This is a genomic window from Micromonospora sp. DT228, assembly GCF_049841595.1.
Classification (GTDB): domain Bacteria; phylum Actinomycetota; class Actinomycetes; order Mycobacteriales; family Micromonosporaceae; genus Micromonospora.
Genome location: NZ_JBNCKO010000008.1, coordinates 227784 through 284033 on the forward strand (window position 1 = coordinate 227784; position 56250 = coordinate 284033).

Consider the following 56250-nt stretch of genomic DNA (forward strand, 5'->3'; position numbering starts at 1 on the left):
GTCGTCACCACCGACTTCGACGGGCTGACCCGGCAGTTGGGTGCCGGCACCCTCGACACCGGAGCGCATGTCACCCCGGCGGCCGTGCGCCGGCTCGCCTGCGACGCCGCCGTCCTGCCCGCCGTGCTCGGCGGTGTCGGCCAGGTCCTCGACGTGGGCCGGCAGCGACGCCTCGTCACCGGCCCGCTGCGACGGGCGCTGGTGCTGCGCGACGGTGGCTGCGCCTTCCCCGGGTGCGACCGGCCACCCCGGTGGTGCGCCGCCCACCACATTCGACACTGGGCCGACGGCGGCCCGACAAGTCTCGACAACGCCGTGCTGCTCTGCGGCCACCACCATCGGCACCTGCACCAGACCGAGTGGGCGGTTCGGCTGGGGGGCGACGGCAAGCCGGAGTTCGTCCCGCCGGCCTGGCTCGACCCCGACCAGATCCCGCGCCGCAACCACTACCACCGGCGGACGTAGCCGATCCCCAGCGCTGCCCACCAACGACCAGGGCTGACGCGGGTTCCGGGTCAGGCCGGTGCGAGTAGGCAGAACTCGTTGCCCTCCGGGTCGGCGAGGACCGTCCACGGGATGTCACTCTGGCCCAGGTCGACGGCGGTGGCGCCGAGCGCCCGCAGTCGGGCCGCCTCGGCCTGCGGGTCGTCACCCGGGTACGGGCGGACGTCGAGATGGACGCGATTCCATCCGGTCTTCACGTCGGGCGTACGGATGAACTCCAGATAGGGGCCGACGCCCTGGGCGGAGCGCAGCACCGCGCTGTCGTCGGTCACCTCGTGCAGGGTCCAGTCCATGGCCCTGTCCCAGAAACTGGCCATGGCTCGCGGGTCCGCGCAGTCGACCACCACGGCGGCGATCGGGCCGGTGTCCCGGTAGCGCGGTCGGGGTTCCAGCACGCAGAACTCGTTGCCCTCCGGGTCGGCCAGGACCGTCCAGGGCACGTCGCCCTGGCCGATGTCGGCGGGTGTCGCGCCCAGATCCAGCAGGCGCGTGACCAGTTGCGTCTGCTGGGCCGCCGAGGTGGTGGCGAGGTCGACGTGCACGCGGTTCTTCACCGTCTTGGGTTCCGGGGAGACGACGAGGTCGACGCAGACGGCGACGGGGTCGGGATAGGCGAAGCCCTCGGGTTCGAGGTTTGTCACACCGGGTCCCTCGCTGGAGACTCCCCAGCCGAGTGCCTGCGCCCAGAAACCGCCCAGGGTGGAGTCGTTGCGAGCCTTCATGTTGATCTGCACGAGCCGCGTTGCCATGGCGACGATGCTAGGGCGGGGCGGGGGCGGGGGCGGGGGCGGGGGCGGGGCGGGGGCTGGGCGGGGGCGGGGCGGCCAACGAGTCGGCGTGGCAACAGCGTCGGTCGTGGCGGTTAGCCTGCCGGCATGGTGAGCGCTGAGTTGGATGAGTTGATCGTCGCGGACGCCGACGCCCTGCGCGCGTGGTTGTCGGCCAACCACTCCACGTCACCCGGTGTCTGGCTCGCCCTGACCAAGAAGGGCGGCACGGTCACGACGGTGACCTGGCAGCATGCGGTGGACGAGGCCCTGTGCTTCGGCTGGATCGACGGGCAGGCCCGGAAGCGGGATGAGGAGAGCTCCTGGATCCGGTACACCCCGCGCCGGCCCCGCAGCTCCTGGTCCCAACGCAACGTCGCCCACGTGGCCCGGCTGGAGGCGGACGGCCGCATGCAGCCCGCGGGTCGCGCCGCGGTGGAAGCCGCGAAGGCGGACGGGCGGTGGTCGGCTGCCTACGCCCCGCCGTCGGAAGCGGAGGTGCCGGCCGACCTTCTCGCCGCCATCGCCGCCGACCCCGCCGCGCAGGCCATGTTCGACGTCCTCACCAAGACCAACCGGTTCGCTCTCATCCACCGCCTCAACGCCGTGAAACGGGCGGAGACCCGCGAGCGGAAGATCGCCGAGTTCGTCGCCATGCTGGCTCGCCACGAGACCGTCTACCCCCAGAAGGCCAGGCCGGCCCCCGGTCCGACACCTCCGCAGACCGAAGCCAACAGCCGGTAGAGCGATTGACTTTCGATAGGTAACGAGCGAAACTCGATGCATGGTTACAAAGCATCGAGCGGTAGCCGCTCTCAGAGTCTTCCTCGGGGTGCTGTTCGTGGTCCTGATCGGGTTCCAGACGTTCTCGCTGCCCGGGCAGTTCGCGCACATGGCCCAGGAGTCGCCGGAGGACGCGTACCTCAGGTGGCCGTTGACCGCCATCACGGTGTTCTGGGTGCTGTGCGTCCAGGTGGTCATCGTGTCGACGTGGAAGTTGCTCAGCCTGGTCAAGAACGACCGCATCTTCACCGAGGCGTCCCTGCGGTGGGTCGACCTGATCGTGTGGGCCGTCGGCGCCGCGTGGGTGGTGCTCGTGGGCGTCTTCCTCTACGTCGGCTTCCACGCGGACGACCCGGGCGTGCCGATCCTGCTGTTCCTGCTGACGATGGGTGTCACGGTGCTCGGGCTCCTCATGGTGGTGATGCGTGCGCTGCTGCGGCAGGCAACCACGCTGCGGACCGACATGGAGGCGGTGATCTGATGCCCATCGTCGTCCGGATCGACGTCGAGTTGGCCAAGCGCAAGATGAGCGTCGGCGAGTTCGCCGAGCGGGTCGGGCTCACGCCGGCCAACGTGGCGGTGCTCAAGAACGGCCGCGCCAAGGCCGTCCGCTTCAGCACCCTGGAAGCGATGTGCCGGGTCCTCGGCTGCCAGCCCGGAGACCTGCTCGAGTGGGTCGAGGAGGAAACCCCATGAGGTCCCCCCCGAGGCGTGGGCCGGCAGCGCGCCGATCCCTCTCGTAATAACGATCATGTAACGGGCGCGAACCTTTCCCGGTGGGTGGCCTGTCTTGATGGTCGTCGGCCCGTCAGGGCCAGGGGAGGCGTCGGATGAAGCTGGTGTGGAGGCGTGCCCGAGAGGCGCGGGGGTTGCTGGTCGCCGCGGTGATCGCGGCCCTGGTCGCCGTCGCGTTGGTCACCGGGCTGTCCGACTACAACCGTCGGGCGGTGGATGCCGGGCAGCGGGCGCTGGTGGCCGCCTCGTCGGCCGAGGAACGCGGCCTCCTGGTCAGTGGGTCGGGCGGGCGCGACGCGGCCGAGTTCGCCACCCGCGACGGGGCGGTCCGCGCCGAGTTCACCGACGGGCTGGCCGGCGTCCCGGTGAGCGTCTCGGTCGCCCGGTACGGCACCGGGCGGGAGCTGACCGGCTCGCTCGGACCCGTGCCGCGTACCGGCGACGAGCCCGTCTTCGCCAACCTGGCCACCCTCGACGGCCTCGCCGAGCACGCGGAGCTGACCGGCGGCGCGTGGCCCAGCCCCGGGGCGAACCCCACCCAGGTGAGCCTCCCGGAACGGGCCGCGGGGGCGCTGGGCCTCAGCGTCGGCCAACGCATCCCGGTCCGCGACCGGACCACCGAACGGCGCAGCGAACTGGTGCTCGCCGGCACCTGGCGGCCCCGCGACCCGGCCGAGGCGTACTGGCTGTTGGCCCCCGGGGTGGGGACGGGCAGCGCCGGGTCCGGCACGTCGTACGGGCCGTTCGTCCTCGACCCGGCTGACTTCGCGGCCATCTTCCCCGGCTCGGCGTCGGCGTCCTGGCTGATCGAGCCGGACCTCGGTGGTGTCGACGCGGCCGATCTTCCCGCCGTGCGCAAAGCTCTCACCGAGGCGTCCACGGCGGTGCCCGAGGCCGCCCAACTGGGCGGCTCCGGGCAGACGGTGACCAAGATGCCGCAGTTGCTGGACCGGATCGGTCGCGCCGACCTGGTCGGCCGATCCGCGCTGGCCACCCCGCTGCTGCTCATCCTGGTGCTCGGCGGGTACGCGCTGGTGCTTGTCGCCGCGCTGCTGCACGAGGACCGGCGCGCGCAGACCGCGCTGCTGCGTGCCCGCGGCGCAGCTCGCCGACAGTTGGCCGGCCTGGCCGCCCGCGAGGCGACCCTTGTGGTCGCCCCCGCGGTCCTGCTCGCGCCGGTGATCGCCGGTGTGGCGCTGCGATTCGTCCGACCCGGTGGCGCCGAGCAGTTGTCCGCCGCCGGCGGCAACACCGCACTGGTCTGGGCGGCCGCCGCGGCCACGGCTGCCGGCTGCCTGGTGGCCATGGTCGCCCCGACGTTGCGCGGCGCCGGCACGTACGTGGCCGACATGGCCGCCCGGTCCCGCCCGAACCGGGCGGCGAGCGTGCAGCGGGCCAGCGTCGACCTGGTGCTCGTCGCGCTCGCCGTGCTCGCCTGGGTGCAGCTACGCCGGTACGCCTCGCCGCTGGCCGGCTCGGGCGGCCGGCTCGGACTCGACCCGCTGCTGATCGCCGCCCCGACGCTCGGGGTGCTGGCGGGCGCCGTGCTGGCGCTGCGGGTGCTGCCACCGGTCACCCGGTTCGCCGAGCGCTTCGTCGACCGGCGGCCCTGGACGGCCACCATGTTCGGCATGTGGCAGGCCGGTCGGCGTCCGCACGCCGGCCCGGTGCTGCTGCTCGCCCTCGCCGTCGGTGGCAGCACCCTGGCCTGGTCACTGATCAGCACGGGGGAGCGGTCCCAGATCGAGCAGGCCGGGCACACGGTCGGCGCCGACCTGCGGGTCACCGAGCGAGCCGGGGCCGCCCCGCTCACCCGGGCCGGGGAACTCGCCGCGCTGCCGAGCGTGAACCGGGTGCTGCCGGCGTGGCGGGACGACATCCGGGTCGGCCGGGACGACCTGCCGGTGACCGTGATCGGTATCGACCCGGCCAGCGCCCCCGGCGTCGTTCGACTCGCCGACCGTCTCAGCGACGATCCGGTGTCGGAGCAGTACCAGCGCATGATCCAGGCGCGCGCCGCCATCGGGGGAGTCGAGCTGCCGGAGGGCACTCGGGCCGTCACCGGCACCGTCCGTACGCCGTTCACGCAAACCGCCGAGCCGCACCGGATCGCGGTGGCGCTGCTGTTCACCACCGCCGACGGCCTCGCCTTCCGGCTGCCGGCGGTCGACGCGCCCAGCACCGGGCAGGCCAGCCGGTTCAGGGTCACGCTGCCGGACGTGGGCGGCGCACGGCTGCGGCTGGCGGGCTTCGAAGCCGACACCGGGAACGCGGGCGGCATGTCCTACGGGTTCCAGGTGGAAGGGTTGGCGTTTGTCGATGCCGGCGGCACGGCCCGGCCGGCCGAGCTGCCCGGTGACTGGACGGCGACGTGGCCCGGTGGGCCGCGCACGCTTGTGGAGTCGAGCGGTGCCGGGCTCGTCACCGACCGCCCCGTCCAGCTGATCGTCGAGGGGGCTCGGATGGATCGGCCGGCGAGCCGATTCGTCGTCGTACCGGGAGTGGCGGGCGGACCCGCCGCCGCCGTCCCGGTGCTGATGACCCCCGGGGTACGCGACGCGCTGAGCATTCGCGTCGGCGACACCGTCGAGCTGGTGCTCTCCGGGGTGACGCTGCGGGTCCACCTGGTCGGTGAACTCGAATCCGTGCCGACCACCACCGGCGAGGGCGTCCTGCTCGACCTGCCGGCGGCGGTCGACGTGCTTGTCGGATCCGGCGGGACGATCCGCCCGACACCGGAGTGGTGGATCGGCGCCACCGACGCGACGGCCGCCGCCGGAGCGGCCAACGAGCTGCCGGGAGTCACGGTCCTCAACCGCGAAGCGGAGATCGCCGCCGCGGCGGACGACCCGTACTGGCAGGGTTCGCGTACCGGGATGCTCGCCGCGGCGCTCGGCGCGGTGCTGCTCGCCATCGTCGGCCTGATGGTGGACGTGTGGGCCACCGCCCGACGCCGGCTCAGCGAGTTCGCGGTCCTGAACACCCTCGGCGCGACGCCCCGACTGCTGGCTCGGGCGCTGCTGGCCGAACAGGCCTTCCTCGCCGGCATCGGCGTGGGTGTCGGTCTGCTGCTCGGCGCCGCGGTCGGAGCCACCATGGCGCCCCTTGTCATCCTCACCCCGGCCGCTGGTCGGCCGATCCCCCCGGCGACGTTCGCGCTGCCCTGGGTGCCGATCGGTCTGACCGCGGTCGGTCTGCTGCTGGCGGCGCTCGCCTTCAGCGCGTTCATCGCCGCCGGCATCCGTCAGCGGGTGGCGGCGGTGCAACTGCGAATCGGGGGAGAACGATGAGCGTCGGCGCGGCGGTCCGGCGGGTCCGGGCGTACGGCGGGCAGTTCCTGCTGCTGGCGGTGCTGACCCTCGTGGTCACGCTGCTGATCAGCGGCGTGCCCCGGCTGGTCAACCAGCTCGCCGAACAGGGGCTTCGGGCGCAGCTCACCAGCGAGCTGCCGGCACGCCGGGACCTCTCGTACACCACGGGCGTGGGGACCGCCCCCGCCCTGAAGCCGGCGATGGCCTACGCCCGCGAGCGGTTCGACGCGCTGGCCGCGGACCTGCCGCCGCAGGTGCGCTCGGCGGTGGCCCAGCGGTGGTACAACGTGGACGCGGAACCGGGCCGGGTGGTCGGGCCGGACCTCGCGGCCCGCAACCTGCTCGTCGACCTGGGTCTGCGGGGCATGCCCGGCGTCCAGGACGCGAGCACCCTCGTCGAGGGGGCGTGGCCGAGCGAGACGTACCTTCCCGACCGGCCGATCGAGGTGGCGCTCGATGTCGACGTGGCCGGCAAACTCAACCTGCGCACCGGCAGCCAACTGCGCATCGGCTGGGTCGACGAGCAGAAGCGGCTCCACGACGCCGTCCCGCTGACAGTGGTCGGGCTGTTCCGCCCCATCGACCGTACGGGTGGCAGCTGGGACGGGTTGCCGTCGATGCTGCAGATCATCGCGCCGGAAGGGGACGGTCAGCCGTTCGTCGCCTCCGGTGTCGTCGCCCAGTCGGCCCTGGACAAGCGGGCCGCGGCGGGGTGGCCGATCCGGTCGAACTGGCGGTACCGGTTGGGCGCCGACAAGATCGATGTGCGGCAGCTGGACGAGCTGATCGACGGTCTCCAGGAAACGCAGCGGAACAAGCCGGCAGACCTGTCGCTGGCCCAGGGCATCGACATTCCGTTGCGCGCGTTCGCCGCCCAGGTTAACGCCGCGCGGACCCTGCTGGCGGTGATCGAGGCCGGCGTACTGGCCACGCTTGCCGGGTTGATCGTGCTCGCCGCCACCCTCGCCACCCGGCGGCGCCGGGCGGAGTTCGTGCTGATCCGGGCGCGCGGCGGCGGAACCACGGCCGGCGCCCGGCGAAGCCTCGCCGAGTCGCTGCTCGTGGTGCCGGTCGCCGCCGCGCTCGGCTGGTGGCTGGGCACCCTGTTCCCGGGCGCCCCGGACCCGAGCACGCGGTACGCGATCGCCGCGACCGTCCTGGTCACCCTGGCCCTGCCGCTTGCCACGCTGGCCGTGCCGACCGGCGGGTCGTCCCGACGCGACCTGGTCCGGATGCGCCCGTCGACCCGCCGGCTCACCGTCGAGGTGTCCGTGCTGCTGCTCGCCGTGCTCGCTGCGGTGCTGCTGCGTCGACGTGGCCTCACCCTCGGTGAGGTGGACCCCTTGCTGGTGTCGGTGCCGGTGCTGCTCGCGATCGCCGCGGCGGTGCTCGCGCTGCGGGCGTACCCCTGGCCGTTGTTGTTGGTCAGCCGGATGGCCGCGCGGAGGAGGGGCAGCGTCGCCTTCCTCGGCACGGCGCGGGCCGGCCGGTCGGCGGTCGCGGCCCCGCTCGTCGTCGTGGTGCTCGCGATCGGCACCGCGGCGTTCTGCGCGGTCGTCGCCGCCGGCGTCGACGCGAGCCGGGACCGGGCCGCCGAACGGATCGTGCCCGCCGACGCGGTGATCCGAGGTGAGCGCTTCGCCCCCGACACGATCGACGAGCTGGGTCGCCTGCCGGGGGTCTCGGACGCCACCGGAGTGCTGTTCGCGTCCGACGAGCGGCTGGCGGCCGACGAACTCGGCACCGACGCACGGCTCGGCGAGACGGCGGTGCTGCTGATCGACGGCCCGGAATTGGCCACGGTGGCCAGGGCATCGGCTGTGGATCTGCCGCTACCGGCCACGCTGCGCACCGCTCGGTCCGAGCCGGGGCCGGTGCCGGCGATCGTCTCGCCGGAGGTCGCCGCCGATCTCGCCAAGGCCGGACTCGACAGTTCCGCCTTCATCTCGGTGCAGGGCCAGCGCTACGAGTTCCGGGTGGCCGGCAGCGAGGAGAGCTTCCCGCTGCTGTCCGGGGACACCGACCGGTTCGTCATCCTGCCCTGGCAGGCGCTGCCGACGCGCACCACCACGCCGGTGGCCACCAGCCTGCTCGTCGCCGGCGATCGGCTGGACGCCGAGGCGCTTCGCCGCGTCGGTGACCAGGGACAGCTGCGGTACCAGCAGCAGGGCGCCGTCACCGGGGAGGCACGCCCGCTCGGGGTCGTCGTCGACACCCGGGCCGACGTCCGCCGGGATCTCGGCGCGGGCGGCGCGAACGGCGTACTGGCCTTCGGGTTCGTGGCCGGTGCCGTCGGTGGCTCCGTGCTCGGGCTGCTGGCCATCGCGTTCACCGTGCTGGCCGGCGCGCGGGCCCGCGGCCAGGTGCTGTCCCGGCTGCGTACCCTCGGCCTGTCCCGCCGGCAGTGGCGCGGGCTGCTGCTTGTCGAGCTGGCCCCGCTGGTCGGGGTGTCGGTGCTGACCGGCGCGCTTGTCGGTGCGGTGCTGCCCCTGCTGCTCAACCCGGTGCTCGGCCTGTCCGCGTTCACGAGCGGCATGCCGGTCCGGGTGGCCTTCGAGCCCGGCCTGGTGGCGGCGGTGCTCGCGCTCGGGGTGGTCGCCCTCGGCTTCGCGGTCGCCGTCGAGGCCCTGAACAACCGCCGGTTGCGCCTCGGTGAGGTGCTTCGGCTCGGAGAGGAGAGCTGAGATGACTGCTACTGCCCAGACTTCACTGGTGCCCGACCTGGCCTCCCTGCAACAGCGGGCTGCGCAACGTGCCGCCGAGCGGGCCGGCGGGCAGGACCGACTGCGCGGACACATCGTCTGCGACGGTCTGGTGCGCATCTTCAAGACCGAGGGGGTGGAGGTGGTCGCCTTGCAGGGGCTCGACCTGGTCATCGACCGGGGGGAGCTGGTGGCGATCGTCGGCGCGTCCGGCTCGGGCAAGTCGACCCTGCTCAACATCCTCTCCGGCCTGGACACGCCCACCGCCGGCATCGCCCGGGTGGCCGACTACGACCTGCTCTCACTGTCCACCAAGCGGCGGCTGAGCTACCGGCGGGAACTTGTCGGCTTCGTCTGGCAGCAGACCGGCCGCAACCTGCTGCCGTACCTCACCGCCGTGGAAAACGTCGAGCTGCCGATGCAGTTGGCCGGCAAACGCGGCGGCAAGGCCCGCCGGGAGCGGGCCCGGGAGCTGCTCGACATGGTCGGCGTGGGCTACTGCGCGGACCGCCGGCCGGGGCAGCTCAGCGGCGGCGAGCAGCAGCGGTGTGCGGTCGCGGTGGCGGTGGCGAACGATCCGGAGGTGCTGTTCGCCGACGAGCCGACAGGTGAACTGGACGAGGCGACCGGCGCCGAGGTCTTCGCGGCGCTGCGCACCATCAACGCCGAGCTGGGCGTGACAATCGTGGTCGTGACCCACGACCACGCCGTGGCCACGCAGGTCCGCCGGACCGTCGCGATCCGCGACGGCCGGACCGCCTCCGAGGTACGCAGAACCGCCCGCACCGACGCGGACGGCAACACCGAGCTGGTCAGCGAGGAGTACGCGGTGCTGGACCGCAACGGCCGGATGCAGCTACCGGCCGCATTCGTCGACGCGCTCGCGCTGAAGGAGCGGGTCCGGCTCGATCTGGAGCCGGATCACGTGCAGGTACGGCCCGGCGACCGGGCCGCGGACGAGCGGGGAGCACGGGCATGAGTGGTCGGGACATGGTGGTGACCGGTGCGGCCGGGCTCGGCGGTGGACCCGCCGCCCAACCGGCCGAGGTGGTCCGGGTCAGCGGGGTGAGCCGCACCTTCGGTCGGGGCGAGCACGCCGTACACGCCGTGCGGGACGTCTCGTTCAGCGCCAACCGGGGCGAGCTGGTCGCCATCCGGGGTCGGTCCGGGGCCGGCAAGACCACGCTGCTGAACCTGATCGGCGGTCTCGACCGCCCGAACAGCGGTCAGGTGGTGGTGGCCGGGCACGACGTGACCGCGGCCGGCGAGGCGGAGCTGCTGCGACTGCGCCGGGGCACCGTCGGGTTCGTGTTCCAGACGTTCGGGCTGGTGCCGATCCTCTCCGCTGCCGAGAACGTGGGCGTGCCGTTGCGGCTGGCGCAGGTGCCGGCCGCCGAGCGGGAGCAGCGGGTCGCGGTGCTGCTGGAGATGGTCGGCCTGGGCGGGCACGCGGCCCAACGCCCGTACGAGCTCTCCGGTGGGCAGCAGCAGCGGGTCGCGGTCGCCCGGGCCCTGGCCAACGAGCCGGATCTGCTCATCGCCGACGAGCCCACCGGTCAGCTCGACTCGGAGACGGGCCGGTCCATCATGGATTTGTTGCGCGCGGTGGTGCACGCGCGCGGCATGACGGCGCTGGTGGCCACGCACGACCCGGCCCTGATCGACCTCGCCGACCGGGTGCTCGTGCTGCGCGACGGCCGCCTGGTCGACGACTGACCGTTGCGCCCTCGGCTGCGGCTGCGGCTGCGACTGCGGGCCGTGGGCTGCGGGCCGTGGGCCGTGGGCCGTGGGCCGTGGGCTGTGGGCCGTGGGCAATGGGCTGTGGGCTGCGGGCCCGGTCAGGGGTGGCTGTAGGGGTGTTCGCTTCCTGTAGAGCTGCCCCAGATATGGACCGCTCGATGGGCGGGTGGCGATCGCCGGTGGGCGCTATCGTTGGCGCGATTCGCTGCCCCACATCTGGGGCAGCTCTACAGGTGTCGAGGGGGCGAGGCTGGCACCCGAGGTGCAACCATGCGGGGCGTCGTGATGCCCACCCAGACGCAGCGGCTGAAGGGCCGCTGCCACAGGAGAGTCACGAGGGGTCTGTGAGCGAGCGCGTTGAGTATTTTGTGGCACCGAGTGATGAGGCGGCCGGGGCTGTCCACGCCCGGGGTCCCAAACGCCAACCGCAGTCCTACCGGACCGTGTCCGGCGCCTCCTTCGACGCCGACGATGCTGCTGCCGCCTGGGAGGAGCTGTTGATCGGCGCTACCCGCCCGGGCGGGGTGACGAGTTCGGAGCCGCGCATGGTCGCGGACTTCGTCAACGACGGCAGTGCCGTATTCGTGCTGTCGGACGATGTGGTGACCAGCCTCGCCCGGGCAGAGCTGCCTCGGTTGCGCGAGGTTGCCGAGGCGTGGCGGGCCGATCTGCTACAAGACGGGGCGGATATCGACGCGGATACCACGCTCGGCCTCCTGGTCGGGGTGGCGGAGCTGGCTCGCGAAGCCGTCAGCTCGGGTCAGCGGGTCTACTGCTGGGTGAGCGGTTGATATCCGGTTGTGCGGGTTGGTGGTCGGGTTCGGCGGCGGTGCTCCGCTTCCTGTCGTCGGGGAGGGCGCCGGCGAGCGGGATCAGCAGACAGCCCAGCAGAGCCAGCAGAATCCCGATGGCCGGCCCGCTGCCGAGCAGTTCATCCTCGACGTAGGGGTCGTTCGCCTCGAAATACCAGAACACTCCGGTCAGGCTGCCGAGGCGAGCACGTTGGAGACGAGCATGCCCAGGCTGGCCTGCCGCCACACCCAGCGGGCCGGACCGGCGTTGGCCAGCGACAACACCGCGAACACGGCGGCGACCAGGGCGAACGGCAACGCCCAGCCGATCACCTCTCTGCCCGGGGTGACATCGGTCCGCCCCGGGTAGACGCTGCGCCAGGCGGGCAGCCAAAACGGACGACGACCAAAAGGACGCCGACCGCCAGGAGCGCTGAGCCAGTCAGTCGCCATGACGGGCGCGACGGTGCGGCGCCGGGCATCGTCGGGCTGCTCATGCCATCGAACGTAGCCCGGTCTAAGCGACGCCCGCTGTCCCCGCCGATCGGGTGTGACAGCGGGTCAGAGTGCGAGTTTCATGCCCTCGTGACTGGCGACGAAGCCGAGGCCGAGGTAGAAGCGGTGCGCGTCCGCACGGGACTTGTCCGTGGTGAGCTGCACCAGCGCACAGCCACGCTCACGGGCCTGGTCGACAGCCCAGGTCATCAACTGCCGCCCCAGCCCCTGGCCACGGCGGTCGGAGCGGACCCGGACCGCCTCGATCAACGATCGCTCACTGCCGTGCCGACCGAGCCCTGGGATGTAGGTGATCTGCAGGCAGCCGACGATTGCGCCCGTCTGCTCGGCCACGATGAGTTGGTTGCGCGGATCGGCGGTGATGTCCGCAAACGCCTTCTCGTACGCCTCGTCGACCCCCGTGAAGTCGCGGGCCTTGCCCAGGACGTCGTCGGCGAGCAGGGCGATGACGGCGGGCAGATCAGCCCGGACCGCCTCCCGGAAGATCACGTCGGTCATGCCGGTGAGCCTGGCACAACGACGGGGATCGAACCGGCACTGGTGAGTCTGTTCGGCGGGAGCCCAAGTTCTGGCGGGTTTCGAACGAGGCGGGTGGTACCCCAGTCGAGTGGAGCCGAGGCGCTCCACCACAACCGACCCAACTCGCTGCCCGTGTCCGCGTACCGCCATCGCCGTGCCCGGAACTGCCGACCAACGAGCCACTCCTGACACTCGATGGGCCTGCGGAGTTGAGTTTCGAACCAGGACGCTGTTGCCTCTGCGCACTGCTCAACAGTTCCGACAGCCTCGAACGCCAGGTCCGTTGGCTCCTTCGGGAGTTGCAGGGTCTGGTTGTGGATGAGATCGCCGCAGACGCGTTCTCCACCCAGGTACGCCCCAAGGGTGAGCAGAACGCGACTCTCGGCATGATCGAGGACATCCATCCACGCCAGCAGTTCCTGGCCTGCCGCATTCCACACGGCCACCTCCGCACCGTCGTCCGGGTCAGGTACCAGGAGATACGTGTTGTTGGGATCCTGCGGCCAGGCCGTTGCGCGGCTACGCAGGATCGCGACGAACGCGGCGAGGTGCGCAGCGAGCGGCCCGTCGTGCTCGAACCAGTCGGCCACGTCCATCGGCACACGGTAGCCGAGCAGGTCGCCCGGTTTTCCTCTGCTGCATCGGTGGCACGGAGCGCCTACGGTTTCTGGTGAGTGTTGCCAACCTCAGAATGGAAGTTGGGGCTTGAAAAAAGGCGCATACCCGGAGTTTCACGACTATTCGTCGTGGACAGTCATGGCGATCCTGCTGCCAGCCTTCACGAGGGCGGCTCGTGGCGGTCGAGAATCTGTCGGATCGGCTGACCTGTTGCTCGAGTGCTGTCGACGGATGGGGGGTGAGCTACTGCAACTCAAGTACATCCTCATGTCCGACGGTCCAGATTCGGTGGCTCGGCAGCCCGACAGCAGGGTCGGGCATCCACTCTCCGTCTACGAGGCTCGTGCCATTCTTCGCGAGGTCGCACGCCGGGGTGCGGATTATTCACTTGGTCCACCGCCTGCGGTGCTGCCCGATTGGACAGCCGGCGCCGTGCGAACTTTGGCCGAAGCCCGATCGATGTCCACGGACCAGGGCCTTTCCCTGGTTGGTGGCCGTGAAGTGTTGACAGCGCTTCTCGTGGGTGAGGGGACAACGGCGAGCGCCCTGCTGACGAGCAGTGGCGTCGATCGCAGCGAACTGTTGTCCGCGGTGGGACGTCTGGCGTCATTCCAGGGTAAGCGTCCGTGGGCACCCGCGATAGATTCGCTGGAGATGACGGGCGTACTGCGCATGAACCTGGTGTTCCGCTTGTTGCAGTGGCCCCTCAACCTGGTCGTCAGAAAGGCCATCGGGCACAGTTACGGTCTAGTCGCGACGTTGGAGGATGAGGCGGCCCGGCAGGCTGGCCGCGAGGGGTCTGCCGACGTTCGGACCGAGCACGTCGTGCTCGGCGCAGCGTCGATCTTCCACCAGTTGGCGTTGAGTCAGATTGCTGAACCGGAGGAGCTGCGCGACTGCCGGCCGGTACTCGAACGGTACGGCCTTTCGTACGCCGACCTGATCCTCCGCATCGTTGCTGGCGCCAACGCTGTTCTGTCCCAGCCTGGTGGGGAGCCGCTCTCCGTCCGGGCGCGACGTCCGGTTGCGTCACCCGACGTGGCGATGGCCTTTGAACTGTTGGGCGGCATGGCTCGGCAGGGCAGTAGTTACGGGGAAATTTTGGAGTCGCTGTTCGCGATGCCGCAGGTAAGATCTGCGATCGCTGCGCTGACAGCCGATCAACCTTGACCTTGGCTAGACGGTAAATGTCCGAACTGGCGGCACCCGGCGTGCGGGAGATGGCAATGCAGGACGTAAACCGCTTTTTCGTCGGCCCAACGGGCGAACACGTGGGCCTGGGCGAGACGGTGCGCACGCACGACGACCTGATCGAGTTCCTGGTGGCGTTACGGGGCGACCTGGTGGAACGGCGGGAGAGGTGGGAGAACGGGAATGTGGGGAACTATCTCGGAGCGATCGCGAGTGCTCTCCGGGACATGCTCGGAGATGAGTACGAAGATCCCGATCGTTGGGCCGATACGGGTGGTTGGCTGTGGGTCGGACGCAACTACGAGTAGAAAAGCACGGAGGTGATCGGGGTCTTGAGCGCTGATTCGCAACAGTTGGGTATCGACCACTTCCTCGGGTCGACCGGGCAGGCCGCTGACGAGTTCGACCGGCTCGACGAGACGGTGACATCCGAGCTTGATCTCCTCGAATTCTTGGAGGCGATCCTGCGAGATGACCACTTCACGGACTGGGAGGGGCCGATCGAGGGGTACCTGGACGCGCTCATCTCCTGGCTGCGGTCGACCGAGGGTCGACGACGTATGCCGGCGTATTCGACCGAATTCGCGGCAATGGCGGCGGCGTTCTACGCCGGCATCGCCAGACGTGGCTGATCCCGAGGTGTCTCCGCCGCCGGCGAACCGACCCGTCACCGGGCGGGGCAGCGCTTCCCTTCCTGCGGCACCGTCAGGTTGAGCAGGTAGGCGTCGACCGCGTCGGTGATGCAGGACGTCTGCGGGTACGCGGTGTGCCCCTCACCCTCCCAGGTGAGCACCCGGCCGACGCCCAGCATGGACGCGAGCCGTGGGGTCTGCTCGTAGGGCGTCGCGGGGTCACCGGTGGTGCCGACCACCACGATCGGCGGCGCGCCGTTCGCCTTTCCGGTCGGGTACGGGTCACGCCCGCCCGGCCACTCGACGCAGCTCAGCATGCCGACCGCCAGCGCTGGCCCGAACAGCGGATATTTCCCCCGCCACTCGGACTGCAACTGCCTGATCTGCTCCCGGCTCGGCTTCTCCGTCTCGTCCGCGCAGTTGATGGCCAGGTTGGCGTCGAACAGGTTCGAGTAACGCCCGTCGTCGCCCCGGCCGGCGTACGCGTCGGCGAGCCGGAACACGTCCTTCGGATCGCCCTCGGCCAGCTTGTCGATCGCCTGGGCCAGCTCCTGCCAGCCCGATTCGGTGTAGAGCGACGAGATGACCGCGTAGAACACCCAGCCGGCGGTGGCTTCCCGCCCGCGGGCGCCGCGTACCGGAGAGGCCTTGGCCTTGTCGATGGCCGAGGTGACCGCGGCGCGGGCGTCCGGGGCGATCGGGCAGCGGGCGGCGTTCGCCGCGCACCAGCGGGTGAAGTTGGTGAAGGCCCGCTCGAAGCCGCGGGCCTGGCTCTCGGAGCCCTCCACCAGCCGCTGCTGCGGGTCGACGGCGCCGTCGAGCACCAGCGCCCGCACCCGCTGCGGGTAGAGCTGGGCGTACGTGGCGCCGAGCAGCGTGCCGTAGGAGTAGCCCAGGTAGGTGAGCTTGTCGTCGCCCACCGCGGCGCGCACCGCGTCCATGTCGCGGGCAGCCTGCTCGGTGCCGTACAACGGCAACTGGTCCCCGTACCGGTCGCCGCAGCCGCGCCCGATCCGCTGGCTCAGGCCGACGAAGTCGTCGAACTCCGACTGGCCCGCCGGGTCGGGGTCGAAACCGAAACTGGTGTCCAGGTCGGCGTCGGAGATGCACTTCACCGGGCTGGACCGGGAGACCCCGCGCGGGTCGAAACCGACGATGTCGAAGCGCTCGGTGATCGAGGTGGGCAGCCCGCCGAACTGGGGACCGAACGAGAGGTAGACGGCGGTGTCGACGCCGGAGCCGCCCGGGCCGCCCGGGTTGACCACAAGCGAGCCGACCCGGTCGCGCTGCTTGGTGGAGCGGGCCCGTAGCAGGGCGATCTCGAAGGTCTCCCCGGCGCCCGGGCCGGCGCTCGCCCCGCCGCCGGTGCCCCAGTCTCGGGGCACCGCGATCCGGGCGCACTCGTAGCGCATGTCCGGTGCGCCGCGCCCGACCAGATCCTCGGGCACGTCCGGGCAGGGCCGCCAGGTGGGCGCACCGCCGGCCGGCGCGACCGCACCCTCCACCTCGGTGCGTGGCGCGAACGCCGGCAGCGTGCAACCGGCGGTGAGCAGCGCCGTGACGGTGAAGGCGGCCAGGGTGCGACGGACCCGGCGACGTGTCGACGGCCGAGGCTGATGAGCGGTGCGGATCACGTGCTCCTCCGTGGTCGGGTCGACGGCCAGGCTACGCCGAGCCATGGGCGGCCCGGTCCACGGTGGCCGCCGGGTCACCACGCAGCACCTGGTCCACGTCGAAGCGGATCGGCCTGTCGAGCTGGTCGTAACGGCACGACCGGGGATCGCGGTCCGGGCGCCAGCGGACGAACCTGGCGGTGTGCCGGAACCGCTCGCCCTCCATGGCGTCGTAGCCCACCTCGACCACCAGCTCCGGGCGCACCGGCTCCCACTCCAGGTTCTTGGTGCCGGTCCACCGGCTCACCCCGCCGGGGATGCGCTGGCCCCGCTCGTGGTCGCCGTGCACCCACGGGTGCTCGCCGCCGGTGTCCCGGTAGGGGGCCAGCTCGTCGAGCAGCTCGGCGCGACGGGCCATGGTGAACGACGCGCTCACCCCCACGTGGTGCAGGACCCCGGCGTCGTCGTAGAGGCCGAGCAGCAACGAACCCACCACGGGACCGGACTTGTGCCAGCGGAAGCCGGCCACCACCGCGTCCGCGGTGCGGGCGTGCTTGACCTTGGACATCAAGCGCTTGCCCGGCTCGTACGGCAGGTCGGCCGGCTTGACGATCAAACCGTCCAGCCCGGCGCCCTCGAACACGTCGAACCAGCGGCGGGCGGTGTCGGGATCGGTGGTGACCTGGGTGACGTGCACCGGCGGGCGCACTCCGGCCAGCGCCTCGACCAACCGCTCGCGGCGAAGCGGGTAGGGCTGGTCGAGCAGCGCCTCGTCGCCGATGGCCAGCAGGTCGAACGCGACGAAATCGGCGGGTGTGGTCTCGGCCAGCAGCTTCACCCGGGACGCGGCCGGGTGGATGCGCTGGGCCAGCAGTTCGAAGTCCAACCGGGGTTGGGCGTTCGGCCCGTCCCGCCGGATGACGATCAACTCCCCGTCGACCGCGCAGCGCTCGGGCAACTGCCGGCGGGCCTGATCGACCACCTCGGGAAAATAGCGGGTCATCGACTTGCCGCCCCGGCTGGCCAGCTCGACCTCGTCACCGTCGCGGAACACGATGCACCGGAACCCGTCCCACTTGGGCTCGTAGGTCAGGCCGGACGCGGTGGGAAGCTTGGCGACGCTCTTGGCAAGCATCGGCTCGACCGGAGGATTGATCGGCAGGTCCACGGCGACCAGTCAATCAGACGGCACCGACAGTCGTGAGGCAGATCACCCTGGGTGCCGTGGTGGCGTGTCCGCCCACGCGCCGCTCGTCCCGACCGGGCGAATCGGATAACCGCAGGTCAGAGCTACTTTCGCGAGGTGTCCGAGTGGGTCTGTGACTGCTGCGGGCGGTGGCGGGTGAGCGTCGAGCTGATCCGGGGCCGCTACCGCTACCGGCTGACCCGCCGCTACCCGCAGCGGTTCGGAGGCGGCCGGAACGTGCTCGGCGAGGTCGGTTCGGTGCCTGAGCTGGAGGAACTGCTGCGGCTGCGTACCCCGCTGAGCCTGGCCGACCTCCGCGAGGCAGCCTGATCCCACCGGGGTTGCGCGCGGGTGTCACGATCCATCCGGCGGCCTCGTCCGCACCCGTGGGTGGTGCGCTACGGCACCGCCGGGGAGGGGACGTGATGCGGTTCGAAGCCACGGCCGAGATCGCCGCCGACGCCGAGCAGGTCTGGGCCATGCTCGTCGACGTGGAGCGCTGGCCGGAGTGGACGACCTCGGTGACCCGGGTCGAGCGGGGGGAGTCGGGGCCGTTCGCCGTCGGCGCGACCGCCCGGTTGACCCAGCCGAAGCTACGGCCGGCGGTGTGGCGGGTCACCGAGCTGACCGAGGGACGGGAGTTCACCTGGGTCTCCGACACGCCCGGGGTACGTACCCGGGGGGAGCACCGGCTGGTGCCGCTGCCCGACGGGCGTACCCGGGTCGAGCTGGCCATCGACCAGTCCGGGCCGTTGGCCGGCCTGATCGGCCGGCTGTACGGCGGCCTGCTCCGGCGCTACCTGCGCCTGGAGGCCGACGGTCTCAAGCAGCGGAGCGAGCGGTGGCCGAGCTGACCTACCCGGAGGTGGGGGCGACCCGGCACGGGTCGCTCCCCGGCGGGTACCACCACCTGCGCCACAGGTATCCGTTGCCGGCCGGCTGCTTCGAGACGGCGGCCGAGGCGGTGCTCAGTTGGCGGTTGCACCGCGCCGCCGGCGTCCGGATGCGCACCGATGCCCCCCGCGCCACCGAAGGCGTACTGGTCAGCGCTGGGCTGGGCGTCGGCCCGGCCCGCATCTGGGGGCCGTGCCGGGTGATCTGGAGCGAGGAGTCGCCGGGGCTCGCGGGCTTCGGCTACGGCACCCTGGCCGGGCACCCGGAGCGGGGTGAGGAGGCGTTCGTGGTCGGCCGCGACGACGACGGCGCGGTCTGGTTCGAGGTACGCGCGTTCAGCCGCCCGAGCCGCTGGTTCACCCGTGCGGGTGGCCCGGCGGCCCGGGGCGTGCAGCACGCGTACGCGTGGTGGCTCGGCCGCACCCTGCGCCGGCTCTGCGCGCGATGACCGGCTAGCGCCCCAAGCAGGCGCTAGGGCGTGTGTCAAAGCCCCTGGCCGGCCTGCGGCGGGCCCAGACGACGACCGGCCGCGTTGGAGATTGGTCCGGATACAACACCGGTATCCGGACCAATCTCCGCCTTGCCGGACCGCCGCCTGGACTCCGCCTCGGCTCGACCGAGGACTTTGACACACGCCCTAGTACCGGGCGAACGAGCGGATCGGGGCACGCGGACCATACTTCGGCGCCCCGATGCCGGCGGCGCCGAGCAGCAGGCAGACCCGGCCCCGGTGCCCCCGGAACGGCTCCAACAGGGCCAACATCCGGGCGTCGTCGCCTCTCGGCTCGCCGGCGAGCGCCCAGGCCACCGTGTTCGGGACGTGGTAGTCGCCGACGCTCACCGCGTCCGGGTCCCCGTACGCGACCCGGACCACCTCGGCGGCCGTCCACGGCCCGATGCCTCCGATGGCGGTGAGTCGACGGGTGGCGTCGGCGGCGTCGGCGCTGCGCTCCAAACGGTCGGCGAGCGCGGCGGCGCGGCGCAGTGTGTCGGCCCGGCGTTGCTCCACGCCGAACGGGTGGAACACCCAGTACGGGGTGGCGGCCACCGCGGCGGCCTCGGGCGGCAGCAGCAGCGACGGCAACGGCCCGGGCGCCGGCTCCCGGAAGTGCCGCACGGTCGCCGCGTACGCCCGGTACGCCTCCTTGACGGTGACCTTCTGCTCGAAGACCACGCGCAGCAGCCGGGGAAAGACCTGCCCGGTGCGGGGCATCCGCAGCCCCCGGTGTTCCCGCGCCAGCCGGGCCACCAGCGGGTGCGCCCCGGCCAGTTCGGCGAAGCCGGTCAGGTCGTCGTGGAGCCCGGCGATCGCGTCGGCCCGCGCCACCACGTGCTCGGCGCCCGGCCCGTAGCCGTCGGCGATCAGGTCACCGGCGGACGCTCGGAGCGCCAGGGTGGCCGGGCCGTCCGGGGTGCGGGTGGCCCACCAGAAGGTGCCGCCGACGAACCGTGCGCACGGGTCGTACGGCGTGAAGGTCAGCGCACGGACCGACCCCGCCAGCCGGTAGCCGACCGGCGGGCGCAGCACCCGGGTCGCGGCGGGTTCGGTGTCGGTCACCCCACTACTTTGCCAGGTCGCGGCGTGGTCACGGCCACCGCCGGCCCCTACGGGCACAACTGTGGCCGGCCGCGCCCTCCCCGGCTGCGACCGGCCACAGTTGTGCCCGTGGCGATCAGTACGAGTAGCCCGAGCCCCCCGCGTCGTTGGCGCCGCTGTCCGCGGGCGGCGCGACCGGCTTCGGCGTGGAGGTGGGCAGGCAGCTGAGGTTCTTCTTGCCGTCCGGCTGGACCACGAACCAGGTGCCACCAACCGCCTGGCCCTTCCACTGGCCGGGCTTCTTGTCGCCGATGTAGCGGTAGACCGGCCAGCCGGCGATGGTGAGCTGACGGGTGCCGTCCTGGCGGGTCACGCTGCTGACCTTGTCGTCGGAGACGCCGGCGAGCTGCGGGTTGCCGTCGGTCAGCGCCGGCGGCCACACCTCGGCGCACTTGTCGACACAGTTCGACGACGGCGGGTCGGCGGTGTCCTTGTCGAAGCGGTAGAGGATCCAGCCGTCCTGGTCGGTGACCACCTTGCCCATCCGGGCGACGCTCTTGCCGACCAGTTTCTCGGTCAGGTCGACGTTCGCGGGCGGCGCGTCGGCTGCGGCCGGCGGCGCCTCCGCGGACGCCGACGCCTCGGCTTCAACCGACGCGCTGGGCTCGGCCGCGGCGACGGCGACCGGCTCGGCCGCGCTCGAGTTCGCCCCGTCGTAACCTGCGGGAGCGCAGGCCGTTAGTGCGACCATCGCGCTCGCGACGATGACGGTCCGCTTCATCTGTGCCACGTGCCCTCCTCATTCTTGGCGTTTCACCCATAGGTACGGAAGGCAGGCTGTCAAGGTTGAAGTAACTACAGTGGTCAATTTCACGCGAATTGGTTGAACCGATTCGAGCGGGAATGCGTACGCACCCGATGCGGAGCTTCTCCGGCAACGACAGATCGGCGCCGGCCATTGTCACCAGGGCCGGCGCCGATCGGTACGCGAGACTACATCGGTAGCGTGACCAGCGGACTCGCCACACCATTGGCGTCCACCGACTGCACCTGGAGTTGCTTGATGTCATCCACCGGAGCCGACGTCGACGCGCTCAACTCCAGCCCCTGCGGTCGGGTGTTGGTGCCGTAACCGCCGTCCGGCACCGACCAGGTCGAAACGACCTCGGTACTGGCGTTCTTCCGCACCACCACCAACCGGCAGACGCGCGGCCCGGGCAGCTTGCGCAGAACGAAATTGATCCGCGTCCCGTACTCCCGTTTCACCAGGAACATGGTCGTCTGCACACCTGTCGTGGGATCGGTGGCCTCGACCTGGTCGCCCTCCTCCTCGGTGCCGCCGACACCCGGGCCGCTCGGCGGGGCCGTCGGCGCGCTCGTCGTCGGCTCGGCCGGCGCGCTCGGCGTCGAACCGGCGAGCGGCGCCGGGTCGCTGTCGGTCACGTTGACGAAGCCGTAACCGGTCAGACCGCCGAAGACCACCACCGCGGCGGCCGTCGCGAGCATCTGACGAAACCGGGTACGCCGCCGGTCGGCCCGCACCGCGCCCAGCGTCCGGTTGAGCAACGCCGGGTCGGTCGCCGTCTGCTCCAGCGCCATCATCGTCTCGCCGTCGATGTCGGAGAGCAGGCCGACCACCGGCACCATCGTCTCCAACTCGGCCGCACACGCCCAGCAGGTGGCGAGATGCTCCTCGAACCGCTCAGTGTCCTGCTCGTCGAGCACCCCGAGCGCGTACGCCGCGACGTCCATGTGGTCCGGCCGGCTCATTCTGTCACCCCCCGCTCCTGCAGAGCCGTGCGCAGCGCGCGCAGCGCGTAGTAGACCCTCGACTTGGCAGTGCCCAGTGGCAGCCCCAACTCCTCGGCTGCCTCCGGCACCGTCCGCCCCCGGAAGTACGTCGAGATCAGGATCTCCCGGTGCGACTGACTGAGCGTACGCAGCGCGTCCGCCACCGTCATGGTCCGCAGCACCCGGTCGGTGCTGTCCGCCTCGGCGAACGCGGTGAGATCCCGGTCGTACGTCTCCGGCGGCCGGGCCTCCTGGCTGCGGTGCTCGTCGATGGCGATCCGACGGGCCACCGTGACCAGCCACGGCCGCAGCGACCCCTGCCCCTGCGTACCCAGGCGGTGCGCGTTACGCCACGCCCGCAGCAGCGTCTCCTGGACGATGTCCTCCGCACGCTGCCGGTCCCCCCCGGTGAGACGCATGACGAACATCAGCAACGGGCCGGCGTGCTCGGCGTAGAGCAACCGGATCAACTGGTCGGAGTGGCTGGCCTCGGTTGTCGTCGCCTGGTGGCGTCCGGGCGCCGGTCGCGGCGTCACCGGACCATTCTGGCGAGTCGTCGCATGCGCGTCGACCCCCCGGGCGGACGACGTCGGCCGTGACGAGGACCGCGCCGACATCCAGTCCGCGCCGACCACGTCGCCATGCCAACCGGCCGCCACCGCGTGCATGCAGACCTCCGGGGTATCCGTGACCATCGCCGGCCCACGAAGCGGGCCGCCCGGTGGTACGCAGCAGCGCCCCGAGCGGATCAACGAACGGCGGAAATATTTCCTCGCCGTCGTTGAGTGGACGGTCAGCGGCGGACGGAGAACAGACCCGGCGGCGGTGGATCCGAGCCGGTGGCGTCGGCGTCGCGCACCACAGGCGCCCCGCCGGCGAAGCGGTCCAACTCGTCGCCGGCCACCACCCGACCAGGAAACCAGTCGCCGGCGGCGCGCCGGGTCAGCTCCGGCACCGGCGGTGCGGACCGCCCGGCGACAAGCACCAGATTTCCGTACCGGCGGCCCCGCAACACCGCCGCGTCGCTGACAAGACAGGCCTGCGGCAACACCGAGCGGACCGTGGCGACCTGCCCACGCGCGTGCCGCAGCGGCGGGCCGTCGGCCAGGTTCGCCAGATACCAGCCCGTCGGGCGCAGCACCCGGGCCACCTCGGCCGCGTACTCCGCCGAGGTGAGATGAGCCGGGGTACGGGCACCGGCGAACACGTCGGCGACCACCACGTCGTAACTGGCGTCCCGGGTGGCGGTCAACACGGCCCGCGCATCCTCCACACGGACCCGCAGCCGGGCGTCGGACGGCCACGGCAGCACCCTGCGGACCAGCTCGACAAGCGCGCCGTCCACCTCGGCCACCCGCTGGGTGGAGCCGGGCCGGGTGACCGACACGTAGCGGGGCAGGGTCAGGGCCCCACCACCCAGATGCAGCACCCGCAGCGGCGCACCCGCCGGTGCGACCAGATCCACCGCGGCCGCCAACCGCCGCACGTACTCGAACTCCAGGTGCGTCGGGTCGGTCAGGTCGACGTGCGACTGCGGCGCGCCGTCCAGCAGCAGCGTCCACGAGCCGGCCCGGTCCGGGTCCGGCACCAGCTCGGCCTGCCCGGTGTCGACTTGCTCGACCACCCGGTCAGCCGCCCGCTTACGTCCCATTCCGACAAGTATCCGTGGTCAGCGGGCCGCACGGGCCGCGGCGGTCAACGCGCGGTGCAGCAGCCGGGAATCGCCGAGCAGGGCACGCAGTCGACGCTCCAACCCGGCGATCGGGATCAGATTCTGTGGGGCCCGCGGGTCCTTGTACGGGGTGGAGGCGAAGCGGGGCAGCGTGACAAGCGACAGGTCGGCCAGCTCGATCGCCGCCTCGACGGGCAGGTCGGCCGAACACTCCACCCGGACGATGCCCGCCCACGGTGCGCCGATCGCCACCGGCAACCGCAAATACCACGACCAGCCACCCCAGGCGGTGCCCAGCCGGAACACCGGGGACCGCTCACCCGACGCCATACCCGTCACCACAGCCGTCAGCCGGGCATCCAGATACTGGCTGTGCTGGGTCTTGATGTAGCCCAGGGTGCGCGGCAACTGCCGGCGACTGCGCAACGGGCCGTCCACCACCAGCAGGTCACCGTCGACCCGGGCGGCGTCGGACACCGCCACCTCCAGCGCGGTCAGTGGGCCCTGCACGGCGGCGGGCAGCTTCGCCAGCTCACCGGTGCCGCCCACCCGGTGTACCGGGTAGCGGATCGCGCCGGCCACCACGTCCTGCGCCGACGGGCTCGCCGTGAACAGGCCCCGACCGACCCGGGTGCCGGCCAACTGCGCCGCACCCCGGCCCAGGTCGCACCGAACCACCCCGGCCGCGTACGAGGCGGCCAGACCGGGGAACGACACGCCGTCGGCCTCCGCCGTCCAGATGCTCGCGTCGATCCGGCGGACCCCGTCGACGAGCAACACCACGTCGGGCGCGCGCACCCCCGCCCGTACCCCGATCGCCCGCCAGTCCACCGCGGGCAGCTCCACGTCCGCGTCGACCTGCGCGCTGCTCGGCGCGGCCGGCCCGGCGGCCGACGCCTCGAACGACGCCCCGTACGCCGGATCCCACGAGTCGACGAAGAACGCGGCGTCGCTCACCGACCCGTCCGTTCCACGCGCGCGGACCGCGCGTCCTTGCGCACCTCGAAGCGGACCGGGATGCGTTCGGCCAACGCCGGCACGTGGGTGACCACGCCGACCATCCGGTCGCCCCGGGCGGCCAGGTTTTCCAACGTGGCGGCGACCGTGTCCAGGGTCGCGGCGTCGAGCGTGCCGAAGCCCTCGTCCAGGACTATCGACTCCAGGCTCGCCGCCGTGGTCGACATCCCGGCGAGCTGCTCGGAGAGCGCCAACGCCAACGCCAGCGACGCCTGGAACGTCTCACCGCCGGAGAGGGTGCGCACGCCCCGACGCAGCCCCGCGTCGTGGTGGTCGACGACCACGAACTCGCCCTTGTCGTGCACCAGCTCGTACTGGCCGGAGGACAGCTCCCGCAGGATCCCCGACGCGCCGTCGACGAGCAGGTCCAACGCCTCGGCCAGCAACCACCGCTCGAAGTTGTTGGCCCGCAGGTGCCCGGCGAGCGCGCGCGCCACCTGCGCCTCCCGCTCGTGCCCGGCCCGCTGCTCGCGCAGCGTGCCGGCCTGCTCCCGGCGCTCCCGAAGCCGGCGCCGATCGGCATCGGCCCGCTCCACCGCGACGGTCGCCGCGTGCACCGGATCGTCGCCGACCGGCACGTCGGCGTCGGCGAAGATGCCGGCGATGCGCCGCCGCACCGCGTCGGCCACCGCCTCGGCCTCGGCGACCGCGACGGCCCGGCTCGCCCGGTCGGCGCGGCGGCGATCCGCCTCCGTGGTCGCCCAACCGGTGAGCGCGGCCCAGGCGGCGGCCACGTCGTCCCGATCGGTCGCCGGTGGGCCGAACCGCGCCAACCCGTCCCGGGACGTGTCGAAGGCACGCCACGCCGCCCGCAGTCGCTCCTCGGCGGCATCCACCCCGGCCCGGGCCTGGCGCGCGGCCTCGCGGCCGGCCCGCACCGCGGTCGCCGCCTCCTCCAGCGCGCGCCGCAACCGGGCGTGCTCGGCCAACTCCCGACGCAACACGGCCGGCTCGGCCGCGCCGGCGAGCTGCCCGTCCAACTCGGCCAGTCGGGCGTCCACCTGCTCCTGCCGGGCCCGCGCCTGCACCAGCAGCCGTTCCAGGTCACGCGCCGCCGCGTCCCGCTGCTGCACGGTCGCCTGCGCGGCCTTTGTCGCGGCCCGCGCCGCCTTGCCCGCCGCCGTCGCCGCCGCCACCGCCGAATCGGCAGGCACCGCCGGCACCCGCTCCACCTGCTGCTCGCAGACCGGGCAGGCCGCGCCGGCGTGCAGGTGCACCCGCAGGCTGACCGCCAGGTCGGTGGCCTTCGCCTCCTCGTGCGCCCGGAAGGCCGCCTCCAGCTCGGCGTCGGCCCGCTCGGCCGCCGCGCGGGCCACCGCCAGCGCGGTCACCGCCGTGGCGTGCTCGTCGTTCGCCACCCGCACCGCCGCGCGGACCGTGTCGGCCTCGCCGGACAACCGGTCCCGATCGTCGTACGCCCGCAGTTGCAGTCGCACCGCGCTCTCGTCGCCGGCGGCGGCCAACTCGCCGCGCAGCTTCTCCTCCCGCTCCTCGGCCAACGACACCGCGGTCGCCGCCGCCTCGGCGTCGGCTCGCGCCGCGGTGACCGCGCGGGCCACCTCGGCAACCCCACGCGGCGCGTGTACGCCGGTGAGGACGGTCAGCTCGTCGTCGAGGGCGGTGAGCGCCGCCTCGGCCTCCCGTGCGGTGACCCGAGCAGCCGACAGCTCCGGCACCGCCTCGGCCACCGTGCCGGCCAGCTCGGCCATCCGGTCGACCCGCGCGTCGGCCTCGGCCAACGCCTCGTCGTCCACGCCGGTCAAACCGGCGAGCACCTGGTCGACCGCCTCCAGTCGGGCCTCCGCCTGCGCGGCGCGCGCCGTCGCCTTCTTCTGCACATCCTCGTAGACCCCGAGGCCGAGCAGGTTGACCAGGATCTGCTGCCGGGTCGCCGGCTTGGCGTGCAGGAAGTCCGCGAACTGCCCCTGCGGCAGCACCACACAGCTGGTGAACTGCTCGTACGGCAGCCCGACCGCCTCCAGCACCGCCTGCTCCATCTCGGCGGGGGTGCCGGCCACCACCTCACCGAGGTCGTCCGGGCTCAACCCGGTGTCCAGTTTGGTCACGTCGAAGCCGGCCGGCATGAGCTGCAACCCGGCGTTCGCCGTCTTCACGTTGCCCCGGCCGTCCCGGCGGACCACCCGGGTCGCCACGTACCGGGCGCCGCCGGACTCGAAGACCAACCGCACCCGCGCCTCGGTCGCCGACGGCGCGAGCGCGTTCGCCAACCCCCGCGCGCCACCCCAGCGGGGCACCATGCCGTAGAGGGCGAAGCAGATGGCGTCCAGCACCGTGGACTTGCCCGAACCGGTGGGGCCGATCAGCGCGAAGAAGTCGGCGTCGGTGAAGTCGACAGTGGTCTCGTCCCGGAAGACCGTGAACCCGGCCATGTCCAACCGCATCGGACGCATCAGTGCTCGACCTCCTCGAAAAGCTCGTCGAAGAGCTCCCGGACACCCTCGTCGGCGTGGCCCCGGCTGTCCAGGTAGTCGGCGAACAACTCCCGCGGCGAACGCCCCGAGCGTTGCGCGATGCGGGCGCCGCTGCCCGGGGCGGTCAGCAGCTCCGGGTCGATCCGGATCTCCAGTGCCCGGGGGAGCAGCTCCTGCACCTCCTCGCGCAGACCGGCACGGGGTTGCTCGCGCACGTACACCCGCAGCCAGGCGTCCGGCGCCTCGATCTCGGCGAGCTGGGCCAGCGTGCCCCGCACCGTGCGCAGCGCGCTCGCCGCGGTCACCGGCACCTCCCGCACCCGGGCGGCGGTGCTGGCCGTCACCTCGACGATCGTCACCGAGGGAACATTCTCCTGCTCACCGAAGTCGACGGCGAGCGGGCTGCCGCTGTAGCGCACCGGGCAGGGGCCGATGACCCGCTGCGCCCGGTGCAGGTGACCCAGCGCCACGTAGTGCGCGGTGGACGGGAAGACGGTGGCCGGGACCGCATAGCCCAGCACGGTGTGCGCGTCGCGTTCACCGCCACCGGTGGTCGCGCCGGTCACCGTCAGGTGTGCGGTGACGAGGTGCACCCGGTCCGGTTCGGTGAAACTCTCGGTGAGCCGCCCCAGCACCCGGCCCAGGTGGTCGGCGTACGTCTGGTTGGTCTCCGCGGCGGTCAGCTCGTACATCTCCAGCGCGCGTACCGCGTACCGCTGGGACAGGAACGGCAGCGCGGCGAGCCGCCACCGCTCACCGCCGGCCGTGGTGCCGTCGATCACGTGCTCGTCGGGATCTTCCCGTACCCCGCCGCGCAGGGTGATGCCGGCGGCATCAGCCCACGGACGCAGCGCGTCCAGCGCGGGGCCGTTGTCGTGGTTGCCGCCGATCGCGACCACGTCCGCGCCGGTACGCCGCAGCGCCGTCAACGCCCGGGTGACCAGGCGGGTCGCCTCCGAGCTGGGCGCGGCGGTGTCGTAGAGGTCACCGGCGACGATCACCAGATCCGGCTGCTCGGCACGGGCGATCTCGATCACCCCGGCCAGCACGGCCTTGTGCTCGTCGGCCCGGGACTGCCCCTTGAGCACCTTTCCCACGTGCCAGTCGGAGGTGTGCAGGATCTTCATGGCTGTGCCGGCCCCTACCTAGAACGGGATGTCGTCGTCGGTGCTGCCGCCGCCGGAGCCCACCACGGCGAACGGGTCGGCGGACCCGGTGATCGAGCGCAGCGTCTCCGATGGCGCCCGGCCCGCCTCGGAGACCCGGGTCGCCCAGGCCGGGAACGGGAACTCCAGGCAGAGCGGCACCGGGATGTCCGGCTGGTTGACGAACATCGTGCCCGGCTTGGCCAGCAGCGCCCGCTGCCGCTGCGCCGGCGGGAGGAAGCCGTACTCCGGGCGGGACGCCTCGGCCGGGTCGAGCCGGCCGACCACCCGGATCGCCGAGTTGGTGACGATGCGTCGCTCCACCTCACTCGCCGTCTGCTGCGCGCCGATCAGGATCACCCCGAGCGAGCGGCCCCGCTCGGCGATGTCGAGCAGGACCTCCTTGATCGGGGAGGAGCCCTCCCGGGGCGCGTACTTGTTGAGCTCGTCGAGGACGACGAAGAGCAGCGGCTTGGCGGTGCCGGACTTCTCCTTGCGCTCGAACTCGCTCTTGAGCGTCACACCCACCACGAACCGCTGGGCGCGGTCCGGAAGGTTGTGCAGGTCGACCACCGTGACCTGGGCCGACTCGCTGGTGTTGATCGAGTGGGGGCGGCGGGTGGCCAGGTCGCCACGGATCAGCCGGGCCAGGTCCTTCTTGCTGCCGATCAGCCGTCGGGCGAACGCGTTGACGGTGCCCAGACCGACCGCGCTGCCCGCCCAGTCGGAGCGGGTCTCGTCGTCGTTGAGCGCCTCGACGATGTGGTCCACCAGGTCGCCGTAGGAGCCGAGCCGCACCCCGTCGATGCTCACCCCGCCGTCGGCCGGCTGGGCGTAACGCGCCAGGTGCGCGGCCACCGAGTGGACCACCATCGTGTACTGCTGGCGCTCGTCGTCGGCATCGGCGAAGACGTAGGGCAGCAGGCGGTCGGCGCAGAACTCGCTGAGCGTCCAGTAGAACGAGTCCACCCCGGTGAGGCGGCTGCTCACATCCGGCGTGCCGGCCGCGTCACCGACGCGGGGCGGGGCGTACACCCGCACGTCGGGGAAGGCGCCGGCACTCAACCCGAGCTTCGCGTACGCCGCGCGGGTCGGCTCGTCGAGACGGGTGTTGGGGTGGTCGAGGAAGAGCAGATCCTCGCCCTTGACGTTGAAGATCAGCGCCTTGGCGTTGACCGCGTCGCCGCCCAGCACGCCGGAGCGGAAGACCGAGTAGAGCAGGAAGGTCGCGAAGCTGGTCTTGGTGGCCACCCCGGAGATGCCGGAGATGGAGACGTGCGCGCCCCGGCTGCCGTCGAGGAAGTCGGCGTTGAGGTAGACCGGGACGCCGTCGCGACCCATCCCCATCGGGATGCGCCGCTCCATCCGGTCGAAGTGCAGCGCCCGCGCCCGGGCGTCACCCTCGGCCCGGTGCACCACCGCGCCCGGGGTCGGCGGCACGTACAGCTCCGGATCGACACGCGTCGTGGTTATCTCGGCCGCCTCCTGCACCTGCGCGGGCAGCGTGCCGTCCGCGATGGCGAACACGTCGGAGTCGAACTGGGCGCCCTCGTGCCGAGCGCGGACCTGGGTGACGACGCCGGCGATCGTCACCGGCTCCCGGTTGGGCAACTCGCGCCGGGTGACCACCACGTCGTCGAGCTGGAGATAACTGCCGGGCGCCACGGCCGTCCAGAACTGCAACGGGGTGGCGTCGGCGGTGCCCAGCACCCGCCCGACCGCCTCGCCAGGACTGTCGAGGTCGGCGTCGGTCATCGGGCGGCTCGGGTCGGTCGGACAGCACGGTCGGGAACCATGCTGTGCATCCTGCCCGAGGAGTACGACAGCTCGCCACGCGACGCGTCGGACGACACCCTGGTCCGGCACGCTGCTGACGCTGGGTGCTCGACCGGGAACACGGTGTGGCGGTCCGCGTGGCCCCGGGCTGTCCCTTCACCCATCCGCCGCATCCCCGCCGCGCGCGACCTTTTCGGGTACGGCGCCGATGCCTGACACTCAACCTCGGGGCTGGCGGCTGCGTTATCCAGACATGGGGCCCGCATGAGTGACGACTTCGACGTCTTCGTTTCGACGAGTGGTCCTCGGCTCCTGCGGTTCGCCGTTCTGATCACCGGACAACGAGCGGACGCCGAGGACCTGTTGCAGGAGGTCCTGGTGCAGGCGTACCCGCGCTGGCGGGTGGTGCGCGAGCGGCAGCCGGAGGCCTACCTGCGCCGCGCCATGACCAATCGCCTGATCAGCCGCTGGCGCTCACCCTGGAGTCGACGGCGGGTCGCCGAGCTGCCGGACGACCTTGCTCACCCGGACGAGTCGGGTCGGGTGGACGATCGCGAACTGCTGCTGGACGCGCTGCGTCAACTCCCACCCCGGATGCGGGCCGTCGTCGTGCTCCGGTACTGGCTCGGTTGCACCGAGGCGGAGACGGCTGCCGAGTTGGGCTGCTCCGCCGGGTCGGTGAAGAGCCAGGCGTCCCGTGGCCTGCGCCGACTCCGGGCTGTTCTGGAAGGCGCCGGCGCGATCCCGGTCGACGTCGCGGAGGGGAAGCATGCGTGATCACGAGGTCGCCGAACTGCTCGATCGCGCCGTCGCCGCCGTCGAGTTGCCAGCGGGCTTCACCACCCGGGTCGTCGCCGGCAGCCGGCACCGGCGACGGCGACGGCTCCTGCTCGGCGGGGGCGCGCTTGTCGTCCTGGTGGCGCTGGCGACTCCGCTGGTGACGGCGAACCGGCCGGCCGGCCGGGGCAGCGGTGCGGGGACCAGCGTCGTGGACCCCCGTGTCGAGCCCGGGGTCCTGGCCGGGATCGTCGGCGCCGACGGCACGCCCGCCACGGCGGAGCGAGTGGTCGCGGTGGGTCGGGCCGGCACGGAGACGCTCGTGGTGCTGCGCCGTAGCGCGCGGGCGGAGGGGTCGACGGCGGGGGGACAGGCGGCCGAGGTGTGGATCGCGCCCGATGGCGGCGACCCGCGCCGGGCACTTGACTATCTCTCGTACGACCAGGCCTGCCTCGATGGTGACCAGGTCTGCGCGGAGGTCCGGTCCACGGGTGGCGGGCTGGGGTTGGCGATCGCCTACCGCGCGGGCGACCGGCTCGTCGTCCTGGCGCAGGCGCCCGAGGGCCGCACGATCGAGGTGGTCGCCGACGGGGTGCGCAAACCGGTCGGCGCGGCGCCGCACGGCGCGGTGGTCGAGGTGGTCGCCGACGAACCGTACGACGACGTGCAGGTGTGGGCCACCATGGCGGACGGCCGGCGGTACCGGATCGTGTGGGCGCCCGGTGCCGTGCTCACGGGCTGATCCGCGCGGAGTCGACAGGTCACGGGCGGGCGTGGCGGAGCATGAGGACGCCGTCCTCGGCGGCCAACACGTGGCGCAACGGCAGGTGCCGGGGCGGCGCGGTGTCGCCGGCGGTGATCCGGCCCGACCCCGGCCCCGCGAGCAGGGGCGAGACGGTCAGGCACAACTCGTCCACCAGATCGGCGGCGGTGAGCGCGCCGAACAGGTGCGGGCCACCCTCGCAGAGCAGTTGGGTCAGCCCGCGTCGGTGCAGTTCGGTGAGGCCGCCGGCCAGGTCGACCCGCTCGGTGCCGTGGCGCAGCAGGTCGGCGACGTCGGTCAGGCCGGGCGGCGGCTCGGCGTCGGCGTGGGTGAGCACGATCGGTCGGGTCGGCGCGTCGGCGAAGGCGGCCTGCGCCGGATCCAGGTCCAGCGAGCCGGAGACGACCACGAGCGTGGGGTAGTCGGCCAGCCCGTGGTCGCGACGCCAGGCGCGGCGCCGCTCGTCGAGGCGGACCGCGCGGTATCCCTCGTGGCGCAGCGTGCCCGCGGCCACCACCAGCGCGTCGCAGAGCATCCGCAGCAGCCCGAACACCCGCTTGTCCGGCTGGCCGGAGAGCCCGGCGGAGTAGTCGTCCACGCTGACCGCGCCGTCCAGGCTGGTGACGAAGTTGACCCGCAGGCGGGGCTCGTCCGCCCGGTGGTAGAGGGCGGTCAGCGCGGTGTCGTCGAGTGGCTGCGTCGACGGCTCGGGCCAGAGCCGTCGGATCGGAATTCCGACGGTCATTCGCCGGCCGGACCGGTGACCGGAGGGGTCGGTTCGGCGGTACGGTGCTGACAGTCGCACCAGTTCCGGCCCGGGCAGTCGTCGTGCCGCCGGGCCCGGCACGCTCGGCAGATCATGCTCGCAGCCTAAGCCGCGGGAGGACAGGACAGGATGCCGCGTCAGATCTTCCAGCTGAAGATGTCCCTCGCCGGCGTCCGACCGCCGGTGTGGCGACGGGTGCTCGTGCCGGCCGGCTACACGCTGGACCGGCTGCACCGGGTGGTGCAGCACGCGATGGGGTGGCGCGACTGCCACCTGCACTCGTTCGAGATCGACGCCATGCCGTACGGCGAGCCCGACCCGGACGGGGAGCTGGCGCTGCACGACGAGATGGACGTGCGGTTGGACGCGGTGCTCGGCAAGGGCAGCAGGTTCTCCTACACCTACGACTTCGGCGACTGGTGGGAGCACGACCTGGTCGTGGAGGACGCGCTGACCGCGGACCCCGACGAGCGGTACCCGGTCTGTCTGGACGGTGAGCGGGCCTGCCCGCCGGAGGGTGTCGGCGGGCCGCCGGGCTACCAGGCGCTCCTGGTCGCGTTGGCCGACGACGGCGACGCGGCCGGCCCGGTCGATCCCCGGCACGCGACGCTGCGCGACTGGGTCGGGTCCACATTTGACCCGTCCCGTTTTGACCCGGATCGGACCACCACCCTGCTCCGCCGCTTCTGCTGAAATCGACGCAGGCCGAGGCGTGAATTCGGGCTCGGCGGAGCGGTAACGATCTGGGAACGCTCCCAACACCCTATTGACACCCCCGTTACCTGTCGGCAATCTCATGGGAGCGCTCCCGGAGGTGGCACGGGTCACTCACACACCCTGGCGTGGCGCGATGAGCACCCCCCACCACACATCAGCCTCACCACCCGGAAAGAGGGGTCAGCGAATGAGTGTCACCACGCGGCGTACCCGCCTGGCGGCCGCTGCCCTGGCCGCGATCACCGCGGTCAGCGGTCTCGCAGCCTGTGGCAACGACGACGACAAGCCGGCGGCCGGCGAGAAGCCGACCAAGCTGGTCGTCGACACGTTCAGCGAGTTCGGCTACGACGAGCTCGTCAAGCAGTACGAGAAGGACACCGGCATCAAGGTCGAGCTGCGCAAGACCGCGCAGCTCAGCGAGTACCGGCCGAAGCTGGTCCGCTACCTGGCCACCGGCAAGGGCGCGGCGGACGTCACCGCCCTGGAAGAGGGCATCCTCAACGAGTTCAAGACCAACCCGAAGAACTGGGCCGACCTCAACCCCTTGATCGCCGACCACTCCAAGGAGTACCTGCCCTGGAAGTGGGAGCTGGGCAAGGCGCAGGACGGTCGGCTGGTCGGCCTGCCGACCGACGTCGGCAGCCTCGCCGTCTGCTACCGCAAGGACCTGTTCCAGGCGGCCGGCCTGCCCACCGAGCGCGACCAGGTGTCGGCGCTCTGGTCGGACTGGAAGGGCTACCACGACGCCGGTCTGAAGTACAAGCAGGCCACCGGCAAGGCGTTCGTCGACTCGATCACCGCCGTCTCCAACGGTGTGATGTTCCAGGGCAACGGTGATCTGTTCTACGACAAGGAAAACAACATCATCGCGGACACCAGCCCCGCGGTGAAGAACGCCTGGGACACCGCCACCTCGATGGCGGACATCTCCGCCAAGGTGCAGACCTGGTCGCCGGAGTGGTCGGGTGGCTTCAAGCAGGGCACCTTCGCCACCACCTTCTGCCCGTCCTGGATGCTCGGCATCGTGTCGGACAACTCGGGTGCGGCCAACAAGGGCAAGTGGGACGTCGCGGCCGTGCCGGGTGGCGGCGGTAACTGGGGCGGCTCGTGGCTCGCGGTTCCGGAGCAGAGCAAGTACCCGAAGGAGGCGGCGAAGCTCGCCGAGTACCTGACCAACGCGAAGAGCCAGGTGGACGCCTTCAAGCTCAAGGGCCCGCTGCCCACCAACCTGGAGGCGCTGAAGAACGACGCGTTCCTCAGCTACACCAACGAGTACTTCAGCAACGCGCCGACCGGCAAGATCTTCGGGGAGAGCGTCGCCAAGATCCAGCCGACCTACCTGGGTCCGAAGCACCAGGCGGTGAAGGAGAACGCGTTCGAGCCGGCCCTGCGGGCGTTCGAGAACGGGCGGGCCGACAAGGCGAAGGCCTGGGAGCAGTTCACGAAGGACGCCAAGACTCAGGGCGCCTTCTGAGTGAGTGATTCCCTGCCGGTGGCGTTCGGGGGTTCCCGGACGCCACCGGCCGGTCCCCTCCGCGTAGCGCCCTGCGCGAGGGCCCCCGGGCCTCGCCGGAAAAGGAAATTCGCATGAGCCTGTCGGCCACGACGGCACCGCCGTCGCCAGCAGCACCGCCTTCTCCCGACGTCTCTTCCCGACGTAGCCGGGCAAGGCTTTTCAATCGCCTCGACGTCAAGTACTCGCCGTACCTCTACATCGCCCCGTTCTTCCTGATCTTCGGTGTGTTCGGGCTGTACCCGATGCTGCGTACCGTCTGGATGTCCCTGCACGACTGGGACATGATCGGCGACCACACGTTCATCGGCTTCGACAACTACACCCGGCTGGTGTCCGACGAGTACTTCTGGAACGCGCTGGTCAACACGTTGGGCATCTTCGCCCTGTCGACAATCCCGCAACTGTTGCTCGCCCTCTTCCTGGCGAACCTGCTCAACCGGACCTTCCTGCGCGCCAAGACCTTCTTCCGGATGGCCATCTTCGTGCCGAACGTGGTGTCGGTGGCCGCGGTCGCGATCGTCTTCGGGATGCTGTTCCAGCGGGAGTTCGGCCTGTTCAACTGGCTGCTCAGCCTCGTCGGTGTCGACGCGGTCGACTGGGACGGCCAGCGGTGGAGCTCCTGGTTCGCCATCTCCACGATGGTCAACTGGCGGTGGACCGGTTACAACACCCTGATCCTGCTCGCCGGCATGCAGGCGATCCCGAAGGACCTCTACGAGGCCGCGGCGATCGACGGCGCCGGCCCGTGGCGGCAGTTCTGGCAGATCACCCTGCCGATGCTCAAGCCCACCTTCATCTTCGTGGTCATCCTCTCCACGATCGGTGGCATGCAGCTCTTCACCGAGCCCCTGCTCTTCGCCAACGGCAACATCCTCGGCGGCGACCAGCGGGAGTTCCAGACGCTGGCCATGTACATGTACGAGATGGGCATCGAGAACCTGAGCACCGCCGGTTACGGAGCCGCGGTCGCCTGGGCAATCTTCATGATCATCGTCGTGGTGTCGCTGTTCAACTTCCTACTCGTCCGCCGCTCGGCGAAGTGAGGAGAGATCGATGACCTCGGCCTCCCAGCGCCTGTGGCGCACCAGTCCGCTGACCTACGTCGCGCTCGTCCTGGCGGCGCTGCTGTCGATCTACCCGTTCTACTACATGCTCGTGATCGCCACTCGCAGCCTGGACCAGATCAACGACGTGCCGCCACCGATCACTCCCGCCGGAGCGTTCGGTGACAACTTCCAGCGGGTGCTCGACAACGACGCCGCCAACTTCTTCACCGGCATGATGAACTCGGTCATCGTCTCCTCGGTGGTCACCCTGTCGGTGGTGCTCACCGGTTCGCTGGCCGGGTTCGCCTTCGCCAAGCTGCGGTTCAAGGGCAGCAACGCCCTCCTGCTGACGATCATCATCACCATGATGATCCCGACCCAGATGGGGCTCATCCCGCTCTGGAGCATGATGCAGGACCTGGGCTGGTACGACACCCTCTACGCGGTCACCGTGCCGTTCCTGGTCACCGGCTTCGGCGTGTTCATGATGCGGCAGTACGCCAGCCAGGCGATCTCCGACGAGCTGATCGAGGCCGGTCGGGTCGACGGGGCGAGCACGTTCCGGATCTACTGGAGCATCGTGCTGCCCGCGCTGCGCCCCGCCGCCGGCGTGCTCGGTCTGCTGACCTTCATGGAGACCTGGAACTCGTTCATCTGGCCGTACGCCATCCTCACCCCGGAGAACCCGACCCTGCAGGTCTCGCTCTCCTTCCTCTCGTACGCCTACTACACCGACTACTCCCAGGTGTTCGCCGCCACGGCGATCGGGACCATCCCCCTCGTGCTCGTTTTTCTCGTGTTCGGCCGCCAGATCATCGGCGGGATCATGGAAGGTGCCGTCAAGTCGTGAGCAACCCCGCCAGCCCCAACGCCGTCGACGTTCTCGACGACCGTCCCGGGCTGACCTTCCCACCCGGATTCCTGTGGGGGGCCGCGACAGCGGCATACCAGATCGAGGGGGCGGCGGCCGAGGACGGCCGTACCCCGTCGATCTGGGACACCTTCAGCCACACCGACGGTCGGGTCGTCGCCGGGCACACCGGCGACGTCGCGTGCGACCACTACCACCGGCTCGGTAGCGACGTCGCGCTGATGGCCGAGCTGGGCCTCAAGTCGTACCGTTTCTCGGTCTCCTGGTCCCGGGTGCAGCCCGGCGGCGTCGGCGCGGCCAACCCGCAGGGGTTGGACTTCTACCGGCGGCTGGTCGACGAGCTGCTGGCCAACGGCATCGAGCCGTGGCTCACCCTCTACCACTGGGACCTGCCGCAACCCCTGGAGGACGCCGGCGGCTGGCCGGTCCGGGACACCGCCGCCCGGTTCGCCGACTACACGACGCTGCTGGCCGACGCCCTCGGCGACCGGGTGCGCTACTGGACCACGCTGAACGAGCCGTGGTGCTCGGCGTTCCTCGGCTACGGCTCCGGGGTGCACGCCCCCGGCCGCACCGACGGCGCGGACGCGGTGCGCGCCGGGCATCACCTGATGCTCGGTCACGGCCTGTCCGTGCAGGCGCTGCGGGCGGCCCGGCCGACCGCCGAGGTGGGCGTGACGGTGAACCTCTACCCGGTCGACCCGGCCAGCGACGCCCCGGCGGACGTGGACGCCGCCCGGCGGATCGACGGGTTGGCCAACCGGTTCTTCCTCGACCCGCTGCTGCGGGGGTCGTACCCGGAGGACCTGGTGGCCGACCTGAGCACGGTGACCGACTTCGGCCACGTGCGCGACGGCGACCTGGCGACCATCGCCACGCCGCTGGACCTGGTCGGGGTCAACTACTACAGCCGGCACGTGGTCGCCGCGGCGACCGAGGGCGTGGAGGCCGACCCGGCCCCCTCCTGCTGGCCGGGCAGCGAGGACGTCCGGTTCGTCACCCGTGGCGTCCCGGTGACCGACATGGGTTGGGAGATCGACGCCCCGGGCCTGGCCGAGACGCTGCGTCGGGTGCACGGCTACACCGACCTGCCGCTGTACGTCACCGAGAACGGCTCCGCGTTCGTCGACTCGGTGGTCGACGGGCAGGTCGACGACGTCGACCGGCTGGCCTACTTCGACGCCCACCTGCGCGCCGCGCACGAAGCGATCAACGACGGAGTTCCCCTGCGGGGATACTTCGCCTGGTCGTTGATGGATAATTTCGAATGGGCCTGGGGTTACACCAAGCGGTTCGGCATGATCCACGTCGACTACGACAGCCAGGTCCGCACCCCCAAGTCCAGCGCCAAGTGGTACGCCTCGGTGATCCGGCGCAACGGTCTGGCCGCACAATAGGCTCGGGCCAGCCATCAGGACGGTCCTGGCGTCCACCTCTAGCAGGTGGCGCCGGGTCCGCCCGCCGTCGGAGGAGCAGACGATGACAACGCAGCGCACCCGGTCGCTCGGGCGCCCGACCCTCGATGCGGTCGCGGCGCGCGCCGGTGTCGGTCGGGGCACGGTCTCCCGCGTGGTCAACGGCTCGCCGCAGGTCAGTCCGGAGGCCCGGGCCGCGGTTCAACAGGCCATCGCCGAGCTGGGGTACGTGCCGAACCGAGCCGCCCGCGCGCTCGTCACCCAGCGGACCGACTCCGTCGCGCTCGTGGTGTCCGAGTCCGGTGAGCGGGTCTTCACCGAGCCGTTCTTCGCCGCGATCGTCCGGGGGATCAGCTCCGGCCTGCTGGAGACGCCGATGCAGCTCTGGCTGGCCATGGCGCAGTCGCCGGTGGAGCGGGAGCGGGTCGAGCACCACCTGACCAACCAGCACGTCGACGGCGTACTGCTGTTGTCGTTGCACGATTCCGACCCACTGCCGACGCTGCTGGAGGAGCGCGGCCTGCCCGCGGTCCTCGGCGGTCGGCCCGCCCGCATGCTCCAACCGGGCGCCCAGCCGGCCTGGTTCGTCGACGTGGACAACGTTGGCGGGGCCCGGCAGGCGGTCGAGTACCTGGCGAGGCAGGGGCGACGTCGCATCGCCACCATCGCCGGCACCCAGGACATGGGCGTCGGCCTGGCCCGCCTGGCCGGCTACACCGAGGCGGTGAAGGCCACCGGGGCCGGCGTCAACCCCGACCTGATCGCGTACGGCGACTTCAGCGAGGGCAGCGGCGCGAGCGCCATGCGCCGACTGTTGGACGTCTGCCCGGACCTGGACGCGGTATTCGTCGCGTCCGACCTGATGGCGTTCGGCGCGCTGCGGACGCTGCGCGAGGCCGGCCGGCGGGTGCCGGAGGACGTCGCGGTGATCGGCTTCGACGACGCGACGATCGCCCTGCGGGCGGACCCGCCGCTGACCACTGTCTTCCAACCGGTGGAGGAGATGGGCCGGCAGATGGCCCGCCTGCTGGTGGCCCGGATCCGCGGCGAGGACCTGTCGGCCACGCACATCCTCCTGGACACCCAGCTGGTCCACCGCGCCAGCGCCTAACGTTTCTCCGTTGATCATGAGGTTATTGCCATGACACGCCGATGTGGCGGGCAATAACCTCATGATCAACGAGGGAGGGGTTACTGGGCCCAGCGGCGGAGTTCGCGCTTGGCCAGGGAGTTGCGGTGGACCTCGTCGGGGCCGTCGGCCAGACGTAGCGTGCGGGTCTGTGCCCAGAGTGCGGCCAGCGGAGTGTCCTGGCTGACGCCGGCGCCGCCGTACCCCTGGATGGCCTTGTCGATCACCCACTCCGCCATCGCCGGGGTGCCGATCTTGATGGCCTGGATCTCGGTGTGTGCGCCCTTGTTGCCGACGGTGTCCATCAGCCAGGCCGTCTTCAGCACCAGCAACCGGGCCTGCTCGATGCGCACCCGCGACTCGGCGATCCACTCCCGGACCACGCCCTGCTCCGCGAGGGGCCGGCCGAACGCGACCCGTCCGAGCGCCCGCTTGCAGAGCAGTTCCAATGCCCGTTCAGCCATTCCGATCAATCGCATGCAGTGGTGGATCCGGCCCGGACCCAGCCGGGCCTGGGCGATGGCGAAACCGGTGCCCTCGGCGCCGATCAGGTTAGCCGCGGGCACCCGGACGTCGGTGAAGTCGATCTCGGCGTGGCCGCCGTGTGAGCCGTCGGTGTAGCCGAAGACGGTCATGCCCCGGCGCACGTGCACCCCGGGGGTGTCCCGGGGGACCAGCACCATGCTCTGCTGGCGGTGCCGGTCGGCGTCGGGGTCGGTCTTGCCCATCACGATGAAGATCTCGCAGCGCGGGTCCATCGCGCCGGACGACCACCACTTGCGTCCGTTGATCACGTACTCGTCGCCGTCGCGGGTGATCCGGGTGGCGATGTTCGTGGCGTCGGAGGACGCCACGTCCGGTTCGGTCATGCAGAACGCGGAGCGGATCTCGCCCTCCAACAGCGGCATCAGCCAGCGCTGCCGCTGCTCTTCCGAGCCGAACTCGGCAAGCAACTCCATGTTGCCGGTGTCCGGCGCCGCGCAGTTGACCGCCTCGGGCGCCAGGTGCGGGCTGCGCCCGGTCAACTCGGCGAGCGGAGCGTACTGGAGGTTGGTCAGGCCGGCGCCGTAGCGCGGGTCGGGCAGGAACAGGTTCCACAGGCCGCGCTTGCGGGCCTCCGCCTTCAGTTCGGCCAGGACCGGGGTACGCGACCACGGGTCACCGGCGGCCACCTGCTCGGCGTGCACCGCCTCGGCCGGGTAGACGTGCTCGGTCAGGAACCGGGTCAGCTCGTCGCGCAGCTCCTCGGTCCGGCTGTCGAATGAGAAGTCCATCACCGCTCCCTGGCAGCGGTCAGCCCGTGCGCGACCAGCGGTGCCACCATCTCGCCGATCCGGTCGAAGCCCTCGCCGAGCGTCTGCCCGAGCGTGTGGCGGTAGTGGATGCCCTCGCAGATGACCGCGAGCTTGAAACAGCCGAGCGCCACGTGCCAGTGCAGCGGCCCGACGTCCACGTCGCTGCGCCCGGCGTACCTGTCGAGCAGCTCACCGCCGGTGGGGAAGCCGGCGCGCGGGCCGAGCCCGTCGGCGACCGGGTTGCCCTCGGCCGTCTCGCTGCCACCGAGCACGTCCCAGTAGGTCAGGAGCAGTCCCAGGTCGGCGAGCGGGTCACCGAGGGTGGCCATCTCCCAGTCGAGGACGGCGTGCACGGCCACCGGGTCGGCCGAGGCGAGGAGATTGTCCAACCGGTAGTCGCCGTGCACGATCCGGCCGGCGTTCGCGCCCTCCGGGGCGGTCGCCGCCAGCAGGTCACGCAGCTCGTCGATGCCGGGCAGCTCCCGGCTGCGGGAGCGGTCGAGCTGCCCGCCCCAGCGGCGGACCTGCCGGGCCAGGTAGCCCTCCGGGCGGCCGAAGTCGCCGAGCCCGACCGTGGCCGGCTCGACGCTGTGCAGTGCGGCGAGCGTGTCCATCATCGCCATGGCGAGGGCCCGGCGTCGGTCGTCGCCGAGCGGGTCGGTCTGCGAGCGGGCGCGGAACACCTCGCCGGGCATCCGCTCCATCAGGTAGAAGGGCGCGCCGATCACCTCGGGGTCGGCGCAGAGCAGCAGCGCGCCCGGGACCGGCACCTCGGTCGGCGCCAGCGCCGAGATGACCCGGAACTCGCGGGCCATGTCGTGGGCGGTCGCCAGCACGTGCCCGAGCGGAGGGCGGCGCAGCACGACCTCCCGGTCGCCGGCGCGCAGCAGGTAGGTGAGGTTGGACTTGCCGCCCGCGATCAGGTCGGCCCGCAGCGGCCCGACCGCCAGCTCGGGTCGGTGCTCGGCGAGGTAGCCGGCGAGCCGGTCCAGGGCAAGCCCGGCGGGAGAGGCGGGAACGGCGCCCGGTCGCGACGCATGCACGGCCGGATCACTCATCCGACTAGTTGATGGCAGCTCGCTCACGTTGTCAAGGTCAGAATTTCCCCTCGGGACATGCCTCGGCAACAGGGACGAAATGGTCACCCGGCAGGCTGTACCGCAGCCTGCCGGCCGCTTATCGCCGGCCCGCCGAGCGGAGGGACAGACATGTTGCTGCGAGTTCGGGTCACCCTGCCGGACCGTCCGGGCACGCTCGGCCAGGTCGCCCGCACGCTGGGCGTCTCCGGTGCGGACATCGTCCAGGTGGTGGTCCTCGAACGACTCGGCGGACGCGCGGTGGACGACTTCACCGTCGTCTGGCCGGGCGCCGCCCGGGTGGAGCGGCTGCTGGCTGGCCTCGCGGCGATTCCGGGCGTGCGGGTGGACGGCGTGTGGCGGGCGATCGGCGCGCCCACCACCACCGGCCAGGACGCGGAGTTGTTGGCCCAGGTCGCGGCCAACCCGGCCGACGGGCTGGCCACCCTTGTCGACGCGGTCCCCGGGCTGCTGGCGGCCGACTGGGCCGTCGCCGCCGTGGTGCCCGTCGACTGGGCCTCCCGGACCGGCAGCGGTGGGGCGACGGTGGGGCACGCGAGCTGGCGTACCCCGGTGCCTCTGCGGTTGCCGGAGGTGACCCCGCTGCGCGGTCGGGCGATGACCACGCCCGACGGCACCCACCACGCGATCGCGCCGTTCGGCCGGGCGGGCCTGGTGCTCGTTGTCGCCCGGGAATACAGCGACACCCTCTGCGCCGCCAACTTCCACAGCACCGAGGTCGACCGGCTCACCCAACTGGTCCGGGCCAGTGCGGTGATCCTCGGCGACCGGCTGGACCTGGTCGGCGCGCCGCCGGTGGTCGCCGGCCCCTGACCGGCCCGCGAGTTCCCGGGCGCGACACCGCCGGGCAATCGGGCGGCAACAGCCGGCGGCGAGGCTCTGCGGTGGGAAGGGAGCCAACCATGACGTTGTGGCGGATTCGAGCGACGGTGGACGACCGGCCGGGTTACCTGTCGGTGCTCACGGCGAGCCTCGCGCTGCGCGGGGTCAACATCCTCACCGTGCAGGTGCAACCCACCGAGCAGGGCGCGGTGGACGACTTCCTGGTCGACGCTCCGGACGCGCTCGACGAGGCGGGCCTGGTCGCCGCCGTCGAGCGCGGGCGGGGCCGGGACTGCTGGGTGGCGCGCAGCGAGGCGCGCGGCCTGGCCGACCAGCCGACCCGGGTGCTCGGGCTGGCCAACCGGCTGGTGCGCGACCCGGACGCCACGGGCGAGGCGTTGCGGACTCTGCTCGGCGCCGACTCGGTCACCTGGCGACCCGCGTCGACGGGCGTCGACCAGGGGGTCACCGGCGCCACCATGACGTTGGCCGACCCGGCGGGCGGCTCGTTCGCGCTGTGCCGGGCCGCGCCCGCCTTCACCCCGGCGGAGTACGCCCGGGCGCAGGCCCTTGTCGAGTTGGCCGCCACCGTGACGCGTCGGGCCGCGGAGCAGGTCACCCTGGTGCTGCCCGACGGGGCCGAGGTGGCCGTCCGGCCGGGCTGCGCGCACGACCTGTCCGGCGTCGTCGAGCTGCACGAGACGTGCTCGCCGCGTAGCCGGCACCGGCGTTACCTGGGCGGGGCGCTGCTGCCGCGGCCAGCCCGACTGCGTCGTCTGCTGGAGCCGGGGCGAGGGTTGACGCTCGTCGCCACGACCACCGGTGCCGACGGCGCGGCAGAGTCGGTGGTGGCGATGGCGAACCTGCTCGGCGAGGGCGACGAGGCCGAGGTGGCGCTGCTGGTACGTGACGACTGGCAGCGGCGGGGGCTCGGCTCGGCGTTGCTGCGCCGGCTGGCCCGGCACGCCGACGCCGCCGGTTACGCGGCGCTGGTGCTGCACGTCCAGGCGGAGAACACCCCGATGCTGCGCACACTGCGGCGGCTGGACCGGCCCAGCTCGGTGGAGCGCGACGGTGGGTTGCTCACCGTCACCGTCCCGCTCGCCGTCGCGGCCCTGACCCATCCGCGCTGACCGACCTCGAACGCTCCCGCTCGTTCGGCGTCGGACGCGCCCAGGGAGCTGCGCGGGACGCGCCCAGGGAGAGCTGCGCGATCATCGCCATCTGGCGACGGTAACGGTACCCCTTCACAAATCGATGACGGGCGCATTACATTGTCGGTTATCCATGGGAGCGCTTCCACGGCTTCCGTGGTCACACCGCCACCTCGTTGTCGCCGGTGGTCGTGCCGCCCGTACGCCGTCCCGCGTCGGTGCGACCGCCGGCGGCACCTCCGACAGGAGCCCGCATGCGCCACCTGACCCGGCCGTCCAGCGGCCATCCCGGTCGGTCACCGGTCGCCGACCAGCCTTGGCCCCGGCGCTTGCTGGCCGTCGGCGTCGCGCTGCTCACCGGCGCGTCTCTCGCGGTGACCGCACCGCCGTCCGGGCCCGCCGCCGCCGCGCCCGCCGCGACCTACAACTACGCCGAGGCGTTGCAGAAGTCGCTGCTCTTCTACGAGGCGCAGCAGTCCGGCAAGTTGCCGGACTGGAACCGGGTCTCCTGGCGCGGCGACAGCGCCCTCACCGACGGCGCCAGCGCGGGCCTGGATCTCACCGGTGGTTGGTACGACGCCGGCGACCACGTGAAGTTCGGTTTCCCGATGGCGTTCAGCGCCACCATGCTCGCGTGGGGCGCGGTCGAGTACCGCGCCGGCTACACCTCCTCCGGGCAACTGCCGCACCTGCTCAACAACCTGCGCTTCGTCAACGACTACTTCATCAAGGCGCACCCGTCGGCGAACGTCCTCTACGGGCAGGTCGGCAAGGGCGACGACGACCACAAGTGGTGGGGTCCGGCCGAGGTGATGCAGATGGCGCGGCCCGCGTACAAGATCGATGCGAGCTGTGGCGGCGCGGACCTGGCGGGGGAGACGGCGGCCGCGATGGCCGCGTCCTCGATGGTGTTCCGGCCCACCGACGCGGCCTACGCGGACAAGCTGCTGGGTCACGCCCGGCAGCTCTACACCTTCGCCGACACCGTGCGGAAGTCCTACCACGAGTGCATCACCGACGCGACGAGCTTCTACCGCTCGTGGAGCGGCTGGCAGGACGAGCTGGTCTGGGCCGCGATCTGGCTGCACCGGGCCACCGGCGAGGCCAGCTACCTGGCCAGGGCCGAGAGTGAGTACGACAAGCTCAACACCGAGAACCAGACCACCACCCGCTCCTACAAGTGGACCATCGCCTGGGACAACAAGCAGTTCGGGGCGTACGTGCTGCTGGCCAACCTGACCGGCAAGCAGAAGTACGTCGACGACGCCAACCGCTGGCTGGACTACTGGACCGTCGGCGTGAACGGGCAGCGGGTTCCATATTCACCAGGCGGGATGGCGGTGCTCGACTCCTGGGGCGCGCTGCGCTACGCCGCGAACACCTCCTTCGCCGCGCTCGTCTACAGCGACAAGACCACCGACACCACCCGCAAGGCGCGCTACCACGACTTCGCCGTCCGGCAGATCAACTACGCGCTCGGCGACAACCCGCGCAACTCCAGCTACGTCATCGGGTTCGGCGCCAACGCGCCGAAGAACCCGCACCACCGCACCGCGCACGGCTCCTGGTGGGACAGCCAGACCGTCCCCGTGCAGACCCGGCACACCCTCTACGGCGCGCTTGTCGGTGGCCCGTCCGCGGCCAACGACGCGTACAGCGACAGCCGGTCGGACTACGTGATGAACGAGGTGGCCACCGACTACAACGCCGGCTTCACGTCCGCGCTGGTCCGGCTGACCTCCGAGTACGGCGGCACGCCGCTGGCGAACTTCCCGGTCGCCGAGACGCCGGACATCGACGAGCTGACCGTGGAGACCACCGTGGCGCAGGCCGAACCTCGGGCCACCGGGCTCAAGGTCATGGTCTACAACAAGTCCGCGTTCCCGGCCCGCGCGTTGACCGACGGGAAGTTCCGGTACTACTTCCGGCCCGACGGCACCGGCGGAGTGCAGGTCACCGCCGGCTACACCCAGGGCTGCCCGTCCCCGACCACGGCCAAGCAGTTCAGCGGCGACATCTGGTACGTGGAGGTCGACTGCACCGGCTACACCATCGCCCCGGCCGGCCAGTCGGCGCACCGGATGGAGGTCCAGTTCAAGATCGGCGTGCCGGAGGGCGGCACCTGGGACCCGACGAACGACCCGTCGTACCAGGCCACCGCAGGGCCCAACCGCAAGGTGCCGCTCTACTCCGGCAGCACCCGCGTCTGGGGCGACGAGCCGGGGCCGGTCGTGCCGGACACCACCGCGCCGAGCGTCCCGGGCAAGCCTGTCGCGTCCGGCCTCGCGCCCCGCTCGGTCACCCTGACCTGGGCGGCCTCCACCGACAGTGGTGGCAGCGGCCTGGCCGGCTACGACGTCCGCGAGATCCAGGTTGGTGGCGACACGGTGCTGAACCGGCCCGTCACCGGCACCACGCTCACCATCTCGACGCTGCTGCCGGAGCACACGTACGAGTTCGCGGTCATCGCCCGCGACGGCGCGGGCAACAGGTCGGCGGCCTCACCGGTGCTCACCGTGACCACACCGCCGACCGGATCGGCCGACACCACCGCGCCGAGCACGCCCGGCACGCCGGTCGCCTCGGCGGTCACCGCCACCGGGCTCACCCTGGCCTGGACCCCGTCGACCGACAACATCGGGGTCACCGGGTACCGGGTCTACCGCGAGGCCGGCACGACCGACGCGCTCGTCGGCTCGCCGACCGGCAGCACGGTGGTCCTGTCCGGGCTGACCGCGTCGACGGCGTACCAGTTCTACGTGGTGGCCGTGGACGCGGCGGGCAACACCTCCGCGGCGTCCGCGCCGGTCGCGGTGACCACCGCGGCCCCGCCGATCGGCGGTGCCTGCGCGGTGGGGTACGCCACCACCGACTGGGGCACCGGCGGCTTCACCGCCAGCGTGACGATCACCAACACCGGCACCAGTGCGATGAACGGCTGGACTCTGCGGTACAGCTTCCCCGCCGGGCAGACCGTCAGCCAGGGCTGGTCGGCGACGGTCAGCCAGACCGGGGCCGCGGTCACCGCCACGAACCTGTCCTACAACGGCACGATCGCGCCGGGGGCGTCGGTCAACTTCGGCTTCAACGGCGCCCACACGGGCACCAACCCGAAACCGGCAGCGTTCACCGTCAACAACGTCACCTGCGCCGTGGCCTGAGCCGCCGAACGTTTGAGATCTTGGACAGTTTCCGTTCTTGCTGAACTTGCTGAACGGAAACTGTCCAAGATCTGTGACCGGAGTACGCGGATTGCCATCCGGTCAGGTCAGAAGGCGGCGGACATTGCCTTGACCGGGCATCTTCAGCTCGTCGAGCAGGTCCAGGTCGGCGGTCGCCGGCCGGCCCAGCGTGGTTCCGAAACTTTTTCGAAACATCATTGCCCGGACCTGCGTGTGTGCAAGCATCGACTGAGTTGGATTTCCCCCCACCGAGACCTCCGGTCGTCCCGCCTCGACGGCCCGGGTGTTGGCCAATAAGGAGGCCGAGATGGCAATGAGCCCAACCGTTTGTCGCGGCGGGACTCGGCGACGGCGATCGCCCGCCGTCCGAGCGCTGCTCGCCGGCGCGTTCAGCGTCGTGACCGTAGCCGCCGCAGCGGTGATGATGCCCTCGGCGAACGCCGCCGCGACCACGCTCGGCGCGGCCGCCGCGCAGTCGGGCCGGTACTTCGGCACCGCCATAGCGGCTGGCCGGCTCGGCGACTCGACGTACAGCACGATCGCCGGGCGCGAGTTCAACATGATCACGGCCGAGAACGAGATGAAGCCGGACGCGACGGAGCCCCAGCGGGGCCAGTTCAACTTCAACTCCGGTGACCAGATCTACAACTGGGCAACCCAGCGCGGCCTGAAGGTCCGTGGGCACACCCTGGCCTGGCACGGGCAACAGCCGGGGTGGATGCAGAGCCTCAACGGCAGCAGCCTGCGGCAGGCGATGATCGACCACATCAACGGCGTGATGGGCCACTACCGGGGCAAGCTCGCCGCGTGGGACGTGGTGAACGAGGCGTTCAACGAGGACGGCAGCCGTCGTCAGTCGAACCTCCAGGGCACCGGCAACGACTGGATCGAGGTGGCGTTCCGCACCGCGCGCGCGGCCGACCCGTCGGTCAAGCTCTGCTACAACGACTACAACATCGAGAACTGGTCGTACGGCAAGACGCAGGGCGTCTACCGCATGATCCAGGACTTCAAGTCCCGTGGCGTGCCGATCGACTGCGTCGGGTTGCAGACCCACTTCACCGGCGGCAGCTCGCTACCGAGCAACTTCCAGACCACGCTGTCCAGCTTCGCCGCGCTCGGCGTGGACGTGGCACTGACCGAGGTCGACGTCACCAACTCCTCCACCACCCAGTACGCCGGGCTGACCCAGGCCTGCCTGAACGTGCCGCGCTGCATCGGCATCACCGTCTGGGGCGTACGCGACAGCGACTCCTGGCGCTCCAACGAGAGCCCGCTGCTCTTCGACGGCGGCGGCAACAAGAAGGCCGCCTACAACTCCGTCCTCAACGCGCTCAACGCGGCCCCTCCGACCTCGGGGCCGACCGTGACCCCGACCGTGAGCCCGACCGTGACCCCGACCACGAGCCCGCCGCCGAGTGGCGGCTCCGGCCGGATCACCGGGGTGCAGTCGGGCCGGTGCATCGACGTGCCCAACTCCACGCAGACCAACGGCACCCGGGTCCAGCTCTACGACTGCAACGGTCAGTCGAACCAGCAGTGGACGTACACCACCGGCAAGCAGTTGCGGGTCTACGGCAGCAAGTGCCTGGACGCGAACGGCGCGGGCACCGCGAACGGCACCGGAGTCATCATCTGGGACTGCAACGGTCAGTCGAACCAGCAGTGGAACGTCAACTCCAACGGCACCATCAGCGGCGTCCAGTCGGGTCGATGCCTGGACGTCTGGGGCACCGGCAACGGCCAGCAGGTCCAGCTGTACGACTGCCACGGGCAGACCAACCAGCAGTGGCGGACCGACTTCGGTGGCGGCACCACCACGCCGCCGCCGACCACCACCCCGCCGCCGACCACCCCGCCGCCGACCACGGCGCCGCCGGGCGGCTGCGCGCTCCCGTCGACCTACCGGTGGTCCTCGACCGGCGCGCTGACGAGCCCGCAGAACGGCTGGCTCTCGCTCAAGGACTTCACAAACGTGGTCTACAACGGCAAGCACCTGGTCTACGCGTCGAACGTCAACAGCAGCGGCTCGTACGGCTCGATGAACTTCAGCCTGTTCACCAACTGGTCCGACATGGCCTCGGCCGGCCAGACCGGAATGAGTCAGGGCACGGTGGCGCCGACGCTGCTGTACTTCGCCCCGAAGAACATCTGGGTGCTGGCGTACCAGTGGGGACCGACCTCGTTCAGTTACAAGACGTCGAGCGACCCGACCAACGCCAACGGCTGGTCCTCGGCACAGACGCTCTCCACCGCCAGCCTCCCCGACGCCCCGTACGGCGTGATCGACCAGACCCTCATCGGCGACGACCAGAACATGTACCTGTTCTTCGCGGGGGACAACGGCAAGATCTACCGGTCGAGCATGCCGCTCGGGAACTTCCCGGGCAGCTTCGGCTCGAGCTACACGACGGTCATGACCGACTCGACGAACAACCTGTTCGAGGGCGTCGAGGTCTACAAGGTGCAGGGCCAGAACCAGTACCTCATGATCGTCGAGGCGATCGGAAGCCAGGGACAACGCTACTTCCGGTCGTTCACGTCCAGCAGCCTGGGCGGCTCGTGGACCCCGCAGGCCGCCAGCGAGAGCAACCCCTTCGCCGGTAGGGCCAACAGCGGCGCGACGTGGACCAACGACATCAGCCACGGTGACCTGGTCCGCACCAACCCCGACCAGACCAAGACCGTCGACGCCTGCAACCTGCAGTTGCTCTACCAGGGCAAGGACCCCAACGCGAGCGGCGACTACAACCGGCTGCCGTGGCGGCCGGGTGTGCTGACCCTCCAGCGCTAGTTCGCGGAGAACCGGGGCGTGCCCGGCACCGTGCGGTGCCGGGCACGCTCGTCCGATTCAGCCGGGTAGGTCCTCGGCGAGCAGGTCCATCAGCAGGGCGTCGTGCCAGCGGCCGTCCTCGCCCCGCTCGTAGCGGCGCATGATGCCCACGGGACGGAAACCCACCTTCGCGTACGCGCGGATCGCGGCGCTGTTCGCCGCCGCCGGGTCGATGGTGAACCGGTGGTGGCCGTACTCGTCGATCAGGTGCCGGGCCAGGGTGCGGATCGCGTCGACGCCCAGCCCGGCGCCGCGTACCGCCGGGTCGAGGAAGATGTCCATGCTGGCGTGCCGGTAGTCCGGGTCCGGTTCGGCGTGCCACTGGATCGCGCCGATCACCCGGCCGTCGTGCTCGATGGCGTACAGGTGCAGGTCGCCGTCACCGAGGTCGGCGCGGACGGAGTCGGCCAGGTCGTCGTCGCCACGCCACCAGCGGCGCACCTCGGGCGTGGCCCGGATGTCGGCCAACGCGGCGACGTCCGCCTCCTCGGCGGGGCGCAGCGTCACCACCCGGCCCGACAACGTGCTCACGAGCCGCTCCCCAGCGTCGCGCTGGTGTCCCAGCGCAGCACGTGTGTGTCGGTGTGGTCCTTGCGGATCGTGATCGCGGCCTCGTACCGCAACCGCGCCACACCGTCGACGACCACGTCGAGCTGCTGCCGAGCCGCCGCCGGTTCGCGGATCTCCACCTGGTGCGCGCCGACCGGTAGCGGATAGAACCAGCTCGACCAGCTGGCCCGCGCCGGCGCACCGTCGATCAACAGCACCGGCGGGGGGATCCAGATGTCCCAGTTGGGACGGTCGTCGACGAGCACGTCGCCACGGTACAGCTGGACCTGGCTGGTGAAGAAGAAGGTGAGCAGCACTCCGGCCTGCCCGCCCGGAGGCGTCGGCGAATCGGTGTCCGCTCCGACGAAGAGCGCCGCCGCGCTCACCGACGCCGCCTCGTGCCGCGCCGGAACACCAGGATGCCGACGACGATGCCCAGCACCGGTGGGACCAGCAGCAGCGCGGTCGGGGCATCGTCCACCAGCAGGAACGGCAGGAACCCCAGGTACGCGGCACCCAGGCCGAGGACCAGGCTGAAGGTCAACGCGGCGGCGATCGGCATCCGCCCGCTGGGTCGCTGCTCGCCGCGCCCCAACGCGCCGGCGCCGAACGCCTCGTAGGAGGCGGCGTACTCCAGCGGCACGACCTCTCCCTCACTCACGGTGATCAGTGTGCTGCGCAGCGGTGACACGTACTGCACCTCGACCAGTCGCTCGCCGACCGGCACCACGATGAGGGCGCGGCCGAAGCCGTAGGTCGCCGGCCGGCCGTCCACACCTACCATCGGGGCGAGCGTGAACCGCGCCGACTGCGGGGGGCACCAGGTGTGCACGGCGATCCCGCCGTGCCCGGGCGGTAGCTGTGGTGGCGGGCCGGCCGGGTCGTACCGCTCGATCTGGTACGCGCCCTGCGGGTGGGTGAGGTCACCGCCCGAGGGGTCATCGACCTGGGTCAAGGTATTGCTCCGTCCGGGAGTCGGAGAGTTCGGCGTCGTCGCCGAAGTAGTCGGTCGCCCGTTTGCCCTCGTTGGCCGCCGTCGCCGCGAGCTTGTCGGCCGGGCCCAGCCAGGTCCGGAAGTCCTTCGCCGAGTCGACGAGCACCGCCGACGAACCGCGCCAACCCGACGCGAACGTGCCGTTGGCCCCACGAAGCTGGAACGACGCCTTGACCGAGGCCATCGTCTTCGGGTGCATCCTGGCGAGGACGGTGCGCAGCCGCTGGAGCAACGCGACGACCTTGCTGATGAACGTGGTCGCCCGGGTGGTGACGACCGCGCCCTGCACGGTCGTGGCCGCTCCCGCCGCGGCGGTGGACGCACCCATCGTCGGCACCGCGCTGGCCAACGCCGCCGTCCAGGTGAAGACCATCCACTCCACGAAGGTGGCGATCAGACCGAGCACGAAACCCTGCGCCACTTCCATCAGCAGCTTCGCCGCGTTCAGCGTCATCACCAGTTTTCGGGCGTCGTTGCCGAGACCGGCCACCCCCTGGGCGAACTCGTCCATCCGCTGGCGCGCGGCGTCGGCGGCCAGCCCCTGCCAGCCCACCAGCCCCTCCTGGACCGCCGCACGGATCTCCGCGGCCAGCGGGTCGAGCGCGTTGCCGACCCGCTCCCACTTGGCGATCTCCCCCTCCATCCGCTCGGCATTGCCGGTGACCAGCCCGAGCAGGTCTTCCAGCGGCTGCACCACGTCCACCAGAAACGTGAGCCCGGCGGAGATCAGGAAGTTGAGCGGGTCCACCGCGTAGGCGAAGACGTTGACGCCCAGGTCGCCGACGCTGCCGGCGATGTTGAACAGTTCCGACCAGTCGCCGTCGCCGCCGGCCCACTTGGCGCCCGCCGAGACGGCCTGCGGGATCCCGGAGAGCCCCGGCACGTCCTTGACCGGGTCGAGACGGAGCACGTCGTAACCGCCGACGTCCACCGACCCGGCCCCGCCGTACCCGTCCCAGGTGGTGTCCGCGCCGACCGGGCCGGTCGCCCACTCCTGCCGGGTGACGTCGTTTGTGACGTCGCTGTCGGTGAGGTCACGTTCGTCGCTCACTCGGGGTAGCCCTCGGCCAGCCGCTGATGCAACCTGCGCATCCGCTCGTCGATGTCCTGCTCGGTGCGCCGGTACGCCTCGGCGGTGCAGTCCAACGCCTCGACCCGGTCGGTGAGCGCCTCCCCCATCAGGCCCAGGTGCTCGTAGAACTCACCGGCGAAGCGCCAGTACAGCGCGGCGAACGGCGCCCCCAGGGCACCCCAGATATACCACTCGGGGTTGGCGTCCTCGGCCAGGTCGGCGATCGCCGCCGCCCGCTGCTGGATGTCCGCCAGGCGCGTCCGGCAGGTCAGGATCTCGTCCACGTTCGCTTCGAAGTCAGCCACCTCGGCCCTCCTCGTCGTCGGTCTCGGACGGTCGGTAGGTGGCCACCAACGACACCAGGTCCAGGCGGGAGCCGGCAACACGCTGGACCCGCTCGGCGAGCAGCGCGGCGGCGTCCGCGGTGGCCCGGCGGACGGTGTCGCGCACCAACGTGGCCAACTGGGCCGGGTCCAGGCGGGGCGCGGTGTCGGCCAGCTCGACCCGCCGCAGCTCGCCCGTGGCGCCCACCTCGGCGACGACCCCGCCCTGTGTCGCGTGGGCGGTGGCGGTCAGGTCGACCACGTCGGCCCGCGTCGTCGCCCAGGCGTCAAGTTGCCGTCGCGCCTCGTCGCGCAGACGGCGAACGAGCGGGTCGGTCTCCTCGTCGGCGGTGTCGTCGGCCGGGGGTGGGGGCGGCTCGGGCAGCGCGCTGGCGAGGGGGTCGGGCAGGTCGGCGCGGCCGGGCACCAGCTCGCGGGCCCGTTCGGTGAGCAACTCGTCGGCCCGCTCGGCGGCGGCGCGCACGGTGGCGACCAGCAGCGCGCCGAGGGCTCGGCCGTCATGGTGCCGGATCCGGCGGGTCAGCGTGAGGTCGAGCAGGGCGTTGCGCGGCCCGGCCGTCACCACCACCGCACCGTCCGGCGACTCGACGGTCACCGTGGTCTCCCCGACCACGACGCGCAGCTCGGCCGCCGTGCTCAGGATTCGCCGCTCCCGGGCGGCGCGGTCAGCGTCCACCTTGGTCCCCCCGCGGGTTGTCGCCCCAGCCGTGGGTCGGAACCTACCACCGCGCACGGCGTCGGCGGGTCCCCGCCGACGCCGCTGGTGGGTCAGGTGGAGTGGATCAGCCCCGGATCTCGCCGTGCTCGACGCAGACCGCCGACCAGCCGACCGGCAGCACCTGCACCTTCATCCGGCGGCGGCACCTGTGGCAGAACCGGGGCGGCTCCAACTGGCGGGCCGAGGCGCAGCCCGGGTGGGCGGCGGCCGTCGCCGACTCACCGCACCTGTCGCACCACACCTCGGTCGTCGTCATCGTCGTCACAGCGTGGCGGAGAGCGCCTTGACCGGCATCTTCAGCTCGTCCAGCAGGTCCAGGTCGGCGGTCGCCGGCCGACCCAGCGTGGTCAGGTAGTTGCCGACGATCACCGCGTTGATGCCACCGAGCAGACCGTCCCGGGTGCCCAGGTCACCGAGGGTGATCTCCCGACCACCCGCGTACCGGAGGATGGTGCGCGGCATGGCCAGCCGGAACGCGGCGATGGCCCGCAGCGCGTCCTTGCCCTCCACCACCGGACGGTCGCCCAGCGGCGTGCCCGGTCGGGGGTTGAGGAAGTTGAGCGGCACCTCGTGCGGGTTCAGCTCGGCGAGCTGCGCGGCGAACTCGGCCCGCTGCTCGACGGTCTCGCCGAGGCCGAGGATGCCACCGCAGCACACCTCCATGCCGGAGTCGCGCACCATCCGCAGCGTCTCCCAGCGCTCCTCCCAGGAGTGCGTGGTGACCACGTTGGGGAAGTACGACCGGCAGGTCTCCAGGTTGTGGTTGTAGCGGTGCACACCCATGTCGACAAGGTCGTCGACCTGCTCCTGGGTGAGCATGCCCAGCGACGCGGCGACCTGGATGTCGACCTCGGCCTTGATCGCGGCCACGCCCTCGCGCATCTGCTTCATCAGGCGGGCGTCCGGGCCGCGCACGGCGGCGACGATGCAGAACTCGGTCGCCCCGGTCTTGGCGGTCTGCTTCGCCGCCTCGACAAGCGACGGGATGTCCAGCCAGACCGACCGCACCGGGGAGGTGAACAGGCCCGACTGGGAGCAGAAGTGGCAGTCCTCCGGGCAGCCGCCGGTCTTCAGCGAGACGATGCCCTCGACCTCGACCTCGGGACCGCACCAGCGCATCCGCACGTCGTGGGCGAGTTGCAGGGCGGCGGGCAGGTGCTCGTCGGGCAGGTTCAGCACCGCGAGGATGCCGGCCTGGTCGAGGCCGACACCGTCACCCAGCACCTGGGTCCGGGCCTGGTCGAGGATCTCTGGCATGGCTCGTACCCTACAAGGCCCCCCGTCAGCCGGAATGGCCTGGCAGCCCGGCGGGGCGCTCGCGTCGAGTGGATCCGTCGGGCTGACGGTGGCGGGTGGTAATTTCGCCCGGCGGGTGTCGGGCTGACCGGCGCGGACGGCGGCGAAGGGGTGACGGTGGCGGACTGGCTGGCGGCGCTCGACCGCCGCGCGCAGTTACGGGCGAAGGCCGGGCTGACCCGGCGACTGCACCCGCGACCCGCCGGCGACGGGGTGACCGATCTGGCCGGCAACGACTACCTCGGCCTGGCCACCCACCCGGAGGTCACCGCCGCGGCCATGGCGGCGCTGTCGGCGTACGGGCTGGGGGCCACCGGGTCGCGCCTCGTGCGGGGTTCCACCGACGCGCACCAGGCGCTGGAGGACGAGCTGGCGCATTGGCTGGGCACCGATCGCGCCCTCGTCTTCTCCTCCGGCTACCTGGCCAACCTCGGCGCGCTGCGGGCACTCGTCCAACCTCGGACGCTGCTCGTCTCCGACGCGCACAACCACGCGTCCCTGATCGACGGCTGCCGGATCTCCGGCGCTGAGACGGCGGTCACCCCGCACGCTGACGTGGACGCCGTGGCCGCCGCGCTCGCGGCCGCTCCGGGCCGCCCGGCGGTGGTGGTGACCGAGTCGGTCTTCTCGGTCGACGGTGACCTCGCGCCGTTGGCCCGGTTGCACGCGGTGGCCCGCCGGCACGGCGCGCTCCTGCTGATCGACGACGCGCACGCGCTCGGCGTGACAGGTCCGGCCGGCGCGGGTGCGGTGGCCGCCGCGGGGCTGGCGGGTGAGCCGGACGTGGTGATCACCGCCACCCTGTCCAAGGCGCTCGGTGGCGCCGGTGGTGTGGTCGCCGGCCCGGCCGAGTTCGTCAGGCATCTGGTCGAGACCGGGCGTACGTTCATCTTCGACACGGCGCTGCCACCGGCGGTCGCCGCCGGCGTGCACGCCGCGCTGCGGCTGGCCCGGGTCGGTGACGACAGGCGTGCGGAGCTGTCCGACCGGGTGCGGGTGGCGGTCGGTCGACTGCGCGCGGCCGGGCTGACCGTCTCCGCGCCGGACGCGGCGGTGATCTCGGTGACCGCCCCCGGGCCGGAGGCGGCGACCGCCTGGGCCGCCGACTGCCGGGATCGGGGTGTCGCGGTGGGCTGCTTCCGGCCACCGTCCACTCCGGACAGCCGTTCCCGTCTGCGCCTCACGGTCAGCGCCGGGGTGCCCCGTGCGGATTTCGAGCGGGCCCTGGAGGTCATCGTGGAGTGTGCCCCGCAGTCGCGAGCAGAGGTGGCGCCGTGAGCGCGAGGAGTGAGCCGGGTTTGCGAGCCCCGCAGTCGCGAGCAGAGGTGGCGCCGTGAGCGGGTGGGAGGGGTCGGTCCTGGTTACCGGGACCGACACCGAGGTCGGTAAGACGGTGGCGACGGCGGCGATCGCGGCCGCGGCGCAGGCGGCCGGGCTGCGGGTGGCGGTGGTCAAACCGGCCCAGACGGGTACGGCCGGCGGTGAGCCGGGCGACGTGGACGCGGTGAACCGGCTGGCCGCCCCGCTGACCGGCCGGACCCTGGCCAGTTATCCCGACCCGCTCGCCCCGCTGGCGGCTGCCCGGGTGGCCGACCTGCCGCCGTTGGAGCTGTACGAGGCGGTGGACGCGGTCCGTGCGGAGGCGGACAAACACGACCTGGTGTTGATCGAGGGCGCGGGTGGGTTGCTGGTTCCGATGGGGCTGCGTCCGTCGGGGGAGCCGTGGACGATGGCGGACCTGGCGGTGTCGCTCGGCGCGCCGGCGGTGGTGGTGGCCCGCGCCGGGTTGGGCACGCTCAACCACACCGCGCTGACCCTGGAGGCGCTCGACCGGCGGGCGGTGCCGGCCGGCGTGGTGATCGGGGCCTGGCCGAGCCGGCCGGAGCTGGTGCACTGGACCAATCTCACCGATCTGGTGCCGAATCTGCTCGGCGCGCTGCCCGACGGCGCCGGGGCGATGGACCCGGGCGTGTTCCGGCGCTCCGCGCCGGGCTGGCTCACCCCGGCCCTGCACGGTGTGCT

56 protein-coding genes (2 of these 56 running past the window's edge) are annotated in these 56250 nt (G+C 71.7%); 30 read left to right on the top strand and 26 right to left on the bottom strand.

Going from position 1 to position 56250, the window contains the following annotated elements; translation table 11 throughout:
* Positions 1–465, top strand: the 3' end of a protein-coding gene (locus tag ACLQ29_RS18490) for a DUF222 domain-containing protein (RefSeq protein WP_425772751.1). Its footprint begins 786 nt before the window's first position; 465 of the gene's 1251 nt are visible here — the last part of the coding sequence; its start codon lies beyond the left edge, outside the window; its stop codon occupies positions 463–465.
* 50 nt (positions 466–515) lie between these two features.
* On the opposite strand, the gene ACLQ29_RS18495 is transcribed toward ACLQ29_RS18490, so the two are convergent.
* On the bottom strand, positions 516–1253 hold the full coding sequence (locus ACLQ29_RS18495; protein WP_425772752.1) for a VOC family protein: 738 nt from the start codon (positions 1251–1253) through the stop codon (positions 516–518).
* 126 nt (positions 1254–1379) lie between these two features.
* Between ACLQ29_RS18495 and ACLQ29_RS18500 the strand changes: the two genes are divergently transcribed.
* The 8 genes from ACLQ29_RS18500 (at position 1380) to ACLQ29_RS18535 (ending at position 11333) form a co-directional block, all read left to right on the top strand.
* Positions 1380–2015, top strand: a complete 636-nt coding sequence (locus ACLQ29_RS18500) for a YdeI/OmpD-associated family protein (RefSeq protein WP_425772753.1) — start codon at positions 1380–1382, stop codon at positions 2013–2015.
* 40 nt (positions 2016–2055) lie between these two features.
* Entirely contained in the window at positions 2056–2535 is a 480-nt protein-coding gene (locus ACLQ29_RS18505; RefSeq protein ID WP_425772754.1) for a DUF2975 domain-containing protein, read from the top strand.
* Entirely contained in the window at positions 2535–2750 is a 216-nt protein-coding gene (locus tag ACLQ29_RS18510) for a helix-turn-helix domain-containing protein (protein WP_278138146.1), read from the top strand. The genes ACLQ29_RS18505 and ACLQ29_RS18510 overlap by 1 nt, the downstream gene beginning before the upstream one ends.
* Positions 2751–2884: 134 nt before the next feature.
* Positions 2885–6079, top strand: coding sequence for an FtsX-like permease family protein (locus ACLQ29_RS18515; RefSeq protein ID WP_425772755.1), 3195 nt, complete (start codon positions 2885–2887; stop codon positions 6077–6079).
* Positions 6076–8784, top strand: a complete 2709-nt coding sequence (locus ACLQ29_RS18520) for an FtsX-like permease family protein (protein WP_425772756.1) — start codon at positions 6076–6078, stop codon at positions 8782–8784. Before ACLQ29_RS18515 ends, ACLQ29_RS18520 begins: the two co-directional genes overlap by 4 nt.
* Position 8785: 1 nt before the next feature.
* Entirely contained in the window at positions 8786–9781 is a 996-nt protein-coding gene (locus ACLQ29_RS18525) for an ABC transporter ATP-binding protein (protein ID WP_425772757.1), read from the top strand.
* A gap of 11 nt (positions 9782–9792) precedes the next feature.
* The gene (locus ACLQ29_RS18530) at positions 9793–10518 is read left to right on the top strand and encodes an ABC transporter ATP-binding protein (RefSeq protein WP_425772866.1); all 726 of its coding nucleotides are present in this window, start codon (positions 9793–9795) and stop codon (positions 10516–10518) included.
* 368 nt (positions 10519–10886) lie between these two features.
* Positions 10887–11333: a hypothetical protein gene (locus ACLQ29_RS18535; protein WP_425772758.1), complete on the top strand. Its 447-nt coding sequence runs from the start codon at positions 10887–10889 to the stop codon at positions 11331–11333.
* Here the strand turns inward: ACLQ29_RS18535 and ACLQ29_RS18540 are convergent.
* The 3 genes from ACLQ29_RS18540 to ACLQ29_RS18550 all read right to left on the bottom strand — a co-directional run bounded on the left by ACLQ29_RS18540 (position 11293) and on the right by ACLQ29_RS18550 (position 12347).
* The gene (locus ACLQ29_RS18540; protein WP_425772759.1) at positions 11293–11517 is read right to left on the bottom strand and encodes a hypothetical protein; all 225 of its coding nucleotides are present in this window, start codon (positions 11515–11517) and stop codon (positions 11293–11295) included. The two genes, ACLQ29_RS18535 and ACLQ29_RS18540, sit on opposite strands and share 41 nt — an antisense overlap.
* Before the next feature lie 5 nt (positions 11518–11522).
* Positions 11523–11786, bottom strand: coding sequence for a hypothetical protein (locus tag ACLQ29_RS18545; protein ID WP_425772760.1), 264 nt, complete (start codon positions 11784–11786; stop codon positions 11523–11525).
* Between the two features lie 108 nt (positions 11787–11894).
* Positions 11895–12347, bottom strand: a complete 453-nt coding sequence (locus tag ACLQ29_RS18550) for a GNAT family N-acetyltransferase (protein ID WP_425772761.1) — start codon at positions 12345–12347, stop codon at positions 11895–11897.
* Positions 12348–12682: 335 nt separating this feature from the next.
* Here ACLQ29_RS18550 and ACLQ29_RS18555 point away from each other — a divergent pair, with 335 nt between their 5' ends.
* The 4 genes from ACLQ29_RS18555 to ACLQ29_RS18570 all read left to right on the top strand — a co-directional run bounded on the left by ACLQ29_RS18555 (position 12683) and on the right by ACLQ29_RS18570 (position 14809).
* The gene (locus tag ACLQ29_RS18555; RefSeq protein ID WP_425772762.1) at positions 12683–13042 is read left to right on the top strand and encodes a hypothetical protein; all 360 of its coding nucleotides are present in this window, start codon (positions 12683–12685) and stop codon (positions 13040–13042) included.
* Between the two features lie 82 nt (positions 13043–13124).
* Positions 13125–14156 carry a hypothetical protein gene (locus ACLQ29_RS18560; protein ID WP_425772763.1) on the top strand — a complete coding sequence of 344 codons (1032 nt, stop codon included), beginning with the start codon at positions 13125–13127 and terminating at the stop codon, positions 14154–14156.
* 17 nt (positions 14157–14173) lie between these two features.
* Positions 14174–14485: a DUF7660 family protein gene (locus tag ACLQ29_RS18565; protein WP_425772764.1), complete on the top strand. Its 312-nt coding sequence runs from the start codon at positions 14174–14176 to the stop codon at positions 14483–14485.
* A gap of 24 nt (positions 14486–14509) precedes the next feature.
* Positions 14510–14809: a hypothetical protein gene (locus tag ACLQ29_RS18570; RefSeq protein WP_425772765.1), complete on the top strand. Its 300-nt coding sequence runs from the start codon at positions 14510–14512 to the stop codon at positions 14807–14809.
* A 35-nt stretch (positions 14810–14844) separates the two neighbouring features.
* On the opposite strand, the gene ACLQ29_RS18575 is transcribed toward ACLQ29_RS18570, so the two are convergent.
* Together ACLQ29_RS18575 and ACLQ29_RS18580 are read right to left on the bottom strand one after the other, a co-directional pair.
* Positions 14845–16488 carry an alpha/beta hydrolase gene (locus ACLQ29_RS18575; protein WP_425772766.1) on the bottom strand — a complete coding sequence of 548 codons (1644 nt, stop codon included), beginning with the start codon at positions 16486–16488 and terminating at the stop codon, positions 14845–14847.
* Positions 16475–17590 carry an ATP-dependent DNA ligase gene (locus ACLQ29_RS18580; protein WP_425772767.1) on the bottom strand — a complete coding sequence of 372 codons (1116 nt, stop codon included), beginning with the start codon at positions 17588–17590 and terminating at the stop codon, positions 16475–16477. Before ACLQ29_RS18580 ends, ACLQ29_RS18575 begins: the two co-directional genes overlap by 14 nt.
* Before the next feature lie 135 nt (positions 17591–17725).
* On the opposite strand from ACLQ29_RS18580, the gene ACLQ29_RS18585 reads away from it, so the two are divergent.
* The 3 genes from ACLQ29_RS18585 (at position 17726) to ACLQ29_RS18595 (ending at position 18950) form a co-directional block, all read left to right on the top strand.
* The gene (locus ACLQ29_RS18585) at positions 17726–17938 is read left to right on the top strand and encodes a hypothetical protein (RefSeq protein ID WP_355029384.1); all 213 of its coding nucleotides are present in this window, start codon (positions 17726–17728) and stop codon (positions 17936–17938) included.
* 95 nt (positions 17939–18033) lie between these two features.
* Complete coding sequence (locus tag ACLQ29_RS18590; protein WP_425772867.1) at positions 18034–18462, top strand: SRPBCC family protein; 429 nt, start codon at positions 18034–18036, stop codon at positions 18460–18462.
* The gene (locus ACLQ29_RS18595; RefSeq protein ID WP_425772768.1) at positions 18450–18950 is read left to right on the top strand and encodes a DUF1990 family protein; all 501 of its coding nucleotides are present in this window, start codon (positions 18450–18452) and stop codon (positions 18948–18950) included. Before ACLQ29_RS18590 ends, ACLQ29_RS18595 begins: the two co-directional genes overlap by 13 nt.
* A 189-nt stretch (positions 18951–19139) precedes the next feature.
* Here ACLQ29_RS18595 and ACLQ29_RS18600 read toward each other — a convergent pair whose 3' ends face one another.
* The 9 genes from ACLQ29_RS18600 to ACLQ29_RS18640 all read right to left on the bottom strand — a co-directional run bounded on the left by ACLQ29_RS18600 (position 19140) and on the right by ACLQ29_RS18640 (position 29851).
* Positions 19140–20060: a DNA-3-methyladenine glycosylase family protein gene (locus ACLQ29_RS18600; RefSeq protein WP_425772769.1), complete on the bottom strand. Its 921-nt coding sequence runs from the start codon at positions 20058–20060 to the stop codon at positions 19140–19142.
* 115 nt (positions 20061–20175) lie between these two features.
* Positions 20176–20829 (bottom strand): hypothetical protein, encoded by a 654-nt coding sequence (locus ACLQ29_RS18605; protein WP_393375095.1) that lies wholly within the window; start codon positions 20827–20829, stop codon positions 20176–20178.
* Between the two features lie 203 nt (positions 20830–21032).
* Positions 21033–21809 (bottom strand): anti-sigma factor family protein, encoded by a 777-nt coding sequence (locus tag ACLQ29_RS18610; RefSeq protein WP_393375098.1) that lies wholly within the window; start codon positions 21807–21809, stop codon positions 21033–21035.
* Positions 21806–22498 carry a sigma-70 family RNA polymerase sigma factor gene (locus tag ACLQ29_RS18615; RefSeq protein WP_425772868.1) on the bottom strand — a complete coding sequence of 231 codons (693 nt, stop codon included), beginning with the start codon at positions 22496–22498 and terminating at the stop codon, positions 21806–21808. Before ACLQ29_RS18615 ends, ACLQ29_RS18610 begins: the two co-directional genes overlap by 4 nt.
* A 125-nt stretch (positions 22499–22623) precedes the next feature.
* On the bottom strand, positions 22624–23481 hold the full coding sequence (locus ACLQ29_RS18620; protein ID WP_425772770.1) for a spermidine synthase: 858 nt from the start codon (positions 23479–23481) through the stop codon (positions 22624–22626).
* An 18-nt stretch (positions 23482–23499) separates the two neighbouring features.
* Entirely contained in the window at positions 23500–24459 is a 960-nt protein-coding gene (locus ACLQ29_RS18625; protein ID WP_425772771.1) for a hypothetical protein, read from the bottom strand.
* Positions 24456–26930 carry an AAA family ATPase gene (locus ACLQ29_RS18630; RefSeq protein WP_425772772.1) on the bottom strand — a complete coding sequence of 825 codons (2475 nt, stop codon included), beginning with the start codon at positions 26928–26930 and terminating at the stop codon, positions 24456–24458. The genes ACLQ29_RS18625 and ACLQ29_RS18630 overlap by 4 nt, the downstream gene beginning before the upstream one ends.
* On the bottom strand, positions 26930–28078 hold the full coding sequence (locus ACLQ29_RS18635) for an exonuclease SbcCD subunit D (protein WP_425772773.1): 1149 nt from the start codon (positions 28076–28078) through the stop codon (positions 26930–26932). The genes ACLQ29_RS18630 and ACLQ29_RS18635 overlap by 1 nt, the downstream gene beginning before the upstream one ends.
* Positions 28079–28096: 18 nt before the next feature.
* Entirely contained in the window at positions 28097–29851 is a 1755-nt protein-coding gene (locus ACLQ29_RS18640; protein WP_425772774.1) for an ATP-binding protein, read from the bottom strand.
* A gap of 285 nt (positions 29852–30136) precedes the next feature.
* Between ACLQ29_RS18640 and ACLQ29_RS18645 the strand changes: the two genes are divergently transcribed.
* Positions 30137–30649, top strand: coding sequence for a SigE family RNA polymerase sigma factor (locus ACLQ29_RS18645; protein ID WP_425772775.1), 513 nt, complete (start codon positions 30137–30139; stop codon positions 30647–30649).
* A complete protein-coding gene (locus ACLQ29_RS18650) occupies positions 30642–31391 on the top strand; it encodes a hypothetical protein (protein WP_425772776.1) in 750 nt (249 codons plus the stop codon). Before ACLQ29_RS18645 ends, ACLQ29_RS18650 begins: the two co-directional genes overlap by 8 nt.
* 19 nt (positions 31392–31410) lie before the next feature.
* On the opposite strand, the gene ACLQ29_RS18655 is transcribed toward ACLQ29_RS18650, so the two are convergent.
* Positions 31411–32157, bottom strand: a complete 747-nt coding sequence (locus ACLQ29_RS18655; protein ID WP_425772777.1) for a pyrimidine reductase family protein — start codon at positions 32155–32157, stop codon at positions 31411–31413.
* A 150-nt stretch (positions 32158–32307) separates the two neighbouring features.
* On the opposite strand from ACLQ29_RS18655, the gene ACLQ29_RS18660 reads away from it, so the two are divergent.
* The 6 genes from ACLQ29_RS18660 (at position 32308) to ACLQ29_RS18685 (ending at position 38854) form a co-directional block, all read left to right on the top strand.
* Positions 32308–32871, top strand: coding sequence for a plasmid pRiA4b ORF-3 family protein (locus ACLQ29_RS18660; RefSeq protein WP_425772778.1), 564 nt, complete (start codon positions 32308–32310; stop codon positions 32869–32871).
* A 211-nt stretch (positions 32872–33082) separates the two neighbouring features.
* The gene (locus ACLQ29_RS18665) at positions 33083–34369 is read left to right on the top strand and encodes an ABC transporter substrate-binding protein (RefSeq protein ID WP_425772779.1); all 1287 of its coding nucleotides are present in this window, start codon (positions 33083–33085) and stop codon (positions 34367–34369) included.
* A gap of 113 nt (positions 34370–34482) precedes the next feature.
* Complete coding sequence (locus ACLQ29_RS18670) at positions 34483–35454, top strand: carbohydrate ABC transporter permease (protein ID WP_425772780.1); 972 nt, start codon at positions 34483–34485, stop codon at positions 35452–35454.
* A gap of 10 nt (positions 35455–35464) precedes the next feature.
* Positions 35465–36307 carry a carbohydrate ABC transporter permease gene (locus ACLQ29_RS18675; protein WP_425772781.1) on the top strand — a complete coding sequence of 281 codons (843 nt, stop codon included), beginning with the start codon at positions 35465–35467 and terminating at the stop codon, positions 36305–36307.
* Entirely contained in the window at positions 36304–37725 is a 1422-nt protein-coding gene (locus ACLQ29_RS18680; protein ID WP_425772782.1) for a GH1 family beta-glucosidase, read from the top strand. Before ACLQ29_RS18675 ends, ACLQ29_RS18680 begins: the two co-directional genes overlap by 4 nt.
* Positions 37726–37807: 82 nt before the next feature.
* Positions 37808–38854 (top strand): LacI family DNA-binding transcriptional regulator, encoded by a 1047-nt coding sequence (locus tag ACLQ29_RS18685; RefSeq protein WP_425759309.1) that lies wholly within the window; start codon positions 37808–37810, stop codon positions 38852–38854.
* A gap of 80 nt (positions 38855–38934) precedes the next feature.
* On the opposite strand, the gene ACLQ29_RS18690 is transcribed toward ACLQ29_RS18685, so the two are convergent.
* Together ACLQ29_RS18690 and ACLQ29_RS18695 are read right to left on the bottom strand one after the other, a co-directional pair.
* Entirely contained in the window at positions 38935–40146 is a 1212-nt protein-coding gene (locus ACLQ29_RS18690) for an acyl-CoA dehydrogenase family protein (protein WP_425772783.1), read from the bottom strand.
* A complete protein-coding gene (locus ACLQ29_RS18695) occupies positions 40146–41225 on the bottom strand; it encodes a phosphotransferase family protein (RefSeq protein WP_425772784.1) in 1080 nt (359 codons plus the stop codon). The genes ACLQ29_RS18690 and ACLQ29_RS18695 overlap by 1 nt, the downstream gene beginning before the upstream one ends.
* A gap of 150 nt (positions 41226–41375) precedes the next feature.
* Between ACLQ29_RS18695 and ACLQ29_RS18700 the strand changes: the two genes are divergently transcribed.
* The 4 genes from ACLQ29_RS18700 (at position 41376) to ACLQ29_RS18715 (ending at position 49216) form a co-directional block, all read left to right on the top strand.
* On the top strand, positions 41376–42077 hold the full coding sequence (locus ACLQ29_RS18700) for an amino acid-binding protein (protein WP_425759312.1): 702 nt from the start codon (positions 41376–41378) through the stop codon (positions 42075–42077).
* 89 nt (positions 42078–42166) lie between these two features.
* Positions 42167–43219 carry a GNAT family N-acetyltransferase gene (locus ACLQ29_RS18705; protein WP_425772785.1) on the top strand — a complete coding sequence of 351 codons (1053 nt, stop codon included), beginning with the start codon at positions 42167–42169 and terminating at the stop codon, positions 43217–43219.
* 275 nt (positions 43220–43494) lie between these two features.
* Positions 43495–46401 (top strand): glycoside hydrolase family 9 protein, encoded by a 2907-nt coding sequence (locus ACLQ29_RS18710; protein WP_425772786.1) that lies wholly within the window; start codon positions 43495–43497, stop codon positions 46399–46401.
* Positions 46402–46729: 328 nt separating this feature from the next.
* Complete coding sequence (locus ACLQ29_RS18715; protein WP_425772787.1) at positions 46730–49216, top strand: non-reducing end alpha-L-arabinofuranosidase family hydrolase; 2487 nt, start codon at positions 46730–46732, stop codon at positions 49214–49216.
* Between the two features lie 57 nt (positions 49217–49273).
* Here the strand turns inward: ACLQ29_RS18715 and ACLQ29_RS18720 are convergent, their stop codons facing one another.
* The 8 genes from ACLQ29_RS18720 to bioB all read right to left on the bottom strand — a co-directional run bounded on the left by ACLQ29_RS18720 (position 49274) and on the right by bioB (position 54189).
* Complete coding sequence (locus ACLQ29_RS18720) at positions 49274–49786, bottom strand: GNAT family N-acetyltransferase (protein WP_425772788.1); 513 nt, start codon at positions 49784–49786, stop codon at positions 49274–49276.
* Entirely contained in the window at positions 49783–50190 is a 408-nt protein-coding gene (locus ACLQ29_RS18725) for a hypothetical protein (protein WP_425772789.1), read from the bottom strand. The genes ACLQ29_RS18720 and ACLQ29_RS18725 overlap by 4 nt, the downstream gene beginning before the upstream one ends.
* Positions 50187–50759, bottom strand: coding sequence for a hypothetical protein (locus ACLQ29_RS18730; RefSeq protein WP_425772790.1), 573 nt, complete (start codon positions 50757–50759; stop codon positions 50187–50189). The genes ACLQ29_RS18725 and ACLQ29_RS18730 overlap by 4 nt, the downstream gene beginning before the upstream one ends.
* Positions 50743–51849 (bottom strand): WXG100 family type VII secretion target, encoded by a 1107-nt coding sequence (locus ACLQ29_RS18735; protein WP_425772791.1) that lies wholly within the window; start codon positions 51847–51849, stop codon positions 50743–50745. Before ACLQ29_RS18735 ends, ACLQ29_RS18730 begins: the two co-directional genes overlap by 17 nt.
* A complete protein-coding gene (locus ACLQ29_RS18740) occupies positions 51846–52175 on the bottom strand; it encodes a hypothetical protein (RefSeq protein ID WP_425772792.1) in 330 nt (109 codons plus the stop codon). The genes ACLQ29_RS18735 and ACLQ29_RS18740 overlap by 4 nt, the downstream gene beginning before the upstream one ends.
* Entirely contained in the window at positions 52168–52890 is a 723-nt protein-coding gene (locus ACLQ29_RS18745; protein ID WP_425772793.1) for a YbaB/EbfC family nucleoid-associated protein, read from the bottom strand. Before ACLQ29_RS18745 ends, ACLQ29_RS18740 begins: the two co-directional genes overlap by 8 nt.
* A gap of 106 nt (positions 52891–52996) precedes the next feature.
* Complete coding sequence (locus tag ACLQ29_RS18750; RefSeq protein ID WP_357813226.1) at positions 52997–53188, bottom strand: hypothetical protein; 192 nt, start codon at positions 53186–53188, stop codon at positions 52997–52999.
* Positions 53189–53193: 5 nt separating this feature from the next.
* Positions 53194–54189 (bottom strand): biotin synthase BioB, encoded by a 996-nt coding sequence (gene bioB, locus ACLQ29_RS18755; protein ID WP_425772794.1) that lies wholly within the window; start codon positions 54187–54189, stop codon positions 53194–53196.
* 156 nt (positions 54190–54345) lie between these two features.
* Between bioB and ACLQ29_RS18760 the strand changes: the two genes are divergently transcribed.
* Both ACLQ29_RS18760 and bioD read left to right on the top strand, forming a co-directional pair.
* A complete protein-coding gene (locus ACLQ29_RS18760) occupies positions 54346–55506 on the top strand; it encodes an 8-amino-7-oxononanoate synthase (protein WP_425772795.1) in 1161 nt (386 codons plus the stop codon).
* A gap of 55 nt (positions 55507–55561) precedes the next feature.
* A protein-coding gene (gene bioD / locus ACLQ29_RS18765) for a dethiobiotin synthase (RefSeq protein WP_425772796.1) crosses the window boundary here: on the top strand, positions 55562–56250 show its 5' portion. It continues 37 nt past the right edge of the window; only the first 689 of its 726 coding nucleotides appear in the window; it begins with the start codon at positions 55562–55564; its stop codon lies off the right edge, out of view.

Coding starts and splice junctions, on each gene's coding strand:
- ACLQ29_RS18590 (WP_425772867.1), top strand. CDS start 18,034: ATGCGGTTCGAAGCCACGGCCGAGATCGCCGCCGACGCCGAGCAGGTC.
- ACLQ29_RS18545 (WP_425772760.1), bottom strand. CDS start 11,786: ATGGCGACTGACTGGCTCAGCGCTCCTGGCGGTCGGCGTCCTTTTGGT.
- ACLQ29_RS18650 (WP_425772776.1), top strand. CDS start 30,642: ATGCGTGATCACGAGGTCGCCGAACTGCTCGATCGCGCCGTCGCCGCC.
- ACLQ29_RS18620 (WP_425772770.1), bottom strand. CDS start 23,481: ATGGGACGTAAGCGGGCGGCTGACCGGGTGGTCGAGCAAGTCGACACC.
- ACLQ29_RS18575 (WP_425772766.1), bottom strand. CDS start 16,488: ATGGCTCGGCGTAGCCTGGCCGTCGACCCGACCACGGAGGAGCACGTG.
- ACLQ29_RS18520 (WP_425772756.1), top strand. CDS start 6,076: ATGAGCGTCGGCGCGGCGGTCCGGCGGGTCCGGGCGTACGGCGGGCAG.
- ACLQ29_RS18675 (WP_425772781.1), top strand. CDS start 35,465: ATGACCTCGGCCTCCCAGCGCCTGTGGCGCACCAGTCCGCTGACCTAC.
- ACLQ29_RS18495 (WP_425772752.1), bottom strand. CDS start 1,253: ATGGCAACGCGGCTCGTGCAGATCAACATGAAGGCTCGCAACGACTCC.
- ACLQ29_RS18505 (WP_425772754.1), top strand. CDS start 2,056: ATGGTTACAAAGCATCGAGCGGTAGCCGCTCTCAGAGTCTTCCTCGGG.
- ACLQ29_RS18515 (WP_425772755.1), top strand. CDS start 2,885: ATGAAGCTGGTGTGGAGGCGTGCCCGAGAGGCGCGGGGGTTGCTGGTC.
- ACLQ29_RS18645 (WP_425772775.1), top strand. CDS start 30,137: ATGAGTGACGACTTCGACGTCTTCGTTTCGACGAGTGGTCCTCGGCTC.
- ACLQ29_RS18700 (WP_425759312.1), top strand. CDS start 41,376: ATGTTGCTGCGAGTTCGGGTCACCCTGCCGGACCGTCCGGGCACGCTC.
- ACLQ29_RS18530 (WP_425772866.1), top strand. CDS start 9,793: ATGGTGGTGACCGGTGCGGCCGGGCTCGGCGGTGGACCCGCCGCCCAA.
- ACLQ29_RS18565 (WP_425772764.1), top strand. CDS start 14,174: ATGTCCGAACTGGCGGCACCCGGCGTGCGGGAGATGGCAATGCAGGAC.
- ACLQ29_RS18560 (WP_425772763.1), top strand. CDS start 13,125: ATGGCGATCCTGCTGCCAGCCTTCACGAGGGCGGCTCGTGGCGGTCGA.
- ACLQ29_RS18670 (WP_425772780.1), top strand. CDS start 34,483: ATGAGCCTGTCGGCCACGACGGCACCGCCGTCGCCAGCAGCACCGCCT.
- ACLQ29_RS18690 (WP_425772783.1), bottom strand. CDS start 40,146: ATGGACTTCTCATTCGACAGCCGGACCGAGGAGCTGCGCGACGAGCTG.
- ACLQ29_RS18715 (WP_425772787.1), top strand. CDS start 46,730: ATGGCAATGAGCCCAACCGTTTGTCGCGGCGGGACTCGGCGACGGCGA.
- ACLQ29_RS18500 (WP_425772753.1), top strand. CDS start 1,380: ATGGTGAGCGCTGAGTTGGATGAGTTGATCGTCGCGGACGCCGACGCC.
- ACLQ29_RS18660 (WP_425772778.1), top strand. CDS start 32,308: ATGCCGCGTCAGATCTTCCAGCTGAAGATGTCCCTCGCCGGCGTCCGA.
- ACLQ29_RS18750 (WP_357813226.1), bottom strand. CDS start 53,188: ATGACGACGACCGAGGTGTGGTGCGACAGGTGCGGTGAGTCGGCGACG.
- ACLQ29_RS18705 (WP_425772785.1), top strand. CDS start 42,167: ATGACGTTGTGGCGGATTCGAGCGACGGTGGACGACCGGCCGGGTTAC.
- ACLQ29_RS18655 (WP_425772777.1), bottom strand. CDS start 32,157: ATGACCGTCGGAATTCCGATCCGACGGCTCTGGCCCGAGCCGTCGACG.
- ACLQ29_RS18510 (WP_278138146.1), top strand. CDS start 2,535: ATGCCCATCGTCGTCCGGATCGACGTCGAGTTGGCCAAGCGCAAGATG.
- ACLQ29_RS18630 (WP_425772772.1), bottom strand. CDS start 26,930: ATGCGTCCGATGCGGTTGGACATGGCCGGGTTCACGGTCTTCCGGGAC.
- ACLQ29_RS18635 (WP_425772773.1), bottom strand. CDS start 28,078: ATGAAGATCCTGCACACCTCCGACTGGCACGTGGGAAAGGTGCTCAAG.
- ACLQ29_RS18640 (WP_425772774.1), bottom strand. CDS start 29,851: ATGACCGACGCCGACCTCGACAGTCCTGGCGAGGCGGTCGGGCGGGTG.
- ACLQ29_RS18710 (WP_425772786.1), top strand. CDS start 43,495: ATGCGCCACCTGACCCGGCCGTCCAGCGGCCATCCCGGTCGGTCACCG.
- ACLQ29_RS18525 (WP_425772757.1), top strand. CDS start 8,786: ATGACTGCTACTGCCCAGACTTCACTGGTGCCCGACCTGGCCTCCCTG.
- ACLQ29_RS18695 (WP_425772784.1), bottom strand. CDS start 41,225: ATGAGTGATCCGGCCGTGCATGCGTCGCGACCGGGCGCCGTTCCCGCC.
- ACLQ29_RS18665 (WP_425772779.1), top strand. CDS start 33,083: ATGAGTGTCACCACGCGGCGTACCCGCCTGGCGGCCGCTGCCCTGGCC.
- ACLQ29_RS18550 (WP_425772761.1), bottom strand. CDS start 12,347: ATGACCGACGTGATCTTCCGGGAGGCGGTCCGGGCTGATCTGCCCGCC.
- ACLQ29_RS18610 (WP_393375098.1), bottom strand. CDS start 21,809: ATGAGCCGGCCGGACCACATGGACGTCGCGGCGTACGCGCTCGGGGTG.
- bioB (WP_425772794.1), bottom strand. CDS start 54,189: ATGCCAGAGATCCTCGACCAGGCCCGGACCCAGGTGCTGGGTGACGGT.
- ACLQ29_RS18615 (WP_425772868.1), bottom strand. CDS start 22,498: ATGCACGCGGTGGCGGCCGGTTGGCATGGCGACGTGGTCGGCGCGGAC.
- ACLQ29_RS18685 (WP_425759309.1), top strand. CDS start 37,808: ATGACAACGCAGCGCACCCGGTCGCTCGGGCGCCCGACCCTCGATGCG.